Below are 57,671 nucleotides of genomic sequence, written 5' to 3'. Positions count from 1 at the left end.
ATTCTCGCTCGGTGTTGCAGGTGTTAGATGATATTTGTCATATAATTTTTGCAACTCTCCGTCAGCTTTCCATTCTGAAAGCAAGGTGTTGATATCGTTAATCAAGCCTTGGTTGGCTTTGGTCGCCGCGATACCATATTCTTGGACGTTAAATCCTTGGCTAAGGATTTTGGTTTTCTTGCTGACGTAACCACTCAAGATAGACTTATCCACAGAAAAAGCGTTGATGCGGTTAGCATAAAGCGAAATAGCCAACTCAGGATAAGAACCCAATTGCACAAATTTAAATTTGAGATGGTGGGCTTTGCCGTATTCTTCAATAGCTGCTTTGGTTGTTGAACCTTGTGCCACCCCAATAGTCAAGCCATTTAAATCGTCAATGGTTTTATAGCCTTTTGAACGGTCAACAAGGAAGCCAATCTCATCGTAGTAGTAAGGCTCTGAAATGGCATAAGATGCTTGACGTTCTTTGGTAATGGTATAAGTCGCAATCAAAATATCAATTTGCCCATTGTCCAAAAGGGCTTCACGCGTTTGAGCTGTTACGGGTGTGAATTCTACTTTCACGCCTAATTGTTTAGCGATTTTTTTCCCTAAATCAATTTCGAGCCCTTCGTATTGGCCAGCCTCGGCAGAATAATAACCAAAGTTTGGCACGTCTTGTTTGACCCCAACTTTTAACACGCCTGCTTTTTGGATTTTTTGAATGGCTTCTAAACTGCTATCGTCTGCTCTGACCTTACTTGAAAACAGGGTCAAGCTGATCAGTGCCACAACAGCGACAACTAGCATTCTGGTTAATTTCTTCATATCAGTGAACTCCTTTATTCTTGGGCAACATTGTCGCTGGTATGATTGATGACTTTACTTAAGAATTGTTTGGCGCGAGGCTCAGTTGGGTTGTCAAAGAAGCCTTTGACGTCTGTGGTATCCACTAGAATTTTACCTTCTGCCATGAAGATGATGCGGTCCGCCACTTCGCGCGCAAAGCCCATTTCGTGGGTTACGACAATCATGTTCATGCCTTCTTTGGCAAGGTTTTGCATAATGGCAAGCACGTCCCCAATCGTTTCAGGGTCAAGGGCTGAAGTCGGTTCGTCAAATAAGAGCAATTCAGGCTGCATGGCTAATCCACGAGCGATAGCCACACGTTGTTTTTGCCCACCAGAAAGCATCCCTGGGTAAGAATCTTTGCGGTCCCACATATTCACATAAGTCAAATATTTTTGAGCGATTTCTTCAGCTTCTTGTTTTGATTTTCCAAGAACCTTCATAGGAGCCAAAGTAACATTTTCTAACACGGTTTTGTGAGGGTAGAGGTTGAAGTGTTGAAAGACCATGCCGACTTCTTTGCGGAGTTGCACAAGGTCTTTAGCAGACGCATTTACCAATTTATGCCCGTTGACTTTTAAGCTACCTGTTTCGATAGATTCCAAGGCGTTCATGGTACGAATGAGGGTTGACTTCCCAGAACCAGACGGTCCTAAAAGCACCACGACTTGTCCTTTCTCGATTTCTAGGTTAATATTTCTAAGCGCATGGTAATCACCATAGTATTTTTCAACGTTTTTAAATTCAATAAGTGCCACGAGTATCTCCTTTTTAAGATAGAAATAGTTAGATGTAAGCATATCTAACATAAGGGGTAAGTTAATGATATCATAGAGGGTCTTAATTGTCAATTATTTTCAGAAAATTTAAATAATGTGTAACAATAGATATGGTGTTATCGTCAAAAAAGAGGCAAGTAAGCAAACAAGGTGATCAATATTTCCAATTGAATTCGAAATTTGTTATAATCAAGGGTAGCAGTTAGGACAATCGCTTACCGATTGTGGTGTGAGAATTTTTGAATTGTTGAAGAATGAAGAGGTGGCATATGAAAAAAATTCTTATTATTGATGATGAAAAACCGATTTCGGATATTATTAAATTTAATTTGAACAAGGAAGGTTATGAAACCATCACGGCTTTTGATGGTCGTGAAGCCTTGAAGAAATTTGAGGACGAATCGCCTGATTTGATTATTTTGGACTTGATGTTGCCAGAATTAGACGGACTTGAAGTGGCTAAGGAAGTTCGTAAAACGAGCCACATTCCGATTATCATGCTATCGGCTAAAGATAGTGAGTTTGATAAGGTTATTGGTTTGGAAATTGGGGCCGATGATTATGTGACTAAACCATTTTCAAATCGTGAGTTGTTGGCGCGTGTGAAGGCTCACTTGCGACGCACGGAAAACATTGAAAGTGCCGTGGCTGAGGAAAATGCCTCAACAACTGGTTCTGAAATTGTGATTGGGGATTTGGAGATTTTGCCAGATGCTTTTGTTGCTCAAAAACGTGGGGAAGATATCGAATTGACCCACCGTGAATTTGAATTATTGCATCATTTGGCAACCCACATGGGACAAGTGATGACGCGTGAATATTTGTTGGAAACGGTTTGGGGCTATGATTATTTCGGCGATGTTCGTACTGTTGACGTGACGATTCGTCGCTTGCGTGAAAAAATCGAAGACACGCCTAGCCGACCTGAATACATTTTGACCCGACGTGGTGTTGGTTATTACATGAAATCTTATGAATAAGGTAATGTTAGATTATTTTGAGCAAACGCTCCTCTTTCTTTTAGCTTTTGTAGCGGTTTATTTTGTGTATTTAGCGATTCGTGATTACCGCACGTCTCTTAATATCAGGCGTTTAAGCGGTAAGGTGCGAGAGCTGATTACAGGACAATATTCAGAAGACATTGTTATCAAAAAAGATAGAGATTTAGCAGAATTAGCAGCGCAATTAAATGATTTGTCAACCGTCTTTCGCTTAGCCCAAGAAAATTTAGCCCAAGAAAAAAATCGTTTAGCCAGCATCTTGTCTTACATGACCGATGGGGTGCTTGCTACGGACCGTGCGGGCAATATCACCATGATTAACCAAACGGCGCAGCAGCAGCTGAATTTGGAGCGCGTGGAGGCTTTGAAACTTAATATCATTGATATTTTAGGGTCGGACAGTCATTACACTTATCATGATTTGGTGTCAAAGACGCCTGAGATTGTTTTAAACCGTCGGGACGAAACGGGTGAATTTATCACCTTGCGTATTAGATTTGCCTTAAATCGCTATGATAGTGGCTTTATTTCAGGGCTTATTGCCGTTTTGCACGACACAACTGAGCAGGAAAAAGAAGACAGGGAGCGTCGCCTCTTTGTTTCCAATGTCAGTCACGAGTTGCGGACACCCTTGACCTCTGTCAAATCGTATCTGGAAGCTTTGGACGAGGGAGCGCTGAAAGAAGATATTGCCCCTAGCTTTATCAAGGTGTCTTTGGATGAAACTAATCGCATGATTCGCATGATTTCGGACTTGCTCAACCTATCGCGGATTGATAATCAGACGGTTCGTCTGGAAGTAGAAGTGACCAATTTTACAGCTTTTATGACCTCGATTTTGAACCGTTTTGACCAAATCAAAAACCAAGATACCATTAGTGGCAAGTATTACGAGATTGTGCGTGATTACCCTATCAAGCCCATTTGGCTGGAAATTGACACAGATAAAATGACGCAAGTCTTGGATAACATTTTAAACAATGCTATCAAGTATTCGCCAGATGGTGGCAAAATTACGGTGAAAATGCGGACGACAGAAACCCAGTTAATCATTTCCATTTCTGATGAGGGGCTTGGGATTCCGAAAAAAGATTTGCCGCTTATCTTTGACCGTTTCTACCGTGTGGATAAGGCAAGAAGCCGTTCCCAAGGTGGTTCAGGGCTTGGTTTAGCTATTGCCAAGGAAATTGTCAAACAACACAAGGGCTTTATTTGGGCACAAAGTACATATGGAAAGGGCTCAACCTTTACGATTGTACTTCCATATGAAAAAGATTCTGAAGTTTATGATGAATGGGAGGACGATGAAGAATAGATGTCAGACAGTAGTTTTAAATATAGTATTTTAGCTTCTGGTTCAACAGGAAATTCCTTTTATGTCGAAACGCCTAAAAAGCGTTTTTTAATCGATGCGGGGTTGACAGGTAAGAAAATCACGAGTTTGCTGGCTGAAATTGACCGTAAGCCAGAGGATTTGGATGCTATCTTTATCACTCACGAGCACTCTGACCATATTAAGGGTGTTGGGGTTCTAGCGCGTCGCTATCACCTTGACATCTATGCCAATGAAAAAACGTGGGAAACCATTGATAGCCGCCAAATGATTGGGAAATTGGACAATGTGCAAAAGCACGTTTTTGAACGTGGCAAACTCATGACCTTTGGTGACATTGATATCGAAAGTTTTGGGGTTAGTCATGACGCTGTGGACCCTCAATTTTACCGTTTGATGAAGGATGATAAGTCTTTTGTCTTGTTGACAGATACGGGTTATGTGAGTGACCGCATGGCTGGTATGATTGAAAATGCCGATGGTTATCTCATTGAAGCCAATCACGATGTGGATATTTTGCGTTCAGGAGCCTATCCTTGGAGTTTGAAACAACGCATTTTGTCTGACAAGGGACACTTGTCCAATGAGGACGGTGCCCAAACCATGATTCGCACCATTGGTAACCGCACGAAAAAGATTTACCTAGGGCATTTGAGCAAGGAAAATAATATTACAGAATTGGCGCACATGACCATGGAAAATAATCTCATGCAGGCTGATTTTGGGGTAGGAAATGACATGACGGTCCATGATACTTCACCAGATGAAGCGACGCCATTAACAATTCTTTAAACAAAGCAAAGCTAGGTCAACCGCCTTTTGGTTACTAGCTTTTTTAGATTGTGGAGATATTTCAAGCGAAATTGCGATTGGCTCAACATTTTTCACGACTTTTTGGTATAATAAAAAGGTCTATAACACTGTTTGTTAAGATGTGTGACAGGCAGCTTTTGTTGATGTCGGCGTTGCTAGGTCTATGTTGAAGGGAGATTTGTTGTGCAAGCTTTAAATGAAAAACTGAAGCAAGAATTTGGAATCGATTTCAAGGATAAGACGTTGTTGGAAACAGCCTTTACCCACACTTCTTATGCCAATGAACATCGTCTCCTAAACATTTCACATAATGAGCGCTTGGAATTTTTAGGAGACGCCGTTCTTCAATTATTGATTTCACAATACTTATTTAAAAAATACCCTAAAAAACCCGAAGGGGATTTGTCAAAAATGCGTTCCATGATTGTTCGTGAGGAATCATTGGCTGGTTTTTCACGTTATTGTGGTTTTGATGCCTACATCAAATTAGGCAATGGCGAAGAAAAATCAGGCGGTCGCCACCGTGACACGATTTTAGGGGATTTGTTTGAAGCCTTTCTTGGTGCTTTATTGATGGACCAAGGTGTTGAGGCGGTCAATGCCTTTTTGAACAAGGTCATGATTCCCCAAGTCGAAAAGGGTAATTTTGAACGTGTCAAAGACTACAAAACCACTCTTCAAGAATTGCTGCAAGGGCAAGGTGATGTGAGCATTGATTACCGTGTGTCTAATGAATCAGGTCCTGCCCATGCCAAGGTCTTTGAAGTGACGGTATTTGTTAATGATGAAGCCAAAAGCAAAGGTATTGGCAAGTCGAAAAAATTAGCGGAACAAGATGCCGCCAAAAATGCTTTAGACGCGTTGCAATAACTGTTTTGAAAGGAATTACGAAGGGCAATGCTCACCTATTGCAAGTGTTGAGCTGACTGTTTGAAGAGTCGTTCATGCTTTCTTAGGTGTGTTTGCCTTTTTTGTTTGATTATGCACTTAAAAGAAATCGAGATGCAAGGGTTCAAATCTTTTGCAGATAAAACACTGGTCAGCTTTGACAAAGGGGTGACGGCGATTGTCGGACCTAATGGGTCTGGAAAATCCAATATCACCGAAAGTCTGCGTTGGGCGCTAGGAGAATCCTCTGCCAAAAGCTTGCGCGGTGGCAAGATGCCGGATGTCATTTTTGCAGGTACAGAAACACGTAAAGCCCTCAATTACGCTCAGGTAACCGTGGTGCTGGATAATTCAGATGGTTTTATCCCACAAGCTAAGGAAACCATTCGCATTGAGCGTCGGATTTACCGTAGTGGCGATAGTGAGTATTTGATTGACGGGCGCAAGGTTCGTTTGCGTGATATTCACGATTTGTTCATGGATACGGGCTTGGGTCGGGATTCTTTTTCAATCATTTCCCAAGGGCGTGTGGAGGAGATTTTCAATAGCAAACCCGAAGAACGTCGGGCTATTTTTGAAGAGGCTGCGGGTGTGTTGAAATACAAGACACGTAAGAAAGAAACGCAGACCAAACTCAATCAAACGCAAGACAATCTAGACCGCTTGGAAGATATTATTTATGAATTGGACACGCAAATCGTGCCTTTAGAAAGACAAGCTCAGGTTGCCCAGCAGTTTCTGGTTTTTGAAGAGGAACGCAAGCAACTGCAGTTGAGTATTTTGGTTGAGGATATTCAAACAGATCAAGCTCAGTTGGAGCAGTTGAAGAGTTCTCTGGCGACTGTGCAGACAGATTTGTCGGCTTTTTATGCTCAGCAAGAGCATTTGGAAAAGAAAAATCATGCCTTAAAAGACAAACGTCGCCAGTTGTCTGAAGCCATTTCCAAGGGGCAAGATGACTTGATGCTTGTCACGAAAACTTTAGCTGATGTCGCTCATCAGATGGATTTGATTACCCTCGAATCCAGCCAAAAAGAAGAGAAAAAACAAGCCACAAGTAGCCAATTACAGGAATTGAAAGCTACGCAAAGCCAATTGCAAGAAGAAGTGACACAAAAGAAAGAACACTTAAAGCAATTAAACGAGCAATTGAGCACTACGCGTTCGCAAATCAAGCACTTGGAAGCAGAGTTGCAGCAATTTTTATCGGACCCAGACCAAGTGATTGAGCATTTGCGTGAAGAATTTGTCGGCTTGATGCAAAAAGAGGCAGAGTTGTCCAACCGATTGACCGCGACCTTGGCGGACATGGATAATCAAAAACAATTATCGGCATCCAAGTCCGAAGAACTCTCAAAAACGCAGGCTAATTTAGCAAGCTTGCAAGAAGAAGCTAAGGCTGCTTTGGCGCATTTTGAAGCCTCTCGTCAAGACGTTAAGGACTTGCTAGATACTTATCAAAAGGTACAGCAAGAAACCAATCAGCTTGAAAAAGACTACCACAGCCAACAAGACAAACTCTTTGACCAATTGGATGTGATCAAGTCCAAAGAAGCCAGACAGGCCAGCTTAGCCTCTATTTTGAAAAATCACAGCCAGTTTTACACTGGTGTTAAGGCTGTTTTGCAAGCTTCAGCTCAGCTAGGTGGCATTATTGGTGCGGTGAGTGAGCACTTGACCTTTGACAAACATTACCAGACGGCACTTGAAATTGCCCTTGGAGGAGCAAGCCAGCACGTCATTGTAGAAGATGAGGCATCTGCGAAACGTTCCATTGATTTTCTGAAGAAAAAACGTCAAGGGCGAGCAACTTTCTTACCACTCACAACCATTAAGCCAAGACACCTATCTGCTCAAAACCGTTCACTACTAAAAGGTAGTCAAGGCTTTTTAGGTGTAGCCAGCGACTTGGTTGCTGTGGAGTCACGTCTAGATACCATTTTCCAGAATTTACTGGGAACGACGGCTATTTTTGATACAGTAGACCACGCCAATCAAGCAGCCCGCCGTTTGCATTATCAGGTGCGTTTGGTAACCCTAGATGGAACCGAAATCCGTCCAGGCGGTTCTTTTTCAGGTGGTGCCAATCGTCAAAATAACACGATGTTCATCAAGCCTGAATTGGATTACCTTGTGGCTGAATTGGGAGAATTGCGAAGCTTGCAGTTGCAACAAGAAAAGCAGGTTCAATCCTTGCAAGAACGCTTGAAAGCTCAACAAGAACGCCTGAAACAATTAAAAGCAGACAGCGAACAGGCACGATTTGCAGAGCAAAAGGCAGAGCTGGAATACCAGCAATTGGCAGAACGTTTGACTGATGTTAAGCAACTTTACCAACGTTTGCAAGCCTCAGAAGGTGCGCAAGACGATGTGGCCTTGCAGGAACAAAAAGCCAAACTGGAAGCTGATTTGCAGGCTATTGCTGAACGTAAAGAAGCCTTGAACCTTGAAATTGAGCAGATTAAAGAAAACAAGCAAGCCACCACGCAAAAAGTAGCCAGCCTGCGTCAGCAATTGTCACAGGAAACCTTAACAGAGCGTGATTTATTGAGTGAGCGAAAATTTGAGTCTGCCAATAAAACTCGCCTCGAAGTGACTTTGGCTGAAAAGAAAGAAGAAATTGAGCGCTTGGAGCAATTTTTGGCAACGACCAAAGACGACAATCAGTTGGAACGCTTGCCTATTTTGCAAAAGCAACAAGAAGCTGCTCAGGCCAAAAAATCAGAGCTTGACAAACAACTGGTTAGCCAACGCTTCGAATTGGAAGACTGCGAGGCACAGCTGGAAGAATTGGCTAATTTGATGACGCGTGAAAATCAGAAAAACGAGGATTTGATTCGTCAGCAAGCTAGCCTAGAAGCTCAAATCAGCCAAGTATCTAGCCGCCTGCGTCAATTTGCTCAAGACTTATCTGAGGATTACCAATTTACCTTGGAGGACGCCAAACAAGCCAGCCAAGCCATTGAGGACATGCCACGTGCTCGCCAATGCTTGCAAGACTTGCATCGTCAAATCAAGGCTTTGGGGCCTGTCAATCTGGATTCTATTGAGCAATATCAAGGAGTCAAGGAACGTCTGACCTTCCTAAACACGCAAAAAGACGACTTGATTCATTCCAAAGATTTGCTTTTGGGAACCATCAACGATATGGATGACGAAGTGAAAACGCGTTTCCAAACGACTTTCAATGCCATTCGTGAGTCCTTCAAACTAACCTTCCGCCAAATGTTTGGTGGTGGTTCGGCTGAATTGTCTTTGACGGATGACAATGTGTTGACCGCTGGGGTTGAGATTTCGGTGCAACCACCCGGCAAAAAAATCCAATCTTTGAATTTGATGTCGGGGGGAGAAAAAGCCCTGTCTGCTTTGGCTCTGCTCTTTTCAATCATCCGCATCAAGACCATTCCGTTTGTGATTTTGGATGAGGTAGAGGCTGCCTTGGACGAAGCCAATGTCAAACGTTTCGGGGATTACCTAAACCGTTTTGACCAATCCAGCCAATTCATCGTGGTAACCCACCGTAAGGGAACCATGGCTGCCGCAGATAGCATTTACGGCGTTACCATGCAAGAATCAGGCATTTCCCGCATCGTTTCGGTCAAATTAAAAGAGGCTGAAAACCTTGTGAACTAGCCTTTACAAAGAGAATAGAATGAATCCCAGCTGCTAACAGTTGGGGTTTTTAGGTCAATAGGAGTGTTAGATGTAAAAGTTTTAAAAGAATGCTGTATTCACAAGAAAATTAGAGTGTTTTTTGATAAAATAGGCTTATACGATTCTTTAGGAGTGTAATAATGATAAAGTTAGTAGCAACAGATATGGACGGTACGTTTTTAAACCGACAAGGTTCTTTTGATAAGGCAAGGTTGCGTGCTGTTTTAGATGATTTTGCTCAAAAAGGGATTTTATTTGCGGCAGCCAGTGGTCGTCCACTTTTGGCTTTGGAAAAAATGTTTGCGGATTACCATCATCAGATGGCTTTCATCGCTGAAAATGGTACCTTGGTCAAGGCTGATGGTTCTATTATCTTTGAATCAGGCCTCAGCAAGCCAGCTTATTTGGACATCATTGATACTTTATTGGAAAATCCCTACCTGTCAGGCTACGATTTTTTGTTATCAGGCGAAAAAGGAGCGTATTTGCACCAAAAAGCGAGCGATGAATACGCTCACTTCATTAGCCACTATTATGAAAATGTTCAACGTGTGCCAAATCTAGCACACATAGAAGATGCTATTTTGAAAGTAACGGCGAATTTTTCAGGTGATACGGTGCGTCAAGGTGAGGCTTGGTTTAATCAACGAGTGGATTTTGCGCGAGCTGTTACCACAGGGTTTAAATCGGTGGATATCATAGATAGTCGTGTCAACAAACGCACGGGTCTGGAAGCCCTTTGCCAAGCTTTTGAGATTGATAGCAGTGAAGTGCTTGCCTTTGGAGATAACCTCAACGATTTTGAAATGATGGGATTTGCTGGCACAGCCATCGCCACACAAAATGCCCGCCCAGAAATCAAAAACATCTCGGATGAAGTCATCGGAGATTGTGATGAAGAGGTTGTCATGACTTACATGGAAAGGTTGGCTAAACCATGACAGAGATAAAATTATTGGCTTTGGACTTGGATGGCACGCTTTTTGACAGTCAAAAGGTGGTGTCAGAGGAAAATAAACAAGCCTTGCGTGCAGCACGTGACAAGGGGGTAAAAGTTGTCATCACAACAGGTCGCCCCTTAAAAGCTGTTGAGGATTTGTTGGACGAATTGGATTTAATATCAGATGAGGATTACATCATCACCTTCAACGGCGGTTTGGTGCAAAAAACCAATGGGAAGATTTTGGATAAAAGCCAACTGACACGCGACCAATTGCGGCGTTTGCATGGGGCCTTGGAACCTCTAGGTTTGCCTTTTGACGTGCTTAGTGATGGCATCGTGTACAGTCTTCCTAGTCAGGGCAATCATTCTCATTACCCGCAGGCCAACCCAAAACTTACCTTTGTGGAGTTAGATAGTTTTGATGAGATTCCAAAAGATGTTATTTACAACAAGGTGGTCAGCGTGACCGATCCTGAATTTTTGGATAAGCAAATTTTGCAGCTGCCAAAAGACTTGTATGAGGCATTTGAAATCTTTAAATCACGTGAGATTATTTTGGAAATGATGCCAAAAGGCGTTCACAAAGCAGCGGGCTTGCAGCAATTGATTGATCATCTAGGCTTCTTGCCTGAACAAGTGATGGCTATGGGGGATGAGGAAAATGATCTTTCCATGCTTAAATGGGCTGGCCTAGGTGTTGCCATGGCTAATGCTGTTCCTAAAGTCAAAGCCATCGCAAACCACACAACCACCCGCACCAATGAAGAATCAGGTGTTGCAGAAACTATCGAAGAATACATTTTAAAGGCGTAAATAGAAAGGAAGCGATAGGGCATCGGCTCTGTTGCCTTTGGTAATAGAATATGGGATTATTTGACCGTTTATTTAGAAATCGACGAAAAGACGAGGAAGTTGAAGACAAGCAGGTTGAGGAAACTGTTGTGGAAACCGAGGAGGTGACTGACACCCCTGAGGAAGGAAAAACAGAAGAAACAAGCACAGAAGCCTCTGACCTCACCTCAACAACAGAAGACACACAAGACGAAGCAGTGGAAGAAACAGAAGAAACGGATTCTACCCCAGCTGAAACTATCTTAGAAACTGTTGAAATCACGGAAGATGAGGATAATTCAGCAGATTTTGAGGAAACTGTGGAAACCCTTGCGGAAAACGAAGAAATGGTTTCAGAACCTTCTGAGGAACTTTCAGAAATAAAAGAAGTCATTTCTGAATCAACTGAAGAAGTTGCTGAAAAGATGACTTCTGACTCATCAGAAGATCTTTCTGAAAATGCAGCAGAAGCTGACCCGCATTTTTCAAATGTCATGGCAGATTATTACGCTAAAAAAGCTGCAGCTAAGGAAGCCTTGGAACGTGGCGAAAGCATCTCATTTGAGCCAATCAGCACACGTCAAGAAGAGCCAGAAGCAGAACCTGAAGTAGTGGCAGAGTCTGTTGAAACGGAAGAAGAAAAATACAACCGCAGCCTTAAGAAAACCCGTACTGGTTTCAGCGCGCGTTTGAATGCCTTTCTGGCCAATTTCCGCCGAGTGGACGAGGAATTCTTTGAAGAATTGGAAGAAATGCTGATTTTGTCTGACGTGGGTGTCAATGTGGCAACCCAGCTTACGGAAGAGTTGCGTTATGAGGCAAAATTGGAAAATGCCAAGAAAGCTGATGATTTAAAACGTGTCATCATTGAAAAATTGGTTGATATTTACGAAAAAGATGGCGTCTTTAATGAAAAAATCAATTTCCAAGACGGTTTGACCGTTATGCTCTTTGTCGGTGTTAATGGTGTCGGAAAGACCACTTCTATCGGGAAATTAGCTTATAAATACAAGCAAGAAGGCAAAAAAGTCATGCTGGTTGCCGCGGATACGTTCCGTGCAGGTGCGGTGGCTCAGTTGGTTGAGTGGGGACATCGAGTGGACGTGCCAGTTATCACAGGACCTGAAAAAGCTGACCCAGCCTCAGTCGTCTTTGACGGTATGGAAAAAGCTGTCGCTGAAAACGTTGATATTCTTATGATTGACACGGCAGGACGTCTGCAAAACAAAGACAACCTCATGGCTGAGCTTGAAAAAATAGGGCGTATTATCAAGCGTGTGGTTCCTGATGCGCCGCATGAAACCTTGTTGGCTCTTGATGCCTCAACAGGTCAAAATGCTCTCAGCCAAGCCAAAGAATTTTCAAAAATCACACCTTTGACGGGGCTTATCCTAACCAAGATTGACGGAACAGCCAAGGGTGGTGTTGTTCTTGCCATTCGTCAAGAATTAGATATTCCTGTTAAACTCATTGGTTTTGGTGAAAAAATCGATGACATCGGTGAATTTGATTCAGAAGACTTCATGCGTGGTCTTTTGGAAGGCATTATCTAAGAAGAACAAAAAAATTCCTACAACCTTAGTTGTAGGAATTTTTCGTTAAAAGACGCGGTAAACATAAGGATTCTTAGGTTCGTTTGTCTTTTTCATCTCGGTAATGTGTAAAACAGGCAAGGTCTGCTCAAGCGTTTGATTGTACTCAAGGCTGATAGTACCTGTGGCTATAATCCACGTGTTATTTGGGTAACTCGTGTCGTTACCTGTTGTCAATAAGCCATAAACACCAGAGTCAGCAATACAGTGAATGATACCAAAACGGAATAAGAATTGATACCCCTCGTGTCCAGGCTCGTTGTAAACAAAGCCTGTGTAGGTGATTTCGCGTCCCATGAAGGCGTCAGGATAGACGTAGATAAGTTCCATGACTTCCATGTAGTTATCCGTCGTGATTTTAACAGGTCCTGTACCCTCGTATTGTTTTAATTCCTTTTGCATTTCTTTTTTATAAGCAGATGAGGTGAAATACAAGCTGGTATCAGGTTTGAGGTATTGAACGGTGGTGCCGTCCTCGCTGACTGTTCCAGCAGAGCCAGCCGCTAGGGGAAAATGGTAACCCTTGGCAGATACCGTTGTCGAATCAAGGGTGACTGTCGGAATCAACAAACCAACCAAAACAGGAATAGCTAAAATAATAGGACTAGCGAATTTGGCCAATTTGCCCTGCAAATGACTGTGGAGCTCCATATTTTTCACCCAAATGACCAGCTGGACAATGGCTAAAACAAAGGAAAGCACCATGGAAATATAGGCTAAATAAGCGTAGTGAGTATTGATGTATTGGTCCAATTTTCCTGAGAGTTGGAGGTACATGGACAATTCAAAATACCCCACAAGAATGATAAAACGAATCATGCTATTACCCCCACCACCAAACAATAAACAATGATAATTGCTGTTGAAACGCTAATAAATTGGATGATAAAAGAGGTTTTGAAAGAATGCAGCATCATCATGAGGTTTTTGATATCCACCATAGGTCCAATCAAGAGAAAGGCTAAAATAGGTGCCGTTCCAAAAGTGGACAGTAGAGATGCTCCGATAAAGGCATCCGCCTCGCTACAAAGGGACAAAATGAAAGCCAGTAGCATCATGACTAAAATTGCCGTCAAAGCATTGCCCCCAATTTGTGTCAACAGACGTGTTGGCAAATAAATTTGCATTCCTGAGGCTACCAAGGTCCCAAAAACCAAGTAGCGCCCAGTGTCGAAAAATTCATCAATCGCGTGAGCTAGGGCGAGGAAAATTTTGCGGTACCAGGTTTCGCCAGAATAATCGTGGAAATGCGTTGGTTTGGCATTGGCTTTGAGGATGTTTTCATCTACCACAAAACCAAGCATGATACCAAGCGTCAAGGCAACGATAATGGCCCCCAGCAACCTCAGCCATAAAAAGCGCCAGCTATTTCCAAAAGCCGAATAAGTGGCAAAGAGGACGATGGGGTTGATGATAGGTGCTGTTGCCAAGAAAGGAACAGCGGTGTAACTCGGTACTTTTTTCTCTAAAAAGCGCGTAATGATGGGCACAATCCCACATTCACACGAGGGAAAAATAAAACCAATAAAGGTTCCAAACAAGATGCGTAAGAAACGATTGCGGGGCAAAAAACGCTGCACCAAATCAGGTGTGATGTAAACTTCAATAAATCCCGACAAAATCGTTCCCAACAAGACAAAAGGCAGCGCCTCAATGATAATGGAGATGAAAATCGCAAACCATTGCAAAACGCTGGTTGGTAACTGATTAAAGATAGCCATAAGATTAATCAGTCACTTTCTTGTCTTTTTTGTCATCTTGTGCCTTGTCTTTTTCAGGGTCACTGGAAACCTTTGGCAAACTAGCAAAGTTGGAAAACATACTTTCCAAATCGTCTTGTCGTTTGTGTGTAATTGCCATAATGAGAAAAACCTCGTTTCTAAAATAATCACCCCCTATTATACTATCAAACCTTAAATAGCACAAAAACGGAGTTGCCCCGCTTGTTCAAAAGTCTTAGGGGCTTTTTTAGGACTTTGTGATATAATAAATCTACTATGAAAAATGAAAACATCACACCTATTGCCCAAGAAATGGGTATCAAGGAAGGGCAAATTGCCAAAGTTTTGGAATTAACTAGCGAAGGCAATACCATTCCTTTTATTGCACGTTACCGTAAAGAAATGACTGGTAACTTAGATGAAGTCCAAATTAAAACCATTATTGATTTGGATAAGAGCATGACGGCTTTAGCAGAACGCAAAGCCACTGTTCTCGCTAAAATTGACGAACAAGGGAAATTAACACCAGAATTGAAAACAGCTATTGAACAGGCTGAAAAATTGGCTGATGTTGAAGAATTGTATCTCCCTTACAAAGAAAAACGCCGTACCAAGGCAACGATTGCGAGAGAAGCAGGGCTATTTCCTTTGGCTCGCTTGATTTTGCAAAACAAACCGTCCTTGGAAGAAGAAGCCAAAGCCTTTTTGACAGAAGGTTTTGACACACCCGCCAAGGCGCTTGCAGGGGCTTGTGATATCCTCATCGAAGCTTTTTCAGAGGACAATCAAGTACGTTCGTGGGTTTACAATGAGATTTGGTCTTATAGTTCGATTGTTTCAAGCGTCAAAGACGAAGCAGCTGACGATAACAAGACTTTCCAAATCTACTATGATTTTTCAGAAAAAGTTGCGAAAATTCAAGGCTACCGCATTCTTGCCCTCAATCGTGGGGAAAAACTTGGTATTTTGAAAGTCGGCTTTGAGCATAATGTTGATAAAATGATTCGTTTCATGGGGGCACGTTTCAAACAAAAAAATGCCTACATTGATGATGTCATTGCCAAAACCATCAAGAAAAAAATCCTTCCAGCCATGGAGCGTCGTGTTCACAATGAGTTAACTGAAGGCGCGGAGGATGGGGCTATCCAACTCTTTTCAGAAAACTTGCGTCACCTCTTACTCGTGTCACCTCTTAAAGGCAAAATGGTGCTTGGGTTTGACCCTGCCTTTCGTACAGGTGCCAAATTAGCCGTGGTGGACCAAACAGGGAAATTGCTGACGACTCAAGTGATTTACCCCGTTCCACCAGCCAGCCAAGCTAAGATTGACCAATCAAAACAGGACTTAGCAGACCTCATTCGCACTTATGGCATTGAAATCATCGCCATTGGAAATGGGACAGCCAGCCGTGAAAGCGAAGCTTTTGTGGCACAAGTTTTGAAAGACTTCCCTGAAGTGTCTTACGTGATTGTCAATGAAAGCGGAGCTTCTGTGTATTCAGCGTCAGAATTGGCTCGCCACGAATTTCCTGATTTGACCGTTGAAAAACGCTCTGCCATTTCCATTGCCCGTCGTCTGCAAGACCCTTTGGCAGAACTGGTGAAAATTGACCCTAAATCTATCGGTGTTGGGCAATACCAGCACGATGTTAGTCAGAAAAAATTGGCTGAAAACCTTGATTTTGTGGTGGATACCGTGGTTAACCAAGTCGGTGTTAACATCAATACTGCAAGCCCAGCCTTGTTGGCCCACGTTTCAGGTTTGAACAAAACCATTTCAGAAAATATCGTGAAATACCGTGACGAACACGGACGTATCACCTCACGTGAGGAAATCAAAAAAGTCCCTCGCTTGGGAGCCAAGGCCTTTGAACAAGCGGCTGGTTTCTTGCGTATCCCAGGGGCTGACAATATCCTTGACAATACAGGGGTTCACCCAGAGTCTTACAAGGCTGTTGAACGTTTGTTGCAAGAACTGAACATTACAGATTTGGATGAGTCAGCCAAAGCCAAACTCCAAGCCGTTTCAGTACCATCAATGGCAGAAACGATTGGCATTGGGCAAGAAACGCTCAAGGACATTATCGCCGACCTCTTAAAACCAGGTCGTGACTTGCGTGATGATTTTGAGGCACCTGTCTTGCGTCAGGACATTTTGGATATTTCTGACCTTGAAATCGGTCAAAAATTAGAAGGAACCGTTCGCAACGTTGTGGATTTCGGGGCCTTTGTGGATATTGGTTTGCACGATGACGGTTTGATTCACATTTCGCAAATGAGCAAATCCTTTGTCAGCCACCCAAGTCAAGTCGTTTCCGTTGGCGATATCGTCACCGTTTGGGTGTCAAAAATCGACAAAGAACGTGGCAAAATCAATCTTTCTTTGGTAGATTTGCGTGAACTTGACTGATTTTGTCAAAGCCGTGTCGCAAGAAGATTTTGGCAAGTCTTTTAACCATGTTGCCGTTTGGAACACCAAGCTCAGAAGCAGTGGCGGCCGCTTTTTCCCCGCTGACGGTCATTTGGACTTTAACCCCAAAATCTACGATACTTTTGGCTTAGATGTTTTTCGGAAAATCGTTCGGCACGAACTTTGCCATTACCACCTGTATTTTGCTGGAAAAGGCTATAAACACGCTGATGCTGATTTCAAAGACTTGCTAAAAGCCGTCGATGGCCTGCGCTATGCCCCCTCCCTCTCACAAAATGCTCCTGCCAACCATTACCGCTGCCAACAATGTGGACAAGACTACCACCGAAAGCGCCGTATCAACACCCAAAAATACCGCTGCGGCCGTTGTCAAGGCAAGTTGCTTATGATAAAATGAGAATTTCATGTGCAAATAATGAACCACATTAAAAGCTTAAGGAGGATTTAATGGAAGATATTTTTGTTGGGCTGACCCTTATTGGTTTAGTAGCTGCTTGGTGGTTTTGGAAGAAACAACCACAACTCAGACCGTAGCTAGTCAAGTTTCATCTGTTTCTACCACCATTTCAACGTCTTCTAGTTCTTCCACAGTTGAATCTTCAACTTCTTCCTCAAGTTCTAGTAGTACAACCGAAAGTAGTTCTTCGTCTGAAGAATTCAAGAAATTTGATACCGAAGCTGGTAAACAATTTGCTGAATATCTAAAACAACAACTAGATGCTAACTATGCAGATGTAAGTTATACTTTTACAGTAACTGGGGATAACTCTACGGTAAATGTTAATGTGTTACAAGATTTTAAGTACGAACCTGAAAGTGAGATTCAAAGAATGGCAGATGCTCTCTTGAGTTTTAAAAACGGAAAATTCTATACTTGGGCAACTGAAAATGGCTATAATTATAACGATACACCATATTTAATCATGAATGCTGAAGATGGGACACCTCTTGCCTCACAAGGAATTTCTGGATATATGAAAGTAAAATGATATTTCTAAATAAAGATTAATACTTATGTCCAACCGATAAAAAATAAAATCAGTCGTAGGGCTGATTTTATTTTGTTGAAAGTGTTATATAATGATTGTAGTAGAGTAGAGAGGAAGTGAAGAGATGAAATCAGTACTCTATAAAAAGCGCGAAAACAAGATGGTTAGTGGGGTTTGTTCCGGAATTGCCGATAAGTTCGGTTGGGACTTGCCTTTGACACGTGTGTTGACCGCTTTGCTCATTTATTTTTATGGCTTTGGTCTTGTACTATACATCCTTTTAGCCATCTTTCTTCCCTACAAAGAAGACATGACACAAAATGATGTGAGAACGGGTCCACGTCGGCGCAAGGACGCTGAGGTGATTGACGAGGATAATGACGACGATTGGATTTGGTAATCCCCTCACCTGATAAACAGATGGGCTAAGGCGGTTTCTACTAGCGTGGGACTGACTTAGTCCATTTTTGGTAAATATAAGTGTCATCGCTTACTTTTAGAGGTGATTGTGATATAATAAAAAGAAAAGGAAAAAGGGTGGAACACGAACGAAAAGCGCAGCTCCCAGCCCTAACCGTTCAAAATCGCTGGGATTGAAAAAAGTGTTGTGTTTTCGCAAAAAAGTGTTCCAGGTATGAAAACATGACTGTTACTGTCAAAATGTTAGTGGACAAGGTCAAGCTAAAAGTTGTCTATGGTAATGATGAACTCTTGGCCAAGGAAATTACAACGGCTGACATTTCAAGACCAGGTCTTGAAATGACGGGGTATTTTGATTACTACTCTCCCGAACGTTTGCAATTGTTGGGGATGAAAGAGTGGACCTATCTCATGAAGATGACCTCGCACAACCGTTACCAAGTCTTGACGGAGATGATTAAGCCTGAAACGCCAGCTATCATTGTAGCGCGCAAATTAGAAGTTCCTGAGGAAATGTTAGCTGCTGCTAAGGAAAAAGGCATTGCGATTTTGCAAAGTCACATCCCAACCAGTCGCTTGTCAGGTGAAATGTCTTGGTACTTGGATTCTTGCCTTGCTGAAAGAACCAGCGTTCATGGCGTGCTTATGGATATCTACGGCATGGGTGTCTTGATTCAAGGGGATTCAGGTATTGGAAAAAGTGAAACAGGTCTTGAATTGGTCAAACGTGGTCACCGTTTGGTTGCGGATGACCGTGTGGACGTCTTTGCCAAAGATGAAGAAACCTTGTGGGGTGAGCCAGCTGAGATTTTAAGGCACTTGCTAGAAATCAGAGGTGTTGGTATCATCGACGTGATGAGTCTGTATGGTGCTAGTGCCGTTAAAGGGTCATCACAAGTCCAATTGGTCATCTACCTAGAAAACTTTGAGTCAGGCAAGGTCTTTGACCGTCTTGGTAATGGCAATGAAGAAATTGAATTGTCAGGCGTTAAAATCCCGCGCGTGCGTATTCCTGTTAAAACAGGTCGTAACGTATCAGTTGTTATCGAAGCTGCCGCTATGAATTACCGTGCCAAACAAATGGGATTTGATGCGACCAAGACCTTTGAAGAGCGTTTGAGCAAGCTGATTAGTCAAAATGAGGAGAACGAATGATAAATCCCATTGCTCTTCAGTTAGGACCGTTCAGTATTCATTGGTATGCCATCTGTATCGTTTCAGGAATGCTTCTTGCTGTCTATTTAGCCATGCGAGAGGCACCTAGACGGCATATTTTGCCAGACGCTATCTTGGATTTCATCTTAATCGCCTTTCCTCTAGCCATTATCGGCGCACGACTCTACTACGTTGTTTTTGACTGGTCGTATTATGCCAGCCAGCCGCCAAGTGAAGTGTTTGCCATTTGGCACGGTGGATTAGCGATTTACGGTGGTTTGATTACAGGTGCGATTGTGCTTTTTGTGTTTTCTTACTATCGTGCCATCAATCCGCTGGATTTCTTGGACATTGCCGCTCCTGGTGTTATGATAGCCCAAGCTATAGGGAGGTGGGGAAATTTTGTCAATCAAGAAGCTTACGGAAAGATAGTCAGTCATTTGAATTACCTTCCCAATTTTATCCAACACCAAATGTATATTGATGGGGCTTATCGGGTGCCAACTTTCTTATACGAATCAGTCTGGAACCTGCTTGGCTTTATCCTTATTCTGAGTGTCAGACATCAACCACATTTCTTAAAACGGGGGGACATTACTTTCTTCTATCTGATTTGGTACGGTTGCGGTCGTTTCGTGATAGAAGGCATGCGAACAGATAGTTTGATGTTCTTTGGCATGCGTGTATCGCAGTGGTTGTCTGCTATTTTAGTAATCGTAGGACTCTTTTTCATGGTATGGCGCAGATGTCATCAAAAAGATATTCCTTATTATCAAGAAGCATAGAAAGTCAGTTAGGAGAAGAAATGTTAGAAGTAGCACTTTTAATTATTGCTATTGCATTTGCTATATTAGTTGGTGTTTTGATACCAATTGGCATTAAATTGTATCGGACAGTAGATGCGATCAATGAAACTATTGATGAAACCAAACAAACCATTACTGTCTTGACCAGTGATGTCAATGTGACACTCTATCAGACCAATGAATTGTTGGCTAAAGCTAATGTTTTGGTCGAAGATGTCAATGGTAAGGTAACAACCATCAATCCATTATTTGTAGCGGTTGCTGATTTATCTGAGACGGTGTCTGATTTAAATGGACAAGTTCGCCATTTAACGCAAAGAGCTTCTCAGGCATCATCAACAGTCACAAAAGCCAGTACTGCCCTTGCCATTGGTAGAGCAGCTACCAAATTATTTCAAAGAAGAGGAGAAGAATCATGAGTAAACTATTGAAGAATGTTATTGTCGGTATCGCTTCTGGTGCAGCTGTTGCGTATTTCTTGACATCTGAAAAAGGTAAAGAATTGCAACAAAAAGCGAAAAAAGCTTACGATGCTTACAAAGAAGACCCAACAAAATACAACCAAAAAGCAAAAGACAAAGCGACTGAATACACAGATTTGGCCGTTGATACCTTTAACGATTACAAACAAAAATTAGAATCTGGTGAATTGACCACAGAAGATATCTTGGGAGCTGTTAAAGAAAAAGGACGAGCCGTAGCAGAATACACAGGTGAAAAAGTATCAGAAGTCGCTTCTAAAGTATCAAAAGCCGTTGAAGAAACAGAAGCAGCTCATCATGATAAAACAGGTGCTGAAGTCGATGACATCATCATCAACTACGCTCCAAAATCACAAGAAGACACAGATGCTGAAACATCATCTGACGATGAACCTGTAAAAGTGAAAGTGGACCCTGAAGAAGAAGCAAAAGCTGATTCATCAGCTGAAGCAGACGAAGATAAAGCCAACTAAAAAAGGCCTAGGCCTTTTGGTTCATTAAAAAACTCCTGAGATAGCTGGTCAAGAGAACTTGAACATCAGCGCTCAGGGAGTTTTTTTATTCTTTTGTTCTGTTTTTGATAGACCGAATCATGCGCGGAACCCCTACAATGGTCGCTAGGCTAATAAGAGAGGCAAATAAGAATGACCAAAGAGGAGCTAAATGCAAAGCAAGTAAAAAGAATGACACAATAACCGTTAAAACGGCAAAAGATGCGATACGTGCAAAGAAAACCAATTCTTGAAAACGTTCATTCTCATGGTCTATATACTGAAAGGTTTTAAATTTTGGGCTAGAGTTTTGCTTTTGCTGCAAATCCTCTTTCTGCTCATGATGTTGTTTTAATGGTGTCGGCATATCCCTCTCCTCTAATTACCTAGCTATCATAACATAAAATGAAAGCTTTGTCATCTTTTTCCAAAACTTGACTAATGTTTCAAAATATGTTTAAAATAGTTGTTGCTCTTTTTAGGAAGCAATCTTTGATTTATCGACTTTTCAACCGTAAAGAAGGGATTTTTTGCCATTGGGATTTGGATAAATTATTATGACTAATCGTTATAGGAGTGGTATAATTAAAACATTATGGAAAAAATAATTATTACTGCGACGGCAGAATCTATCGAGCAGGTTAAAGAGCTCTTAGAGGCTGGTGTTGACCGCATTTACGTGGGAGAGGAAAATTTTGGCTTACGTCTTCCCCATAATTTCACTTACGATGAATTGCGTGAGATTGCAGGGCTTGTTCACGAGGCAGGTAAAGAAATTGTCATTGCTTGCAATGCCTTGATGCACCAAGACATGATGGTGGCTGTTCGCCCTTACCTTGACTTTTTGAAAGAAATCAAAGTGGATTACTTGGTATCAGGCGACGCTGGGATTTACTACATCAACCAGCACGAAGGCTATCATTTCAAAATGATTTACGATGTGTCCGTCTTTGTTACATCAAGCCGTCAAGCCAATTTCTGGGGTGATCACGGTGCCAGTGAAATCGTGTTAGCAAGGGAAATTCCGTCTGCGGAGTTGTTTAAAATGTCTGAAAACCTCCGTTACCCAGCAGAAATTCTCATGTATGGTGCAACGGTTATTCACCATTCAAAACGCCCTTTGTTGCAAAACTACTACAATTTCACGCATATTGATGATGAAAAAACGCGTGAACGTGGCTTGTTCTTAGCTGAACCAGCTGACCCAGAAAGTCACTATTCGATTTTTGAGGACAAACACGGCACACACATTTTTGATACGGACGATATCGACATGATGCCTAAATTGCCAGAGTTGCTAGAACACGGCTTCACACACTGGAAATTAGATGGTATCTATTGTCCAGGTCATAATTTTGTTGAAATTGTTAAGATTTTTGTTCAAGCGAAAAAACTGGTTGAGGCTGGCGAATTGACACAAGATAAAGCTTTCTTGCTGGATGAAAGCATTCGCCAATGGCATCCAAAAGGACGCAGCCTTGGAACTGGCTTTTACGATTTTGACCCGTCAGAGGTCAAATAATACAAACTCTGTTGTCTTGCCATGATTGAGTTACTATTTCAGGGCGTGACAAGACAACCCAACTACATTTTACGGAGAAATTGGTCTTAGACTAATCTACTCACTACATTTACTATCTTGAAAATAGGAATTACAGAATGTCACAAAAAAAATTAAAACGTCCAGAGGTGTTAGCACCTGCTGGAACACTTGAAAAATTAAAAGTTGCTGTTGATTACGGTGCCGACGCTGTTTTTGTCGGTGGTCAAGCTTATGGTTTGCGTAGCCGTGCAGGAAATTTCACCATGGATGAACTCCGTGAAGGGATTCAGTACGCTCACGAACGTGGGGTAAACGTCCACGTTGCAGCCAACATGGTCACACACGAAGGCAATGAAGCAGGAGCAGGCGCATGGTTTAGAGAACTTCGCGATATGGGCTTGGATGCGGTAATTGTATCTGACCCTGCCTTGATGGTCATTTGCTTGACAGAAGCACCAGGATTAGAAGTACACGTATCAACTCAAGCGTCAACCACTAACTATGAGTCATTTGCTTTCTGGAAAGAAATTGGCGTGACGCGCGTGGTTTTAGCCCGCGAGGTGTCTATTGCCGAAATCGAAGAAATTCGCCAACACACTGACCTTGAAATTGAAGCCTTTGTTCATGGGGCAATGTGTATCGGTTATTCAGGGCGTTGTGTTTTGTCTAATCACATGAGTCACCGTGACGCTAACCGTGGTGGCTGCTCACAATCTTGCCGCTGGAAATACGACCTTTACGATATGCCATTTGGTCAAGAACGTCGCAGCCTAAAAGGCGAAATTCCAGAAGAATTTTCAATGTCAGCTGTGGATATGTGCATGATTGAGCACATTCCTGATTTGATTGAAAATGGTGTGGATAGCTTCAAAATTGAAGGTCGTATGAAATCAATCCACTATGTATCAACCGTTACAAACTGCTACCGCGCAGCCGTTGATGCTTATTTGGAAAGTCCTGAAAAATTTGAAGCCATCAAAGATGATTTGATTGACGAATTGTGGAAAGTCGCTCAGCGTGAATTGGCAACTGGTTTTTATTACAAAACACCAACAGAAGACGAGCAGTTATTTGGTGCTCGCCGCAAAATCCCACAATACAAATTTGTTGGAGAAGTTGTGTCATTTGATGCCGGAACAATGACAGCAACCATTCGCCAACGTAACGTTATCCTTGAAGGAGATGTGGTCGAATTTTACGGACCAGGTTTCCGTCATTTTGAAAACACCATCAAAGATTTGCATGACGCCGACGGCAATAAAATTGACCGTGCCCCAAATCCAATGGAATTATTAACCATTACCGTCCCACAAGAAGTACGCCCAGGCGATATGATTCGCTCGTGCAAGGAAGGGTTGATTAACCTTTACCAAAAAGATGGGTCTAGCAAAACGATTAGAGCATAATAGATAGCAAAAAAGAACGACTAAAGCGAAGTCGTTCTTTTCTCTTGGTTGTGGTTTTCTTGTGATTGTCTGACTGTTGGCGGCACTAAAGTCAGATGCTTTATCGCATCAATCGGAATAATCGCTGAAATGTTGTGTTTAATATTTTTTAAAATCAATTTATTATGGGCAGTGTCCCATTTGACCAAATCGCCAGTAAAGCTTTTTTCCTCATAAATCGCATGCAAAGCCAAGTGTTTTTCCTGCGCTTCTTGAATGGTTTGAGAGAGCTTGTGGAAAATCAGCTGGTTATCTCTAGGCTGACCTTGAAAGTCCATATAGGTTTTGGTGTATTTTTTTAATGCGTGAATCAGATTTTTCATAGTGCTTTACCTAAAAAATTGTTAAAATGATTATACACCATTTTTGGTGAAAAAGAAACACGCCTTGCTGAAGTTTTTACGAATATCATTAGTAGGAGGTCCTTTATGGCAGAATTTAAATTTGAAATTGTTGAACACTTGCTTACCTTGTCTGAGAGCGATAAGGGATGGACGAAAGAGCTTAATCGCGTGAGTTTTAATGGCGCAGAGCCTAAATTTGATATTCGTTCATGGAGTCCTGACCATCAAAAAATGGGAAAAGGCATTACCCTTACCAATGACGAATTCAAGATTATTCTTGAAGCTTTTCGTCAATAAAATGTGTGATTATGTTTAGAAAAGGCTGGGATTTTTATCCTAGCCTTTTTCGATTGCTTGAAAATATGGTAAGTGTTGCAGTGAGCGTCTTAAAGTTTGGCTGATGAGGCTAATAACGACTATTTTTCCTAATTCAGGAAGGAGGAAAGGCAGGACACCTGTTAGCCAAGCAGCTTTCCAAGTCATGTCAGCTAGAAAATGCAGCCCTATAACGCCACAGACAAATGCCAAGGCATCCCCAAGGAGATTGCTTATGAAAATACCTGCTAAAGACGAGTGTCTTTGACAAAGGTAAGAAGTAACGCAGGCATAAGCAATAAATCCCCACAAAAAGCCAGCTGTCGGAGTGACAAAAGCACTAATCCCCCCAGCACCCCCAGCAAATACAGGTAGGCCAATAGCCCCCAATAGCCAGTAAACAAGAATGCTCAAACTGGCATCACGAAAACGAAAGGTTGATGCTATCAGCCCCACGGCAAGTGTCTGCAAGGTAAAAGGTACCGTACCAATTGGAATGGTAATCTGTGACAGGACAGCGATTAAAGCTGCTCCAAATGCGGGAAAAACAAGGGTTAATGCTCTGTTACTTGACATAAAGACCTCTTTCTTTTTAAAAATAGTAAACCTGTTTTAATTATATGGTTTACTAAAATTGTAACCAAAGAAATAGACGATGTCAAGTGCTGCATCGTCTATTTCTTTTTAGTGTTTCGTGTTCTTAAATAAAATGAGCAACCGATGATAGCAAAAGCAATGCCCAAAATGATAAAAGTACTTTTACGGGGTGTGTCTGCTAGTAAGCCATAAGCTAAAAAGATAGCAGCAGATAGGAAATAAATGGTGTGTCTAGACATGGCAACTCCTTTGATTGATGAATTACTCCTATTTTAGAATAAAGCGATGCGCTTTGCAATGGCTAAGATCAATAAACTAGTCAAAAACCGCTATTTTCTTTATAATAAAAATGAAACCGTAATCATAAGGAGAGAATAGGTGAAAACATGACAAGACTAGCGTATCGATATTATATTTTTGATTTTTATGACACCTTTGCTTATGTCTATGGGCTACTTAATTCTCGTGAGTATCAGGAAAAGTATGCCAATGACTTGAAGAAAGACTTGGCTCGGATTCCGATTGTTAAGCATAAAGAAAAGTATGTTGAAGTTGGTAAGGCTTTGATGGACTTGCACCTCAACTATGAAGAAGTACCTGTCTATGATGATGTGGAGATTCAGTTTTCTGCTCAGCCTTCTTACAAGGTTACTAAGATGAAATTCATCAAAAAAGGTGACCGCTCTACGATTGTATTTAATAACGAAATCACCATTAAAAATATCCCTGAGAAAGCTTATGAATATATGGTCAATGGACGCTCAGCAATCGAATGGATTATGGACCAGTATCAGATTAAAACCGATAAGAAATCAGGTATCACAGATGATCCGAATGACAATGCCGTTATGGAAAGATTCTACAATACGCTCAAACACGAATTCTATTATCTCTACAAGTTTGATTCAAATGACATTCTTGACCAAAAGCTCTATGAATTCGTTTATGGGAAATATAATCACGTAAGACCACATCGTGCAAACGGTGGACTTACACCTTATGCTGCACGATGTCGTGCAGCGTAAGAAATTTTATACACTAGTGTTACAAAAATGCTTGACTAGGTCAAAACATATATGAATAGGAGAATAAAAATGAAAGAAAGAAAAAAAGCAATTATAAATATATTACTATTATTTTTAACACTTGTAATAAATGCCCTCGGAGCCCTCGGCCTAATCAATGGCTATTCACAAAAAGAGGTATCTGACAGATATTTGACCCTGATAACTCCAAGCCCAACTACATTCAGTATTTGGAGCATAATTTATATTCTTGTAATTTTATCATGTATTTTAATGATAATTAGAAGTGATAATGATTACTATAAAAACGTTATAAATAGAATTACTTCGCTCTTCCGCTTTTCCAGTTTATTCAACATACTATGGATTATATCATTTTCTTATCTACAATTAGAATTGTCAGTTATTTTTATTGTTGCCTTTTTATTTTCGCTATCATTAATATTAGAAAAATTATTATCAATAAAATCTAAAGGGCATTTTATAATACCTTTATCATTTGGAATATATGCCGGTTGGCTTTTTATAGCAACAGTTGTAAACATATCTGCAACTTTGGTTAAACTCAATTGGAATGGATTTGGAATATCTGACACTTTGTGGGCTTTTACAATCTTAATAGTAGCTGTAGTGATTGTATTTCTAGTCAACGTAAAAAATAAAAACGCTGTATTCCCTTTACCGATAGCCTGGGCTTATTTTGGAATCAATAATTTTCTTAAATCAAGCCAAGGCTTTTCGGGATCGTATCCTATATTAGAAAAAGCATCTATAGTAGGGATGATTTTACTTATAATGATATCAATTTTTAGATTTTATAAAAACAATTACAAAATTATTCCTACCACTTAAACTTAGGTTTTCTATTAACATTGACCTAGTCAAGCATTTTTGTAAATTCTATCAGTCATCATCAAAATTCAAAATGGAGTGAACATTTAATAAAACCTGTATCCATAAAGACAAGCTATCTGCTTAAAGGATTCAGATGGAGGGAAATTAAAAGCGGAACAAAATTAAATAAACATGGTAGTCTTAAATTTGAAGTACAAGCTAGTGATTTAAAGGATTATGACATTTGGTGGCAGGTGACAAATACAGGTAGAGAAGCTGAATTAGCAAACTCTTTACGAGGTGGCTTTTACAATTCGGAGTTAGTCGAGGGTAAAAGAGTTAGAAAAGAAAGTACACTTTATACTGGGAGACATTATGTTGAGGCCTATCTAGTCAAGAATGGAATTTGTTATGGGAAAAGTAATCCGTTTGAGGTTATTATAACTGATAAATTTTCAATCGAATTCATAACATGACAAAAAATAGCTGGCGCTTTAATTGGCTCTTATAAAACTTCCTCAAAAAATAAGTCTTTTTCGAAAAAACAAAACTGACAGTGGAAATTCTGCTGTCAGTTTTCTTGTCTCAGAATGAAAAAACTTTGCTTGGAAAAGTCCAAGAGAAGCAATAAGCCTTTATAGGATTTTACAACCCTGTAAATAATTTCTGGTAAATTTTTGGTAAGTTGGTATATTTTCTATCCAGAAAGCCCATCAAATCAAGGTTTTTAGAACACTTTATTTCATTGTTGGGACGAAATCGTCCACTCACGACTTAAAACCATTTTATAAATTTTATCGCCTATAAATGGGCTTGTATTCAACCTCTTTACACCATTCCCATCTGTTTCGTGAAGGTAAAAATGAGGTTTGGTGTAAAAATTGGTGTAAATGGTGTATAGCCATATTTAGTTTTGGGTTTGATAGCATTGCTATCAGTCCTGTGCTTCATTCTACCACTTTTTCGTCATAAAGTAAAGAAAGCACACACCGTATGCAATCTGTCTTTTTGTCATACACAAAAAATGATTTGAACTCATCATACACCTGCTTTCTACGCATTAGTGCACCTAAAAAATACAGCATTTCTTAACTGAACAGTATTTTCAATACATGACCGCATATAATATACTGTTTTCATCATAAAAAACCTTATCTAGGGAGCGTAATAATTCTATTCAAATTTTCTTCCTGATTCACTTCACTCTGCATGTACGGTCTCCTCACTTTCCTTTTTTTTAGACATAAACCAATAAAATATAATACAAAATGCTAAAGCAAACACAACACCAAAAACATTTTGAATCACTCTAAGACTAACCGCTCCTTGTAGTCCATAAGTCTCTGCAGCAATGGCTAAAGCACCAAATGTGTTAAATACTGCCTGCCAGCCATATTGTGCTGAAAATCCTACACCGATTCCACCAAGAATTCCTATATATGCATAGATTGACGAAGGAAGCAGAAAATATAATACTGTAAAACATATAACACCTGCAATATTTCCGACAATCCTTTTACGGACTCTGTAGTGCATATCTTCCATAGACGGCAAAATCACGGACATGGCCGCAATACCAGACCACATTGCACGTGGCATATTACAAAGTTCTGCAATGCAAAGGACAATCGGTACGCATAAAATCTGACATATCTGCCATTTTGTTCTGGAAGAAGTGATATCAAATTCTTGTATCAGATCCTTCAGATTTCTTTTATAAGTTCTGTTTTTATGATTTCGATAAAATACGAAGCAGGTAAGTGCTGCACCTAAAGCCATTCCGACTAATCGCATCTGATAGCTTTTTCCCGTAACATCATAACCATATAGCAGCAGATACCCAAGAACCAATGTAGATTGATTAAACATGAATGGATTATGGCATCCGAACAGAATCAACACAGTCAGTGCCGCAATATTTAACAGCATTCCCAATACCGGTGAAAACTGATTTGCTAAATGCGGACATACAGTCATAATTACAAAGAACAAAGCCAAAAGCATCGTAGATTGTCCGGTGTGGATCCCCAAATCCGCATTTCTAAACACCATGAGACATAATAAGACTACTACACCTACAATGCTGTTCTCATTTCCAAATAGGATGCTGAAAATACTAACAAAGAAAAAACAAAATGCCATTGTAGCAGCTATCTTCACCAGATATACCCACATATGATATAATTTTTCTTTTAGTGTTTCACTATTTTTCAACAGGTTTTTAGAACCTGCCTGATTTAACTGCAACTCCTGATAAAATGTCATATAAATCCTCCCATCTTCTAATTTATCTTAAAACTATATAATCTCATCTTTCTGCATTGGCAGCTCTATAACAAATCTGCATCCACCATATTCACGGTTTTCTGCTTTGATTGTTCCTCCGGCACTATCTACAATCCGTTTTACAAGTGCAAGACCTAGGCCATTTCCTTCTGCTTTATGAGATCCATCTGCCTGATAGAACTTGTCAAATATTCTGGATTTTATATCATCCTCTATTCCCGGTCCTTCATCTTCCAGAATGAACTTAACAGAATCCTGTTCTTGTTTCAGAAACATCGTAATTGTCCCCTTTGAAGGGCTGAACTTAATCGCATTATCCAAAAGATTTATCCAGATATGCATAAAAGGTCCTTCATTCCCAGTATATTTAACTTCCTCCAATTCTACCTGAAAACCAATTTCTTTTTCTGTCCATTTTGTTTCCAATGAAAGAAATGCCTGGCGGATCTGTTCATCCAGACGATATTCTGTTTTTTTCATTGGTATATTCTGATTCTCTAACTTGGATAACAGCAAAATATTACCAACCAATCCGGAAAGTCTTTGGGTGTTAAATAAGATTTTTTCTACATATTTCTCTTGCTCCGGAGACAGTTCTTCTCCCTGAAGCAGCATTGTATATCCTTCAATGGCATTAATCGGAGTCTTAAACTCATGAGAAACATCAGATACAAAATTCATCTGCAGCACCTCTGTTGCACGAAGTTCTTTTGTCATAACGTTAAAACTTTGATAAGATTCTCCAACTTCTGCTATACGGCTATTCGTTTCCAAATGCTGTTCAAAATCTCCCTGAGAAACTTCCTTCATTGCTTTACTAAGTCTGGTAATTGGTTCCAGTAACTTTGCATTAATAAAGGAAGTGATCAGCCCTGCAATCAATGTATTGAAAATCAAAAGCCAGCCAAGCACAGGTATGCTGTCCGGCAGATTAAAAAAATGATTCAAAATAGCAAATAATAAAGCAGATATAACTGTTGAAAATACAAGTGCCAGCCAGATTGCACCAGTCAGACAGGATCGGATCCGCAATCCTTTTTCTTTCTTTTGTTCCATTATTTTTTCACCACCTTGTATCCAATTCCACGCATTGTTACGATTTCAAAATCAGGGTTATCTTTAAAACGCTCTCTGATTCTTCCTATATGTACCTCTATCGTATGTGGGTCTGCCTCCGTCTCGTATCCCCATACTTCATCCATTAACTGTTGTTTTGTAAATGTTCTGCCTGGCGAAGCTGCAAGCTTATATAAAAGCAGGAATTCTTTTTTAGGCAAAACAAGACTTTCCTTATCAGTTGTAACCGTCATTGCATCATAATCAAACTCTGTTGAACCGATCACAATTTTGTGTTCATTCAGTATCTGTGCACGGCGAAGCAGTGCTCCGACTCTTAAAACCATTTCATTCACATTTACCGGTTTTACCATATAATCGTCACTTCCCGAAAGAAATCCCTGGCGCATATCATCAAAGGAACCTTTCGCAGTGATCATAAGTACCGGTATCTGGTATCCTGCTGAACGGAGTTCCGACACCAGTTCATAACCATCCATAACCGGCATCATAATATCGGAAATGATCAGATCAATATACTCTTTATCCAATATTTCTAATGCCAGTGCTCCATCCGATGCACTTTTGACCTGGTATCCATTCTTCTCAAGCACATTTTGGAATAGCTGGCTTAATTCTTTATCATCTTCTACAATTAATATTTGAAACACGATCTTCTTCCTCCTTTATCAGAACAGATATCTTGCCCATCCAAGCAAATGCTGTACCAAAAGTATGTTTCTCTGACGCTTCTTTGTCAATTCAATTGGCTCTACATGATACAGATCACGATAGGTTCCATCTTCCAATACCTGTCGGGACACTCTTCCATATCAATTCAACTCTTCATTCCATCTACTAACAGACGAATATGTACACCTCTGTCTGCCGCATCATGCAGTACTCCTAAAATCAATTTTCTACTTTCATCGGATTGAAATGCAAAAGTAGAAAGAATAATTTCCTTTTTTGCATTCTTGATCAAACGCACTCTTTGTAAAAGCGCTTCTGGATTCTTTTCTATGATTACTGCCCGTTCTGTATTTTCACTGCATTCGTTCCATGACCCATTTTTTGTTTCTTTTTTGGTTGTATTGGACACTTCCGGCTGCTTTTTATATGCAACGCAGATTCCGAGCAATTCATAAAAAGTCACACATAAAAAATTGCCGGTATAACAAGAAGGATTTTACATATTTTATACTTTTTCATTGTACATCACCTGATTCATTCTTTTTATTTCATACTTATACAATACAAAGTCAATCTCAATTTAACCTCAACAAAATTTATTTTTATTCTAATATATGAAGGAGCTTTTCTTACTCCGTTGTATTAATCACTATTTTTTCATAAGCTTCTATCATTTTTTCTTTCTGACAATTACTTAATTCAATTGCCTTGTTCGTCAAAATAAGGTATGTTCTTTCTTTTTTCATCTAATTTCCAGATAATATATCCTTTATTTTCAAGACAATAAATAGAAGAAGCCCTTTGAGAAAAGGATTTTTTCTCTCTCAAAGGGCTTTAATGCATTAGTTTATAGGTTTCTTTGAAAAATCACCATATCCACCAACTTGACTCCGCATTCAAATATCGGCTGGTCGTAATTATCTGTAAAAAAGTTAGGTATGATATGGGAACGAACAAAACCGCACTTTTCATAGAATGGAACTGTCAAAGGACTGTCGCCGGTTCCGACCTGTAAAACGGAATATTTGTCGGCATACTCTTTAACAATAAAATCTATCAAGGCTTTGGCATAGCCTTTGCCTTGATATTCGGGAACGGTCGCAATATTCTTTATCTCAAGAATACCGTTGCACTCATCCGTAACAACACATTCCGCTTTCACACCGTTATCGTTAAGTACATACATAGTGCCTCTCTCAAGATAGCGGTCTATCATATTTTCTTGTTCATCTGCTAAAAGCAGTAGCGAAAGAAACTGTTTCTTATTTTTAATAACCTCTATGATTGTCATTGTTTATTCTTGCAAATACCGATTTAACGCTCTACAACTACCGTGAGCAATACTAAATCATCGTTTCCAATATTTTCAATGCTATGCTGTGAGCCTTTTTTGCAGATATGGCAAGTGCCTGCTTTCAGAATTTCCTCTTGACCGTCACAAATTGCTTTGCCTGTTCCGGACAGAACATAATTTATATCATCACTCGTTTCGTGCTTATGAAGGCCGATTGAGCCACCGGGATGAATTTTTGTCGGGATTATTTTCCCTTGCTCATCCATAAACATTCTTGCACTCATTGTGCCTGGGCCACCGTTCATACCGGGAATTGTTATTTCTTTTGTCTCATTGAAGTCTATCAGCATTTTTTACCTCCGTATATCCTTAAAATGGGCAATCCCGATTGGAACTGCCCATTCATCTTGAAAATTATGCGATTTTTTCGTGCCTGCACAAATTCACGCATCAAATGATGTAAGTTTGATGTAAATCGCCGATTTGTGAGGTTGTCCTAAATCCCAAAACCCGCATAAACACTGAGTTTTTGCTGGTTTTATTTGTCCAACGATTTCATTGTGGGGAAGAGTAAGACGTCACGAATAGTTGTTGTATCTGTGAGGAGCATAACCAAACGGTCGATACCGATACCAAGTCCGCCTGTTGGTGGCATACCGTATTCAAGGGCTTCTACGTAGTCGTAGTCGATACCAGTCGCTTCGTCGTCACCAAGTTCTTTGGCTTTGGCTTGAGCTTCAAAACGTGACAATTGATCAATTGGGTCGTTAAGCTCTGTGAAGGCATTGCCGTATTCTTTGGTCATGATGAAGAGTTCGAAACGGTCAGTGAAACGTGGGTCTTCAGCATTTTTCTTAGCTAGTGGTGATACTTCTACTGGATGTCCGTACACAAAGGTTGGTTGAATCAATGTTTCTTCGACAAATTCTTCAAAGAAGGCGTTGATGATGTGACCAACTGAAGTGAAGTGTTTTTCAACAGGGACATTTTTTTCTTTGGCAATGGCTTGGGCTTCTTCAAGAGTCATGTCTTTCCAGAAATCAACACCAGTGACTTCTTTAATCGCATCCACCATGTGCACACGTTTAAATGGTTTGTCAATAGCGATTTCAGTACCTTGATATGAGATAGGACCTTCGCCTTTAACAGCTTTAGAAACGTGTTGGATGATACCTTCTGTCAAGTCCATGATGTCATGGAAATCAGCGTAAGCTTGGTAAGCTTCGATAGAAGTGAACTCAGGGTTGTGAGTGGCATCCATACCTTCGTTACGGAAGATGCGTCCGATTTCGTAAACTTTTTCCATACCACCAACGATTAAACGTTTCAAGTGAAGTTCTGTCGCGATACGAAGCACCATGTCAATGTCTTGGGCATTGTGGTGAGTGATGAATGGACGAGCTGCAGCACCCCCAGCTTCATTGTGAAGGACAGGTGTTTCCACTTCTAAGAAACCAAGTCCATCAAGGTAATGACGGATTTCAGAGATGATTTTTGAGCGTGTTACGAAGCGGTCAAAGCTTTCACGGTTTGAAATCAAGTCAAGGTAACGTTTACGGTATTTGGTTTCAACGTCTGTCAAGCCGTGGAACTTTTCTGGAAGTGGACGAAGAGATTTAGACAAGTGAGTGATGTGAGTGGCTTTGATAGTCAATTCACCCATGTCTGTACGCATGATTTCCCCTTCAACACCAAGGAAGTCACCAAGGTCTGCTTTTTTGAAAATTTGGTAGTTTTCTTCTCCAACAGCGTCTTTGCGGACGTATATTTGGATTTGACCATCACGGTCTTGGATATGAGCAAATCCAACTTTACCCTTACCACGCTTAGTCATTAGTCGCCCAGCGATAATAGCTGTTTGGTTAATATCGTGAAGCTCTTCTTTGGTCTTGTCTGCGTATTTGTCTTTGAGTTGGCCAGAAGTAGCTGTGCGTTCAAAGCGTTTACCGAAAGGATCGATCCCTTGTTCAGCCAAATGTGCCATTTTTTCACGACGCACGATTTGTTGGTCATTTAATTCTTCGATGTGTTCGTTTGACATGTTTCCCTCCAAGTAAATAGTCTTTTCTATTGTATCATAAATCAAGCTATAATACACTTTATTTTATCGGCGAAGTTAAGAAAGTGTTTTCGTGTCCTTGATTGAAAATAAGGCTAAAAAATAGTATAATATGTGGCGGTAAATAATTAGAGAGAAAAGAGAACCATGATTACTTCAATTGTTTTTGACGTCGATGATACTATTTATGATCAGCAAGCGCCTTATCGTATTGCGGTTGAAAAGTGTTTCCCTGACTTTGATATGAGCAAGATTGGCCAAGCTTATATCCGTTTTCGTCATTATTCGGATGTAGGTTTTCCGCGCGTGATGGCTGGCGAATGGACTACCGAGTATTTCCGCTTTTGGCGTTGCAAGGAAACCTTATTAGAGTTTGGTTACCGTGAAATTGACGAGGTAACTAGTGTGGATTTCCAAGAAGTTTACGAGCAAGAGTTGGAAAATATTACCATGCTTGATGAAATGCGCATGACCCTTGATTTTCTAAAAGAAAAAGGGGTACCGATGGGCATTATCACTAATGGTCCAACAGAGCACCAACTAAAAAAAGTGAAAAAACTTGGCCTTTACGATTACGTTGATCCAAAACGTGTCATCGTTAGTCAGGCGACTGGTTTCCAAAAACCTGAAAAAGAAATTTTCAATCTGGCTGCTGAACAATTTGACATGAACCCTGCGACAACGCTTTATGTTGGGGATTCTTATGACAATGACGTCATGGGAGCTTTCAATGGTGGTTGGCATTCGATGTGGTTTAATCACCGTGGCCGTCAGTTAAAACCTGGTACTAAGCCTGTTTATGACGTGGCAATTGATAGCTTTGAGCAATTGTATGGAGCGGTGAAAGTACTCTTTGATCTTCCTGATAATAAATTCATCTTTGACGTGAACGATAAGAAAAATCCAATCTTGGAGCTAGGCATCAACAACGGCTTGATGATGGCAGCAGAACGTCTGCTTGAGAGCAATATCAGCATTGACAAGGTGGTGATTTTGCTTCGTTTGGACAAACAACAAGAAAAAGTCCTGCGTTTGAAATACTCTAGATAATCTAAAAGGACTCTTGAATAGCTTTCAAGAGTCTTTTTTACTTATTTGTAAGAGGTGTCATTCCATTTGAGGCATGAAAAATGCTCAAAATCTTCGGTTTCCAAAATGGTCAAACTACCATTGTCAAGGCCGCCCTTAGCACGTAAGACAGCTGGTTCATAGCCCAGCAAAGTCCGAATGGAAGCCGTGAAATTTGCCCCGTGCCCCACCAGTAAAACATTTTGGTAGGGTTTGTCTTTTAAAAATTTGACGAAACTTGATACGCGTTTGGTGGTTTGATAAACCGACTCCGCTTCAAAAATGCTGTTGTTAAATTTGGCTAGGTTGTGGCGAAAAGCTTGCATTTGATGTGGATAAATGGCGCTGATTGTCGCAATTTTGTTGCCTTCTAATTTGCCGAGGTGCCATTCTCGCAAGGCTGGTTCAAAAGTGATAGTTTGTGGGTGCTGATTGCGTGACATGATGATTTGACAAGTGTCTTTAGCGCGTTTTAAGTCACTGGAAAACACGGCATCAAAGGAGATGTCTTGCAAATAATCGCCTAATTTTTCCAAATCATGAATGGATTCTTTTAGCAAGGGTGAATCGCCGTTTGCTCCTTGAAAACGTCCTTCAAGGTTCCATTGGGTTTTGCCGTGGCGGACAAAATAACATTTCATAAGGTCATTCTCCCATCTAACACTCAGTGTGACTAAGCTAATAAATCTGCAAATTGAGCATCGACAAAGTCAGCCAAGACTTGGCTATCAATGCGAATAGAGCGTCCAACTTCCCCAGCTGAAACAATCATTTGCCCTAATGTTAAAGCACTGTTGTCAATGAAAATTGGAAAATGGTGTTTTTGGCGAATACCAACGGGGTTATTTGCCCCATGGATATAGCCTGTCGTTTTTTGCAGGTCTTTTTGTGGAATCATGCTCACTTTTTTATTGCCAGATACTTTGGCAAGTTTCTTTTCTGACAGGTGCTCAGTGAGAGGAACAATCCCAATGACAGGACCTGTCTTGTCACCAGTTAAGGCTAGCGTTTTAAAAATATTTGATTTTTGAATGCCCTCAGGCAATTCTCCCTCAAGAGCGTTAATCGCTAAGCTATCGTGTTCAATGTGGGCTTTATCTAAAATTTGGTCCACTAAGGTTTTCTTCATTTTTGCTTTTTTAGACATCATTACCACTTTCTAATGTTAAGAGTAGAAGCGCAGGGCTCCTTGTTAGTTTTATTATAATCAATCTGTTAGCATTTGACAAATTCCCAAGAGATCACACAAAAATAAGACTAGGAATTTTCCTAGCCTTATTTATTGCTATCTTCTTTGTTGTCACTTTTATTATTACTGCCACCAAACAATTTTTTGTAAGTTGATTTTTTGTCTTTGGTCACGGCAATTTGATTTAAATCTAAAGGCGAATTAAAGCCGTTGAGGTAACCTTGCGACGTGTACTGATGGAGGTCATAATCTAAATCGGTCTGTGGTGCGGCATTGTAGTAGCCAGAATCAGAACCATAAGCAGGAATCCACACGGCATCAAAGCCATCAACAGAGATTTCTTGCTCATCTATGAAGTAGGTTCCAATGTAAATCCCAACCTTTTCGGCACCTAAACGTTTGAGCTCTTTAAGAAAAGCTTGGACTCCCTTATTCATGTCAGGCATGGTCGCCTCTTCAACGTCAACCCAGTAAAAAGTAGGCTTGTAAGGCGAAGCATTTTCATAGAAAGTCTTGGCCTCTTCCTTCATTTCTTTGACGCTTCTTCCTAAAGCATAACTATAAACCGCTACTGGAACGTCTCGTTTTTGTAGTTCTTTGATGTGGGTCTTAAACGATTTATCAATCCCAGTGGTATAAGCGGCGTTGCTATCTTTACTAATTTGTGATCCCCCGTACACACGAACGATAGCACCAGAAATATTTTTAGACAGAGTATCATAGTCAATTTCGCTTGGAAGTTGCCAACCAGAGATATCGATAATCGGATTAAGAACAAACTCTTTATCATTGTCAGTATCAGAAGTTGATGTAGTGGTACTCGTGCCACTCAAAGTCGGAATAGAAGCCTTTGCTGAAATTAACTGTTGTTCTTTTAGACTGTCTGAGTGCGTTTTACCGATCACGAGAAGGAGCCCTAAAAGGGCGAAGAAAACTACAACAACAATAGGTTTTATTCGTCTTCTCATTACTCATATTTTAGCGTAAAACGGTTTAAAAATCAAAACAATACGCTTTTGTAATACAATTGTCATATTTGCAATGACTTATGGGAATAAATGTCTAAATTTATGCTGTCATGGCTTCGGTGTAGGCGATGATTTGGTCAACGGTTTGGCTTAAAAATTGGATGGTGTCGCGGAGTGGTTGGTCAGTTGAAATGTCTGCTCCGATTAATTTAGCCGTGTCAAGCGGTGTACGTGAGCCACCAGATTTGAGGAAGGTTAGCCAGTCTTGGGCACCATTTGGGTTTTGCTTAAGGTTCAAAAAGCCAGCCGTTGCAATCACAAGCCCTGCAGAATAAGTGTAGCTGTAAAGTCCCATGTAGTAGTGGCTTTGACGCATCCAAGTCAATGCAGCATCGTCATCAATGTCAATGGCATCACCCCAAAATTGGCTGAGAACCTCTTTCATAATGCGATTAAGTTGCTCAGCTCCAAATGTTTTGCCCTCTTCAATAAGGGTGTAAACACGACGTTGGAAGGCAGCCTCTAGCAGATGCGTGATGAAATTGTGAAAATAAGTATCTGTCAAACGGTGGGCTAAGGCAAAGCGTTTTTGACGAGGGTCATCGAACTGCTGTTCCAAATAATCGCTCAGCAACAATTCATTGAAGGTTGAAGGGGCTTCTACATAATAAGTGGACATGTGGGTATTGAAGTAGCTTTGATAGTTGTCAGAAAAGATAAATTGCCCTGAGTGACCAATTTCGTGAATCAAGGTATAGACATCTGACAAACGCCCTGTCCAGCTCATGAGAATGTATGGGTGAACCTTGTATGGGTCTGCAGCATAGCCGCCTGAATCTTTATTGGCATTAGCAGCAAAATCCACCCAGCGCTCTTCTTGGTAGCGGGCAACTTCCTGACTGTATTCCTCACCCAGCGGAGCAACGGATTTCATCACCAAATCATAGGCATCGTCAATGCTGACGTGAGGATTTAAATCGCTATCCAAATCCAATTTCCAATCAGCAAAGGTCATTTTTGACAAGCCATTCACTTTTGCCACGTGTTTGAGGTATTTTTGTGCAATCGGCGCAAACTCTGTCATAATGAGATCAATTTGGCGGTCAAACATATCGCGGTCCACTTCTTGTTCGGCAAGGAGGTAGTCAAAAACAGAGTCGTACCCCCGCATATCCGCTATGATTTTTTCAGATTTGACCTGTGTCAAATAAGCACTTGCTGCGGCATTTTGGTGTTTTCTAAGCCCAGCTGAGAAAGAGCGGAAGGCATTTTCACGAACATCAGCGTCTTCATGATTTTGATAGAAATTTTCATAAGTGACAAAAGAGTTGCGGTAGGTTTTGCCGTTCACTTCAAAATCGTCCATTTCAAAATCACCTGCACGCATTTTAGTGTAAATGTCTTGCGGTGCGTTGAAAACTTCGGCCAGATTAGTCAAGGTTTTTTCGACTTCTGGTGAGATAAAGTGTTTCTTTTGGATTTTAGCTTGGCGAATGGCTGCGCTAAAATGTGGGTTGGCTTCTAATTCGTCCAAGATAGCCAAATCAGCAGTCGCAAGAGCCGTATCAAAAAAGCTGAGTGCCACATTAGCCTTGGTCATAAAGTCTGCCCCTGCCTGTGCGATTTGGGCAAATGATTCATCGCTGAAATCCGTTGTCTGCGGCATAAAAGCGTAGTTATCGATATGGCTCATCTCGATGTAAATCTGCTCAATCTCATACAAAGCACGTGTAAAATCATCAGCAGTTTCTAAGCGTCCCTCGTAATTGCGCTTAAAGACGTTAATATCTTCTAATGTTTTTTCAATACTTCGTAAAAAATCCTCGCGGTCTTGATAGAGTGCTGTCAAATCCCATAATTCATTTTCAGGAAAATCCGAACGTTTTTTCAATTCCATAGGTCATCTCCAATCATTTTAGTTCTTATCCTCAAAAGTATATCAAAAATCTAGAGCTTATCCTAGTAGCACAGGCTATACGGCAAAAAGATTTAAAAAAATCAGAAAATTTATAAAAGCAAGGATAATCATTAGAAAATGGGTTACTTTTCCTTACAAAAAGTGGTATGATATAGGGGTACGTTTGTAACAAAGGATTCCAATCCGAACAAAAAGGAGTGAAGAGAGTGACAGTCAAAAAATTGGAAAATAATAACACTCGGTCGATAATGACAGAAGAAGTCAAAGTGTTAAAACAAATCCTTGACGATACAACCCATCAAATGGTTGGCGATGAGGTGTTTGCCAAAATTCAAAATATCGCCGACTTATCAGCAAGCTCTGAATACGTCAAACTTGAAAAATTAGTAGCTCAATTAACGAATGATGAGATGATCGTCGTATCTCGCTATTTTTCAATTTTACCACTTTTAATCAACATCTCTGAAGATGTGGATTTTGCGTATGAGATTAACTATCAAAACAACATGGGCAAGGATTACCTTGGCAAACTTTCTCTAACGGTTGACATGGTTTCAGAGAGCGACAACGCCAAAGAAATTCTTGAAAACGTGAACGTGGTTCCTGTATTAACCGCTCACCCAACGCAAGTGCAACGTAAAACTGTTTTGGAGTTGACCAACCACATTCATGATTTGTTGCGTAAGTACCGCGATGTTAAGGCTGGTGTTGTCAACCGTAACAAATGGTACACGGATTTACGCCGTTACATTGAAATCATCATGCAAACGGATATTATTCGTGAGAAGAAATTGACGGTTAAAAATGAAATCACCAACGTGATGGAGTATTACAATACCTCTTTGATTCAAGCCATCACAAAATTAACATCAGAATACAAACACTTAGCCGCTGAAAAAGGCCTTGATTTGGACAATCCAAAACCAATTACCATGGGAATGTGGATTGGGGGCGACCGTGATGGAAACCCATACGTTACAGCAGAAACTCTGCAACTTTCTGCCACTGTCCAAAGTGAAGTTATTCTTAACTACTACATCGAAAAATTAACAGGTCTTTATCGTACCTTCTCACTTTCTACAACTCTTACAGACATCAGTCCTGAAGTGGAAAAATTGGCTGAATTATCAACAGATAAATCGATTTATCGTGAAAATGAGCCTTACCGTAAAGCCTTCCATTACATTCAGTTGAAATTGATTCAAACCTTGTTGGAATTAAAAGCTGGACCAGGCATTTCACAACGTGTCTTGGAAAGCAGCAACAACATTAGTTTTGGGGTTTACACAAGCACCAACAATGCTAGTGTTGTCAGCAAGTATTTGCAAGAGAAATTCTCTCGCGTGTCTTCTGAACTTCAAAATGAAATTCCAAGCTACAAAACGGCCCAAGAATTTAAAGATGATTTACTCTTAATCAAGCAATCATTGTTAGATAATGGCGATGAGGCTATGCTAACAGGTGATTTCAGCGAGTTGCTCCAAGCAGTTGATGTTTTTGGTTTCTACCTTGCAACCATTGATATGCGTCAAGATTCAAGCGTCAACGAAGCTTGTGTGGCAGAATTGTTACGATCAGCAAACGTTGTGGATAATTACAGTGAGCTTCCAGAAGAGGAAAAAATCAAGATTTTACTTAAAGAACTGACTGAGGACCCTCGTACCTTATCTTCAGCAAATGCTGAGAAGTCAGAACTCCTGCAAAAAGAATTGGCTATCTTTAAAACCGCTCGTTACCTTAAAGACAAGCTAGGTGAAGAAGTCATCAAACAACACATTATCTCACACACTGAAAGCGTGTCTGATATGTTTGAATTAGCGGTTATGTTAAAAGAAGTTGGTTTGATTGATAACCAAAAAGCGCGTGTTCAAATTGTTCCTCTCTTTGAAACCATCGAAGACCTTGAAAATTCACGTGGCATTATGGAAGAATACCTTGATTACGACATCGTGCGCCGTTGGATTGCAGCTAACAAAGGCTACCAAGAAGTCATGCTTGGTTACTCAGATAGTAATAAAGACGGCGGTTACTTGTCATCTGTTTGGACACTTTACAAGGCTCAAAACGAATTGACTCGTATCGGAACAGAACGTGGTATTAAAGTAACCTTCATTCATGGTCGTGGTGGTACAGTCGGCCGTGGAGGTGGTCCATCATATGAAGCCATTACATCCCAACCATTTGGTTCGATTAAAGACCGCATCCGCTTGACAGAGCAAGGGGAAATCATTGAAAACAAATACGGTAATAAAGACGTTGCCTACTACAACCTTGAAATGTTGGTGTCAGCAACCATTGACCGTATTGTAACACGCATGATTACGGATGCTAATGAAATCGATGAGTTCCGTGCAACGATGGACGACATTGTTAGCTATTCAAATACAGTTTACCGTGATTTGGTCTTTGGCAATCCGCATTTCTATGATTATTTCTTTGAAGCAAGCCCAATTAAAGAAGTTTCAAGTTTGAATATTGGTTCACGTCCAGCTGCTCGTAAAACCATCACTGAAATTTCAGGCCTTCGTGCGATTCCGTGGGTATTCTCATGGTCACAAAGTCGAGTGATGTTCCCAGGCTGGTATGGTGTCGGTTCTGCCTTCAAACACTTTATTGACGCTGATGAGGGTAACTTGGCGAAATTGCAACACATGTATGACAAATGGCCATTCTTCCATTCTCTCCTCTCAAATGTAGATATGGTTCTTTCAAAATCAAACATGAACATTGCTTTCCAATACGCTCAATTGGCTGAAGATGAAGACGTGCGTGATGTCTTTAACACCATTCTTGACGAATGGCAACTCACTAAAAATGTTATTTTAGCTATTGAACAACACGAAGATTTATTGGAAACCAATCCATCTCTTCGTGCCAGCCTTGATTACCGTTTGCCATACTTCAACGTCTTAAACTACATTCAAATTGAATTGATTAAACGTTTACGCCACGATGAGTTGGACGAAGATTACGAAAAACTCATTCACACCACTATCAACGGTATTGCAACTGGTTTGCGTAACTCAGGCTGATCATAAAGCAAGATGAAGCAGCACTTCTTGGTTAAGTCCAAGGGGTGCTTTTTTACTTTGGCTCAGACTTTGACAAGACTTGCTAGACTTTTACTTTTTTTTAGCTTAGAAAGATGGTATAATGGCAGATGGTTATTACATCCAGAGATCATATGTCTTAATAGGAGCGTTTATGAATATTTCGAAGAGGCATTTACTGAATTATTCAATCCTTGTGCCTTATTTAATTTTATCTGTGATTGGTTTGATTGTCATTTATTCGACCACAAGCCCATCCCTTGTCCAATACGGGTTAAACCCTTTTCGGTCAGTTCTTAACCAAGGAATGTATTGGGCCATCAGTTTAGCTGCTATCTTTTTCATTTATAAATTACGTTTAGACTTCTTAAAAAATCCAAAAGTCCTGACAACGACTATGATCGTTGAAGTTGTTCTCTTGTTAATTGCGCGTTTCTTTACGCGAACGGTTAACGGGGCGCACGGTTGGATTGTGATTGGTCCCATTAGTTTTCAACCAGCAGAATACCTGAAAATCATCATTGTCTGGCTGTTGGCTTATACGTTTTCACGGCGCCAGAAAGAAATTGAAATCTATGATTACCAAGCCTTGACCAAGCGGCGTTGGATACCAAGGCGTTGGAATGATTTAAAAGATTGGCGCGTGTATTCGCTAGGGATGATTATGCTGGTCGCAGCACAGCCTGACCTTGGAAATGCAGCTATCATCGTTTTGACTGGCTTGATCATGTATTCAGTCAGTGGGGTAGCTTACCGTTGGTTTTCTGCTATTTTGATTACCGTCACGACCTTATCAGCTGGATTTTTAGGCTTAATCTTTGCCATTGGTGTGGAAACCATGGAAAAAGTGCCCGTCTTTGGTTATGTTGCCAAACGTTTCAGTGCCTTTTTCAATCCTTTTGATGACTTGACCAACGCAGGACACCAGCTAGCTCATTCTTACTATGCCATGAGTAATGGTGGTTGGTTTGGTAGAGGTTTGGGGAATTCCATTGAAAAAGGTGGTTATCTTCCTGAGGCGACAACCGATTTTGTCTTTTCCATTGTCATGGAAGAATTAGGTTTGATTGGAGCAGGACTTATTCTTGCTTTGCTGTTCTTCTTGATTTTACGTATCATGCACGTGGGGATTAAGGCTAAAAATCCTTTCAATGCCATGATTGCACTAGGAATTGGTGGCATGATTTTGATGCAAACCTTTGTCAATATCGGTGGTATCTCAGGCTTGATTCCATCAACAGGGGTTACTTTCCCATTCTTATCCCAAGGGGGAAATAGCTTGTTGGTGCTCTCGGTTGCCATTGGTTTTGTGCTCAATATTGATGCCAATGAAAAACGTGAAGAGATTATCAGAGAAGCAGAGGCAGAACTCCAAGCACAAAATACCAATCACCCCTATGCAGATAATGTCATTGATTTGGATCAATTGTTCCATAATGACTAAATGATTTTTTGACCAAAGCAAGTATTTTGTCTTGCTTTGGTTATTTTTTTGAAAGAAATAACATTGGGAAATCGCTTGATTTTAAGGGATTTACAGGCATTCTTGAAAATTTAGACGCATAAGAAATAGTTAAATGCTTGCAATTCCTTTATAATTTGATAAAATAGTAGGGTAAGGTTAGACTGTATTGCCTACCGTCTATCTATAAAATATATTTTATTGGAGGCTTTTACCCAAATGGCAAAAGAAAAATACGATCGTAGTAAACCACACGTTAACATTGGTACAATCGGACACGTTGACCATGGTAAAACTACTTTGACAGCTGCAATTACAACAGTTCTTGCTCGTCGTCTTCCAAGCGCAGTTAACCAACCAAAAGACTACGCTTCTATCGATGCTGCTCCTGAAGAACGCGAACGCGGTATCACAATCAACACTGCACACGTTGAGTACGAAACTGCTAAACGTCACTACGCTCACATCGACGCTCCAGGACACGCGGACTACGTTAAAAACATGATCACTGGTGCTGCCCAAATGGATGGTGCTATCCTTGTAGTAGCTTCAACTGACGGTCCAATGCCACAAACACGTGAACACATCCTTCTTTCACGTCAAGTAGGTGTTAAATACCTTATCGTCTTCATGAACAAAATCGACCTTGTTGATGACGAAGAATTGCTTGAATTGGTTGAAATGGAAATCCGTGACCTTCTTTCAGAATACGATTTCCCAGGTGACGATCTTCCAGTTATCCAAGGTTCAGCTCTTAAAGCCCTTGAAGGTGACACTCACTACGAAGACATCATCATGGAATTGATGGACACTGTTGATGAATACATTCCAGAACCAGAACGTGATACTGACAAACCATTGCTTCTTCCAGTCGAAGACGTATTCTCAATCACTGGTCGTGGTACTGTAGCATCAGGACGTATCGACCGTGGTACTGTTAAAGTCAACGACGAAGTTGAAATCGTTGGTATCCGTGACGACATCCAAAAAGCTGTTGTTACTGGTGTTGAAATGTTCCGTAAACAACTTGATGAAGGTCTTGCAGGGGACAACGTTGGTGTGCTTCTTCGTGGTATCCAACGTGATGAAATCGAACGTGGTCAAGTTCTTGCTAAACCAGGTTCAATCCACCCACACACTAAATTCAAAGGTGAAGTTTACATCCTTACTAAAGAAGAAGGTGGACGCCACACTCCATTCTTCAACAACTACCGTCCTCAATTCTACTTCCGTACAACTGACGTTACAGGTTCAATCGAACTTCCAGCAGGTACTGAAATGGTAATGCCTGGTGATAACGTAACTATCGACGTTGAATTGATTCACCCAATTGCCGTTGAACAAGGTACTACATTCTCAATCCGTGAAGGTGGACGTACTGTTGGTTCAGGTATCGTTTCAGAAATCGAAGCTTAATTTGAATTAACTAATTAAGTTCCCAGATAACAATTATTTAGTCAGATAGTAATTGTGGAGAGTCCCGTTAGGGGCTCTTTTTTTGTGACTTTCCTCTCTAAAAATAGTGTCGAACCTTTCAAACCTGCAGAAAATATGATAAAATAAGGAGTAAAAAAAAATAGAAGAGGTATGTGAAATGTCACGTAAACCATTTATCGCTGGTAACTGGAAAATGAACAAAAATCCAGAAGAAGCTAAAGCATTTGTTGAAGCAGTAGCTTCTAAATTGCCTTCATCAGAACTTGTTGAAGCTGGTATCGCAGCTCCTGCACTTGACCTTTCAACAGTTCTTGCTGCAGCTAAAGGTTCAGAACTTAAAGTTGCTGCTGAAAACTGCTACTTTGAAAATGCTGGTGCTTTCACTGGTGAAAACAGCCCTAAAGTATTGTCTGAAATGGGAACTGACTACGTTGTAATCGGTCACTCAGAACGTCGTGAATACTTCCACGAAACAGATGAAGACATCAACAAAAAAGCAAAAGCTATCTTTGCTAACGGTATGCTTCCAATCATCTGCTGTGGTGAAACTCTTGAAACTTACGAAGCAGGTAAAGCTGCAGAATTCGTAGGTGGACAAGTTTCAGCTGCTCTTGCTGGCTTGACTGACGAACAAGTTTCTTCACTTGTTATCGCATACGAACCAATCTGGGCTATCGGTACTGGTAAATCAGCTAGCCAAGACGACGCACAAAAAATGTGTAAAGTTGTTCGTGACACAGTTGCAGCAGACTTCGGTCAAGCAGTAGCTGACAAAGTTCGCGTTCAATACGGTGGTTCAGTTAAACCTGAAAACGTTGCAGCATACATGGCTTGCCCAGACGTTGACGGTGCCCTTGTTGGTGGTGCTTCACTTGAACCAGAAAGCTTCCTTGCTCTTCTTGACTTCGTTAAATAATCAAGAAACGTTGAAGCATAATAGATGGCCTGTCTTTAGCAGGTCATTTTTTGTATCAAAAAAACCTTGGAAACCAATTTCCAAGGTTTTCTTTTATTGGCGTCCCAATAATCTTTTTACTTGTTGGATGGCCTTGTATCTAAGCGGTCGAGGGTAATAGCGGAAAGTTCCCATCTTACGCGTGATATAGCCATTGTAGTTTTGTTTGAAGCGTAAAACACCATCTGAACCATCAAAATTTCCAGTGATACCAAGCAAATTATAATTGGTAATGCCGCGTTTGATGGCTTGCAACATAACGTATTCCTGAAGCAAGGCAGGTGCATAGAATTTATTAAATTCTGGATAAGAGCCTGAGAATAGGTAGACAGCTTCTTGTTTGGTGTAAACAAAGAGGCTACCTGCCAAGGTTACGTGTTGTGTTCCGTATTTGGCAATAAATGCTTTGGCTTCTGCAATACGAACGTCAAAGGTGTCGGATTGGCTGGCTAATTCGCGCAGCTGATTTTGTTTCTTCTCGGAATGAGGATTTTTCTCCAAATCAGCTTTGAGTTTAGCTATTCTTTGCTTAAGTTTGCCTTGGTCATTTTCTAGATGATTTAGATAATCTTGAAAATTAAGGCTTGCTACCATAAATTCACAAGAATCCCCAAAACTGTCGTAAAAATCTTGATAATATTCAAGGGATTTGTCCATGTAATCTCGACGGTCTGAGGTAGCAGAAGTGATTTCTTTAAAAAGAGGCAATTCCTCTCGGTCAAGCTTTCTTAGCGTAATGCCAAAGGTCTTGGCTTTCTTAACCAATGGACGTCCTTTTTTGCTGAAGGATTTGAGCAGGGATTTGTCATCTAAGTCTGTCAAATCCTTGAGGTAATGCCAATCAGGTTCGCCACCAGGGTAGCCAGTCAAAAGCCCGTCATGCTGGTAACCAAGCGAGAGAAAATCCTCTAACAAGGCGGTTTGCTCTTGGTCAGTTGGCTTGCCATCGGTGTCGAATTGTTGGTAAGTGTCGTAGGGTTTCACCAATAATTCAAGGGCACCGTTTTCTTTGGCGTAGGTCTGCAATTCCTGATAAAAGGCTTTTAAATAGCGTTTATCGCGTGAAACGGGACCGGAATTGATTTCCATGTGCAAGCCCCCTGTCATTGGCAAGCTAAAAAGGATAGCAGCTACTTGCAATTGCCCTTGGTCTTTAAAGCCAAGATAGGCAACCTGATAACCACGTTTGCTGAGCAGCTCCGCCATTTCGCTAGATTGCATGAATGATTTGTAGGGAACGCTGTTACAAAAAGTCTTAAAAACGTCTTTTTCAATAATCTCAAGAGGCATTAATGGCCATTTCTCCTTTGTTTGCGAATGTTGTAAGCAAGGTTAGATAGCCCATAAAGAGCACGGTTGACAGGAATGTTGAATTCGCCAATGAACTCTTCGATGGTTGGGTTGAAGTTTGTTTTAAATTTGGTTAAACCGTCGTCAAGTGTCCCTTCAACACCACCCATATTTGCCCAAATGATGCCATCAGCGTAGGCATCTTCAAAAGCTTTTGGATAGAGTGAATATTGTGGGTAGAATTTTTTGAATTCATCATTCATACCAGCGTAAAGCATTTCCATGACGTTGCCAAATGATACAGACAAGATACCTGCAATAATGAGTTCATCTGGGTATTTTTGAACGAATTCTTCAAATTCTGCAATGTATTTTGTGACAGAATTCTTTTGTTGGGTTAATTTGGTCAAACGTTTTTTCTGGTTTTCTTTTGTTTCTGCTAAATCTTTTTCAATTTGAGCAAGTTGTTCTTTGTATTCCGCTAGGCGTTTTGGTAAATTAACTTTGGCAAGGTGAAGGTAAGCATCATCACCGTAAGTTTCCATCATTTTGCGGAAATAATCTTCGTTACGAAGAGCAACCCCTTTACGATTTTCTGTAAGAGCAACGACGTCTGCAAAGGCTTTGACATCATCGATGCTTCCACGGCTAGTTATCACACCACGGTGAATCGCATCTTTCATCAAGCGTTTGGTGTGCTTAGGAAATGTTGCAGTCATGTCTTCTTGGGTATAGACATTGGCTTGGTAACGCGGTTGAATGCTTTCAGCAATCGTTGTTGTGCGTCCAGTCCATTCACAACCTGCAGCCTTCAAGTTTTCGATAGCCGTAAGGGTTTCTGCATTTTCTTCCACGTTTTCACCGATTTTGTATTGTTTGAGCAACAAAGCTGGGTCAATTTTGATGAAGAGGGCACGTTTGGTTTTTCCGAATTTTTTGAGTGAGTTGATGACAAAGGCAACTAATTCTTTGTCACTGTAATCCATAATGGGTCCGCGAGGAATGTAAAGCATGGTGAAGGCAAGTGGCAAGGATTTGATGAGAACAGATGCTGATGCCACTAATTGGCCATCTTTGTAGAAACCAAGACGTTCATTGTCCCAGTTGTCCTTGATTTTTGCCCAATTAGATGATTGCAACAGATTGGTTTGGTCACTTGCTTTGGCAAATTGGTCGTGTTCTTCAGCAGAAATGCCGATTTTATAGCTATACATTATTTTAAAACCCACTTTCTAAGGGCGTAAGCAACGCCGCTTTCTTCATTTGATTTGGTGATATATTTGGCAATTTGTTTGAGTTCTGGTGTGCCATTTTCCATGACAACAGGATTGCCGACTGCCTCCAACATGGCTCGGTCATTTTCAGCATCACCGATGGCCATTGTTTGGTCAAGGCTAAGTCCCATTTTTTCAGCAAGGTGTGTGATGGCATTGCCCTTGCTGGCTGTTTTGTTTAAGATTTCCAAATAAAATGGTGTTGATTTCACGATTGTGTATTTGTCGTAAAATTCTTGTGGGATTTTAGCAATAGCTGCATCAAGAATTTCAGGCTCATCGATAAACATCATTTTAATGATTTCCTTGTCGCCCATTTCTTCTGGTGTGCGGTAGTAAATAGGCATATTGACCAAGGTTGATTCGTGCACGGTGTATTTTCCAATGTTACGATTGGCAGTAAAAATCCCTTCTTTGGTAATGGCGTGCATATGGACATTTAGCTTACGGCTGAGAAATTCAATATCAAGATAGTCATCATAGGTCATGACTTCTGTGATGATGTTCTCACCTGTGGCCGTGTCTTGCACCAAGCCACCATTAAAAGTAATGACATAATCGCCAGTGTCTTTTAAGTTTAAGTCGTCCAGTAAGGTCTGAACACCAGCAATCGGACGTCCAGTAGCGATAACGACCTTAACCCCTTGTTTTTTAGCGTCTCGAACAGCTTCAAAAACCTCAGGTGTGATTTTGCGGTCATTGGTCAGAAGCGTGCCGTCAATATCAACGGCAACTAGTTTAATTGACATAGAGTATGGTATCCTTTCTAATTAGAAGAATCTACCTATATATCTTACTAAAAAGTGCCGTATTTGTCATGGAGATTCTAACAGATACGTCACTTTTTCAGTTTTTAACAATAAGGTTAGTCGTGGTAAGCAAAATGGTCGTTGGTAATGTAACTCATAAATTGCTCTTTGTCCTCAGTAAAGAGGTCATTTGCCTGCAACATTTCCTTTGGAAAATAGAAACGTCTATCACCGTAAGTTGTGCCTGACAAGGTCTTAACGATAGGTGATACGGTTGATAATTCGATGATAGAGCCATCTTTGCGAATCATGTTAATATCTGTTCGTGGTTCTTTTTTTTCAGGGCGGTAAATGTCATAAGGCAAATCAAAATTGGCATGAATACCCGTGTAATACTTAGGGTCAAAACCAACTGAATCAATCAACTTCACCAAGCAATCCAAATGCTTTTCAGCTGTCTCATCAAAGGTGATGGATTTGAAAATTTTACGGTTGACAAATCGACTGGCTAAATCCGCTAAAATATCATCGTCAGAAGCCATCCAAGCTTGAAAATAAGTGTTCATCACGCCATCATCTAAAGCCAGATAATCCGACAAATCCGCTCGATTTTCCAGAAAAGGAATGAGATTTAGAGCGGTTTTCTTAAAGAAATGGCTGTCTTTTTGATAAAGGCGTTTGGCTCGTTTCAAGAGATTTTGTAGTAAGACTTCCATGCCACGGCTGGCAGGGTGAAAATAAACTTGCATATACATTTGAAAACGACTGACAATGTAGTCCTCAACGGCGTGCATGCCATTGTATTCAAAGACAATACCATTTTTGACAGGACGAATGACACGCAAAATGCGGGTTAAATCAAATTGCCCGTATTTTGTGCCACTGTAATAAGAATCCCTAAGCAAATAGTCCATGCGGTCGCAGTCAATTTGGCTAGAAATCAGTTGCACCACTTGTTTATTGGGATAGGTGTGGTTGATGACACTAGCCACTTTTTCTGGAAAATCAGGAGCCACTCGTCGCAAAATAGCGTTGATTTCAGTATCAGGATTGGTAATGATTTCCTGAGTGAAGGCTTCATGGTCAGTGCCAAACAATTTTTCAAATGTGTGGGAATAGGCCCCGTGCCCCACATCGTGCAAGAGCCCTGCCACCATGGTTAAAAGATTTTCATCAGTGTTCCAAATGTCGGGAAATTTTTCCTCAAAAATCTCAGTAACACGCCTAGCAATGTCATAAACGCCTAGACAATGCGAAAAGCGGCTGTGCTCGGCACCATGAAAGGTAAAGGCTGTCGTTGGGACTTGCTTGATGCGACGCAAACGTTGAAATTCTGCTGTGTTGATAAGATCATAAACCACGCGGTGATTGACCGTTATATAATTGTGAATAGGATCACGAAATACTTTTTCATTCATGCTCCCATTATACCAAAAAACGACTGGAAACCCCTAATCAAAGCATATCAGACTTCTGTGCCCAAAGTTGTCATTCCAAGCGTTAAAAGGTATAATGAAAGAGACTTATCATGTAATAGAAAAGAGGGATTTGCCAGATTGATGGAGCTGTTGATTTGGCAGATGAGAGGATTATGCAATTACAGATTCGCAATAAAATCATCATGGATAACGAGGTGGAGTGGGTTGACGAAAGTTATCCTGTTACCGTAACCCCAAAAAATCAATACCTTTATTTGACTTATGTCAATGAAGAAGATGAGAAAGTTATCATCAAGTGCAATCAAGAGGAATTGGTCATGACGCGTTTTTCCACACCAAAATCCATCATGCGATTTCATGCCCAAAACCCTGCGGTTGTCTTGATTCCTACGCCGCTTGGTATCCAGCATTTTAAAACAGAAACCAGCCATTATGTTTTTGACCCCGACAAGAAAAGTGTTACCTTGCATTATTGTTTAAAAGCCCTTGAGGGAGAGTCTGCTTTGGCTGATTACGAGCTAGAATTGCGCTGGCAATAAGGCTTTGAAATAGGGAAAGCTGGTTGACAAATGCCTTGAAAATTGGTATTATGACCATGTATCAAGGGAGTAGCAGACGGGGATTCCCGTGGCCTAGTCGTCAATACGAAAGAAATTTCCGGCTATGTCTTAAACAGCGAGACTTGTTTTTTAAAACAGGTCTCTTTTCTATTTAGGAAAGAAGACCGAAGGAGGAAACTATTTTGTCTAAAGAACAAAGCAAAGATTTGTTTTATTTGAAGAGCGAGGACGAAACGCTTGACGCCTTGCACACCACCCGTGACGGTTTATCTGCGGCAGAAGCTAAAAAACGTTTAGATGAATATGGTCACAACGAACTTGAAGAAGCCCAGAAACGCTCATTGTTGGCTAAGTTTCTTGACCAATTCAAGGACTTGATGATTATTATCTTGCTTGTTGCAGCTGCCTTATCTGTTATCACTGAAGGAACAGAAGGGCTTACCGATGCTTTGATTATCCTAGCCGTTGTTGTGCTTAATGCGGCTTTTGGGGTTTATCAAGAAGGGCAAGCTGAAGCAGCCATTGAAGCTTTGAAAGATATGTCTAGCCAAGTGGCGCGTGTCAGCCGTGACGGACATGTCGTTGAAATTGATTCGAGAGAATTGGTTCCTGGTGATATTGTCATGTTGGAGGCCGGTGATGTGGTGCCTGCTGATATGCGTTTGTTAGAAGTCGCTTCCTTAAAAATTGAAGAAGCTGCCCTGACAGGGGAATCTGTTCCAGTTGAAAAGAGTTTGTCTATTAAAGTGGCTGATGATGCTGGTATTGGTGACCGTGTCAACATGGCTTACCAAAACTCTAACGTGACTTATGGTCGTGGTGTTGGGGTTGTTGTCAATACAGGTCATTACACCGAAGTTGGTAAAATTGCTGATATGCTTGCCAACGCAGACGAAACAGACACCCCATTGAAGCAAAACTTGAACCAATTGTCTAAGGTTCTTACTTACTTGGTTGTTGGTATTGCTATCGTGACCTTTATCGTCGGGGTATTTATCCGTGGTGAAGAACCTGTTGAAGGCTTGATGACTTCTGTTGCCTTGGCGGTTGCTGCTATTCCAGAAGGGCTACCCGCTATTGTAACCATCGTCTTGTCAATGGGAACAACAACCCTTGCCAAACGCAATGCCATCGTTCGTAAATTGCCAGCCGTTGAAACCCTTGGTTCAACCGAAATTATCGCTTCAGATAAAACCGGAACATTGACCATGAATCAAATGACGGTTGAAAAAATCTACACTAGTGGCCAATTATTGGACGCTAAAGCAACGATTCCAGCTGATGATAAGACCTTGCGTATCATGAATTTTGCTAATGATACCAAGATTGACCCAGAAGGCAATCTCATTGGTGACCCAACCGAAACGGCCTTGGTTCAATTTGGTTTAGACCACGACTTTGATGTTCGTGATGTGCTTAAAAACGAACCTCGTGTGGCAGAATTGCCATTTGATTCTGACCGTAAGTTGATGTCAACGATTCACGAAGAAGCCGATGGACGCTACTTTGTGGCGGTTAAAGGGGCACCTGACCAACTCTTAAAACGTGTCACTCGCATTGAGGACAATGGCCAAGTTCGTGCTATTACAGATGACGAAAGAGCTACTATCTTATCACTCAATACAGACTTGGCTAAACAAGCCCTTCGTGTATTGATGATGGCTTACAAATACATTCCTGAAATTCCAAGTTTGGATTCCAAAAATGTGGAATCAGATTTGATTTTTGCAGGTCTTGTCGGTATGATTGACCCAGAACGTCCTGAAGCTGCCAAAGCTGTTAAGGTAGCCAAGGAAGCTGGTATTCGTCCTATCATGATTACCGGGGACCACCAAGATACTGCGGAAGCTATTGCTAAACGTCTAGGCATTATCGAAGATGACGGCCAAAACCATGTCTTTACTGGTGCTGAACTCAACGAATTGTCTGACGACGAATTCCAAAAAGTCTTTAAACAATATTCTGTTTATGCGCGTGTGTCACCAGAACACAAGGTGCGTATCGTTAAAGCTTGGCAAAATGAAGGTAAAGTTGTTGCTATGACTGGTGATGGTGTCAATGATGCGCCATCGTTGAAAACAGCTGATATTGGTATCGGTATGGGGATTACGGGTACAGAAGTGGCAAAAGGTGCTTCTGATATGGTCCTTGCCGATGATAACTTTGCGACAATCATTGTTGCTGTTGAAGAAGGACGTAAGGTCTTCTCAAACATTCAAAAATCCATTCAATACCTTCTTTCAGCCAATATGGCCGAAGTGCTTACCATCTTCTTTGCGACCTTGTTTGGTTGGGATGTGCTTCAACCCGTTCATTTGCTTTGGATTAACTTGGTAACCGATACGCTACCAGCCATCGCCTTGGGTGTAGAACCTGCTGAACCTGGCGTTATGAAACACAAACCTCGTGGACGTCAATCCAACTTCTTTGACGGTGGGGTTATGGGAGCTATTATCTATCAAGGTATTTTCCAAACCTTGCTTGTCCTTGCCATTTATGGTTGGGCAATCATGTTCCCAGAACACTCACAAGCTCACATGGTACACGAAGATGCCTTGACAATGGCCTTTGCGACACTTGGTCTTATCCAATTAGTCCACGCCTTCAACGTTAAGTCCGTTTACCAATCAATCTTTACTGTTGGTGCCTTTAGAAATAGAACCTTCAACCGGGCTATCCCAGTGGCCTTCTTGCTCTTGATGGTAACCATCGTTGTGCCAGGATTTAATCAATTGTTCCACGTTTCTCACTTGAGCGTGGGTCAATGGACTGCCGTTATCATTGGTAGTTTGATGATGCTTGTCTTGACCGAAATTGTCAAAGCTATTCAACGTGCACTTGGACAAGATGAAAAAGCCATTTAGAGATTTCTAAATAATAACAAAAGAATCAGACTGCTAAGCAATCTGATTCTTTTGTTATGTGACTTTCAGTCCGTCACGCTCCGCAAGGTGCGTGACAAATAAACCACCCGCTATGCGGGTGGTTAGTGGTGTCGTCATGGTGGTGTGATGTTTTGTTATCCATTTGTCATTTTCTTGTTGTGATTGCCAAATGCCTTTTTGGTACTATTGTGTTAGTCTGCTGAATTAGCAGCTAAATAGTCAATAGGAAAACCCTTTCTGGCACCTATAATGGTAATTTTGCTTCCTTTGTGATAGAATAGGAAGAAGTAATGAATAAAGGAGTATGCTCATGGAAGTGGCTGAAATTCGCCAAAAAATAGTAGAAAACCAAGAGAAGTTGACTAGCTTCAGGAGGTCTCTTTGACTTAGACCGTCTGGAAGAAGATATCGCACTTCTTGAAAATAAAATGACGGAGCCTGATTTTTGGGATGACAATATTGCAGCCCAGAAAACCTCTCAAGAACTCAACGAACTCAAGCAAAAATATGACACTTTTAATACCATGCAAGAGTTGTCTGATGAAACAGAGCTTTATTTGGAAATGTTGGATGAGGATAGTTCGGTTCAGTCTGATTTAGAAGAAAGTTTAGAAAAGCTTGATAAAATCATGACAGGCTATGAGATGACCTTGTTGTTATCAGAGCCTTATGACCGCAACAATGCGATTTTGGAAATTCACCCAGGTTCAGGTGGTACCGAGGCGCAGGATTGGGCAGATATGCTCTTTCGTATGTACACCCGTTATGGTAATGCCAAAGGCTTTAAAGTTGAAACGCTTGATTACCAAGCAGGGGATGAAGCGGGTATTAAGTCTGTTACTTTGTTTTTTGAAGGGCCAAATGCTTACGGACTGTTGAAGTCTGAAATGGGTGTACACCGTTTGGTGCGTATCTCTCCATTTGACTCAGCCAAACGTCGCCACACGTCATTTAGTTCAGTCGAAGTAATGCCAGAATTGGATGATACGATTGAAGTGGAAATTCGTGATGACGACATCAAAATGGATACTTTCCGTTCTGGTGGTGCTGGTGGACAAAACGTCAACAAGGTATCAACAGGGGTTCGTTTGACCCATATTCCAACAGGAATCGTGGTGTCGTCAACCGTTGACCGTACTCAATATGGTAACCGTGACCGTGCGATGAAGATGTTGCAGGCGAAACTTTATCAGCTTGAGCAAGAGAAAAAAGCACAAGAAGTTGATGCTTTGAAGGGTGATAAAAAAGAAATCACATGGGGAAGTCAAATCCGTTCTTATGTGTTTACCCCCTATACGATGGTTAAAGATCATCGCACAGGATATGAAGTGGCACAAGTTGATAAAGTGATGGATGGTGACATTGATGGTTTCATTGATGCCTATCTGAAATGGCGTATTGACTAGGAAAACTGTAAGTTTTTTAGGATGATTAAATCGTAAAGGAAAATATAAATGGCACTAATTGAAATGAATGGTGTGGACAAAAAGTATCGCCGATCAACCACTGCCTTGAGAGATATCAATGTAAAAGTCAACCAAGGTGAATTTGTATATATTGTTGGTCCTTCAGGTGCGGGTAAGTCCACTTTTATTAAGTTACTCTATCGTGAAGAAAAAGCGACAGCAGGGACAATCAAGGTCGGCAAATTTGATTTGAATAAATTAAGACGACGTGATATTCCTATGCTACGTCGTAGTATCGGGGTGGTTTTCCAAGACTACAAACTCCTTCCTAAAAAGACTGTGTTTGAAAATGTGGCTTATGCCATGCAAGTTATTGGAGAAAAGCCACGTGATATTAAAAAACGTGTTCCTGAAGTGTTAGACTTGGTTGGTCTAAAACACAAAATGCGTTCTTTCCCACACCAATTGTCAGGTGGTGAGCAACAACGTGTTGCTATCGCTCGTGCGATTGTTAACAATCCAAAAGTCTTGATCGCTGACGAACCGACTGGGAACTTGGATCCTGAAATTTCATGGGAAATCATGCAGTTGTTAGAACGTATCAATCTTCAAGGAACAACCATTTTAATGGCTACTCACAATAAGCAAATTGTTGATACCCTTCGCCATCGTGTTATCGCGATTGAGAATGGTCGCATTGTTCGTGATGAAGAGGAAGGAGAATACGGTTACGATGATTAGAAATTTTTTCCGTCATTTGTGGGAATCCATAAAAAGTTTAAAGCGTAATATTTGGATGACAATTGCTTCGGTTAGTACGGTTGCCATTACCTTGACACTTGTCGGTGTCTTTGCAGCAGTGCTATTAAATGTGGAGCGTTTGGCATCAGGTATTGAAAACAACATTCAAATCAATGTTTACCTTGATGTGGATTCGACAGATAACTTTGAAACTAAGACTAATGAAGCTGGCGAAACCGTCTCAAATGATGCTTACCACCAAGTCTATGACCAAATCAACAAGATTTCAGGTGTTAAGAAGGTTACTTATTCAAGTAAAGATGAACAGCTAGCTAAATTGCAAGAAACCTACGGGGACGATTGGAAACTCTTTGATGGCGATTCTAATCCTCTACAAGATGTTTATATCGTAGAAGCTAACTCACCATCTCATGTTAAAAAAGTAGCTGATAAAATCTCAAAAATCAGTGGTGTTGAATCCGTTGATTACGGTGGTTCAGATTCAGACCAATTGTTCAAAATTGCAAAATACATTCGAACATGGGGATTTGCTGGTATCGTCCTTCTTGTGCTTGTCGCAATCTTCCTTATTTCAAATACTATCCGTATGACCATTATGTCACGTCAACG

54 protein-coding genes and 2 pseudogenes (1 of these 56 running past the window's edge) are annotated in these 57,671 nt (G+C 40.8%); 32 read left to right on the top strand and 24 right to left on the bottom strand.

Annotated features, from left to right (window positions below):
• Window positions 1-810, bottom strand: the 5' portion of a protein-coding gene (locus B3R79_RS01905) for a transporter substrate-binding domain-containing protein (protein ID WP_293693441.1). 3 nt of this gene lie to the left of the window's left edge; 810 of the gene's 813 nt are visible here — the first part of the coding sequence; its start codon is at window positions 808-810; its stop codon lies off the left edge, out of view.
• Window positions 811-824: 14 nt separating this feature from the next.
• Window positions 825-1,589, bottom strand: coding sequence for an amino acid ABC transporter ATP-binding protein (locus tag B3R79_RS01900; protein WP_204984283.1), 765 nt, complete (start codon window positions 1,587-1,589; stop codon window positions 825-827).
• A 290-nt stretch (window positions 1,590-1,879) separates the two neighbouring features.
• Here B3R79_RS01900 and yycF point away from each other — a divergent pair, with 290 nt between their 5' ends.
• The 8 genes from yycF (at window position 1,880) to ftsY (ending at window position 12,626) form a co-directional block, all read left to right on the top strand.
• On the top strand, window positions 1,880-2,590 hold the full coding sequence (gene yycF / locus B3R79_RS01895; RefSeq protein WP_293693438.1) for a response regulator YycF: 711 nt from the start codon (window positions 1,880-1,882) through the stop codon (window positions 2,588-2,590).
• On the top strand, window positions 2,583-3,926 hold the full coding sequence (gene vicK, locus B3R79_RS01890; RefSeq protein WP_293693436.1) for a cell wall metabolism sensor histidine kinase VicK: 1,344 nt from the start codon (window positions 2,583-2,585) through the stop codon (window positions 3,924-3,926). Before yycF ends, vicK begins: the two co-directional genes overlap by 8 nt.
• Entirely contained in the window at window positions 3,927-4,736 is an 810-nt protein-coding gene (locus tag B3R79_RS01885; protein ID WP_293693434.1) for an MBL fold metallo-hydrolase, read from the top strand.
• Window positions 4,737-4,940: 204 nt separating this feature from the next.
• Window positions 4,941-5,627, top strand: coding sequence for a ribonuclease III (gene rnc, locus B3R79_RS01880; RefSeq protein ID WP_167829298.1), 687 nt, complete (start codon window positions 4,941-4,943; stop codon window positions 5,625-5,627).
• Window positions 5,628-5,738: 111 nt separating this feature from the next.
• Window positions 5,739-9,278, top strand: a complete 3,540-nt coding sequence (gene smc, locus B3R79_RS01875) for a chromosome segregation protein SMC (RefSeq protein ID WP_293693432.1) — start codon at window positions 5,739-5,741, stop codon at window positions 9,276-9,278.
• 161 nt (window positions 9,279-9,439) lie between these two features.
• The gene (locus B3R79_RS01870) at window positions 9,440-10,240 is read left to right on the top strand and encodes a Cof-type HAD-IIB family hydrolase (protein ID WP_154455021.1); all 801 of its coding nucleotides are present in this window, start codon (window positions 9,440-9,442) and stop codon (window positions 10,238-10,240) included.
• Window positions 10,237-11,055 carry a Cof-type HAD-IIB family hydrolase gene (locus tag B3R79_RS01865; RefSeq protein WP_269725548.1) on the top strand — a complete coding sequence of 273 codons (819 nt, stop codon included), beginning with the start codon at window positions 10,237-10,239 and terminating at the stop codon, window positions 11,053-11,055. The genes B3R79_RS01870 and B3R79_RS01865 overlap by 4 nt, the downstream gene beginning before the upstream one ends.
• A gap of 50 nt (window positions 11,056-11,105) precedes the next feature.
• Window positions 11,106-12,626: a signal recognition particle-docking protein FtsY gene (gene ftsY / locus B3R79_RS01860; protein WP_293693430.1), complete on the top strand. Its 1,521-nt coding sequence runs from the start codon at window positions 11,106-11,108 to the stop codon at window positions 12,624-12,626.
• Window positions 12,627-12,671: 45 nt separating this feature from the next.
• Here ftsY and B3R79_RS01855 read toward each other — a convergent pair whose 3' ends face one another.
• Genes B3R79_RS01855 through B3R79_RS01845 form a run of 3 tightly spaced genes read right to left on the bottom strand, consistent with a single transcriptional unit; the run spans window position 12,672 to window position 14,525 of the window.
• The gene (locus B3R79_RS01855; protein WP_293693428.1) at window positions 12,672-13,484 is read right to left on the bottom strand and encodes a TIGR03943 family putative permease subunit; all 813 of its coding nucleotides are present in this window, start codon (window positions 13,482-13,484) and stop codon (window positions 12,672-12,674) included.
• Window positions 13,481-14,386, bottom strand: a complete 906-nt coding sequence (locus B3R79_RS01850) for a permease (RefSeq protein WP_154455025.1) — start codon at window positions 14,384-14,386, stop codon at window positions 13,481-13,483. The genes B3R79_RS01855 and B3R79_RS01850 overlap by 4 nt, the downstream gene beginning before the upstream one ends.
• A 4-nt stretch (window positions 14,387-14,390) precedes the next feature.
• Window positions 14,391-14,525: an SPJ_0845 family protein gene (locus B3R79_RS01845; protein ID WP_154455026.1), complete on the bottom strand. Its 135-nt coding sequence runs from the start codon at window positions 14,523-14,525 to the stop codon at window positions 14,391-14,393.
• A 137-nt stretch (window positions 14,526-14,662) separates the two neighbouring features.
• Between B3R79_RS01845 and B3R79_RS01840 the strand changes: the two genes are divergently transcribed.
• The 8 genes from B3R79_RS01840 (at window position 14,663) to B3R79_RS01805 (ending at window position 21,141) form a co-directional block, all read left to right on the top strand.
• The gene (locus B3R79_RS01840; RefSeq protein ID WP_154455027.1) at window positions 14,663-16,795 is read left to right on the top strand and encodes a Tex family protein; all 2,133 of its coding nucleotides are present in this window, start codon (window positions 14,663-14,665) and stop codon (window positions 16,793-16,795) included.
• The gene (locus B3R79_RS01835; protein ID WP_167829299.1) at window positions 16,782-17,213 is read left to right on the top strand and encodes a SprT family protein; all 432 of its coding nucleotides are present in this window, start codon (window positions 16,782-16,784) and stop codon (window positions 17,211-17,213) included. The genes B3R79_RS01840 and B3R79_RS01835 overlap by 14 nt, the downstream gene beginning before the upstream one ends.
• Before the next feature lie 106 nt (window positions 17,214-17,319).
• Window positions 17,320-17,805 carry a hypothetical protein gene (locus tag B3R79_RS01830; RefSeq protein ID WP_293693426.1) on the top strand — a complete coding sequence of 162 codons (486 nt, stop codon included), beginning with the start codon at window positions 17,320-17,322 and terminating at the stop codon, window positions 17,803-17,805.
• Between the two features lie 124 nt (window positions 17,806-17,929).
• Entirely contained in the window at window positions 17,930-18,205 is a 276-nt protein-coding gene (locus B3R79_RS01825) for a PspC domain-containing protein (protein WP_168260510.1), read from the top strand.
• 242 nt (window positions 18,206-18,447) lie between these two features.
• Window positions 18,448-19,380, top strand: coding sequence for an HPr(Ser) kinase/phosphatase (gene hprK / locus B3R79_RS01820; protein ID WP_168260511.1), 933 nt, complete (start codon window positions 18,448-18,450; stop codon window positions 19,378-19,380).
• Window positions 19,377-20,165, top strand: coding sequence for a prolipoprotein diacylglyceryl transferase (lgt, locus tag B3R79_RS01815; protein WP_168260512.1), 789 nt, complete (start codon window positions 19,377-19,379; stop codon window positions 20,163-20,165). Before hprK ends, lgt begins: the two co-directional genes overlap by 4 nt.
• Window positions 20,166-20,185: 20 nt before the next feature.
• Window positions 20,186-20,605: a DUF948 domain-containing protein gene (locus tag B3R79_RS01810; protein WP_154455032.1), complete on the top strand. Its 420-nt coding sequence runs from the start codon at window positions 20,186-20,188 to the stop codon at window positions 20,603-20,605.
• Window positions 20,602-21,141 carry a YtxH domain-containing protein gene (locus tag B3R79_RS01805; RefSeq protein WP_293693422.1) on the top strand — a complete coding sequence of 180 codons (540 nt, stop codon included), beginning with the start codon at window positions 20,602-20,604 and terminating at the stop codon, window positions 21,139-21,141. Before B3R79_RS01810 ends, B3R79_RS01805 begins: the two co-directional genes overlap by 4 nt.
• Window positions 21,142-21,226: 85 nt before the next feature.
• On the opposite strand, the gene B3R79_RS01800 is transcribed toward B3R79_RS01805, so the two are convergent.
• A complete protein-coding gene (locus tag B3R79_RS01800; RefSeq protein WP_168260514.1) occupies window positions 21,227-21,526 on the bottom strand; it encodes a DUF3270 domain-containing protein in 300 nt (99 codons plus the stop codon).
• A 228-nt stretch (window positions 21,527-21,754) separates the two neighbouring features.
• Between B3R79_RS01800 and B3R79_RS01795 the strand changes: the two genes are divergently transcribed.
• Window positions 21,755-22,681, top strand: coding sequence for a peptidase U32 family protein (locus tag B3R79_RS01795; protein WP_293693419.1), 927 nt, complete (start codon window positions 21,755-21,757; stop codon window positions 22,679-22,681).
• Between the two features lie 137 nt (window positions 22,682-22,818).
• Window positions 22,819-24,108: a peptidase U32 family protein gene (locus B3R79_RS01790; protein WP_154455036.1), complete on the top strand. Its 1,290-nt coding sequence runs from the start codon at window positions 22,819-22,821 to the stop codon at window positions 24,106-24,108.
• A gap of 20 nt (window positions 24,109-24,128) precedes the next feature.
• On the opposite strand, the gene B3R79_RS01785 is transcribed toward B3R79_RS01790, so the two are convergent.
• Window positions 24,129-24,470: a hypothetical protein gene (locus B3R79_RS01785; protein WP_154454163.1), complete on the bottom strand. Its 342-nt coding sequence runs from the start codon at window positions 24,468-24,470 to the stop codon at window positions 24,129-24,131.
• 105 nt (window positions 24,471-24,575) lie between these two features.
• On the opposite strand from B3R79_RS01785, the gene B3R79_RS01780 reads away from it, so the two are divergent.
• Window positions 24,576-24,788, top strand: coding sequence for a YdbC family protein (locus B3R79_RS01780; protein WP_154454164.1), 213 nt, complete (start codon window positions 24,576-24,578; stop codon window positions 24,786-24,788).
• A gap of 39 nt (window positions 24,789-24,827) precedes the next feature.
• On the opposite strand, the gene B3R79_RS01775 is transcribed toward B3R79_RS01780, so the two are convergent.
• Window positions 24,828-25,382, bottom strand: coding sequence for a biotin transporter BioY (locus tag B3R79_RS01775; RefSeq protein WP_293693417.1), 555 nt, complete (start codon window positions 25,380-25,382; stop codon window positions 24,828-24,830).
• A gap of 98 nt (window positions 25,383-25,480) precedes the next feature.
• Window positions 25,481-25,642, bottom strand: coding sequence for a hypothetical protein (locus tag B3R79_RS01770; RefSeq protein ID WP_235281157.1), 162 nt, complete (start codon window positions 25,640-25,642; stop codon window positions 25,481-25,483).
• A gap of 147 nt (window positions 25,643-25,789) precedes the next feature.
• On the opposite strand from B3R79_RS01770, the gene B3R79_RS01765 reads away from it, so the two are divergent.
• From B3R79_RS01765 to B3R79_RS01755, 3 genes and pseudogenes are all read left to right on the top strand, one after another.
• Window positions 25,790-26,428, top strand: coding sequence for a type ISP restriction/modification enzyme (locus B3R79_RS01765; RefSeq protein WP_414717724.1), 639 nt, complete (start codon window positions 25,790-25,792; stop codon window positions 26,426-26,428).
• A gap of 69 nt (window positions 26,429-26,497) precedes the next feature.
• Window positions 26,498-27,280: a tryptophan-rich sensory protein gene (locus tag B3R79_RS01760; protein WP_168260518.1), complete on the top strand. Its 783-nt coding sequence runs from the start codon at window positions 26,498-26,500 to the stop codon at window positions 27,278-27,280.
• Window positions 27,281-27,321: 41 nt separating this feature from the next.
• A pseudogene (locus B3R79_RS01755) lies at window positions 27,322-27,738 on the top strand (nucleotide-binding domain-containing protein); the annotation flags it as partial.
• Between the two features lie 724 nt (window positions 27,739-28,462).
• Here B3R79_RS01755 and B3R79_RS01750 read toward each other — a convergent pair.
• From B3R79_RS01750 to lysS, 7 genes and pseudogenes are all read right to left on the bottom strand, one after another.
• The gene (locus tag B3R79_RS01750; RefSeq protein ID WP_293693415.1) at window positions 28,463-29,527 is read right to left on the bottom strand and encodes an FUSC family protein; all 1,065 of its coding nucleotides are present in this window, start codon (window positions 29,525-29,527) and stop codon (window positions 28,463-28,465) included.
• 33 nt (window positions 29,528-29,560) lie between these two features.
• A complete protein-coding gene (locus B3R79_RS01745; RefSeq protein WP_293693413.1) occupies window positions 29,561-30,604 on the bottom strand; it encodes a HAMP domain-containing sensor histidine kinase in 1,044 nt (347 codons plus the stop codon).
• Entirely contained in the window at window positions 30,604-31,275 is a 672-nt protein-coding gene (locus B3R79_RS01740) for a response regulator transcription factor (RefSeq protein WP_293693411.1), read from the bottom strand. Before B3R79_RS01740 ends, B3R79_RS01745 begins: the two co-directional genes overlap by 1 nt.
• A gap of 170 nt (window positions 31,276-31,445) precedes the next feature.
• Window positions 31,446-31,816, bottom strand: a pseudogene (locus tag B3R79_RS01735) (phospholipase D-like domain-containing protein); the annotation flags it as partial.
• 328 nt (window positions 31,817-32,144) lie between these two features.
• Window positions 32,145-32,588: a GNAT family N-acetyltransferase gene (locus B3R79_RS01730; protein WP_293693409.1), complete on the bottom strand. Its 444-nt coding sequence runs from the start codon at window positions 32,586-32,588 to the stop codon at window positions 32,145-32,147.
• Between the two features lie 23 nt (window positions 32,589-32,611).
• Window positions 32,612-32,941: a cupin domain-containing protein gene (locus B3R79_RS01725; RefSeq protein ID WP_293693407.1), complete on the bottom strand. Its 330-nt coding sequence runs from the start codon at window positions 32,939-32,941 to the stop codon at window positions 32,612-32,614.
• 188 nt (window positions 32,942-33,129) lie between these two features.
• Window positions 33,130-34,632: a lysine--tRNA ligase gene (lysS, locus tag B3R79_RS01720; protein WP_293693405.1), complete on the bottom strand. Its 1,503-nt coding sequence runs from the start codon at window positions 34,630-34,632 to the stop codon at window positions 33,130-33,132.
• 165 nt (window positions 34,633-34,797) lie between these two features.
• Here lysS and B3R79_RS01715 point away from each other — a divergent pair, with 165 nt between their 5' ends.
• Window positions 34,798-35,700 (top strand): HAD family hydrolase, encoded by a 903-nt coding sequence (locus tag B3R79_RS01715; protein WP_293693403.1) that lies wholly within the window; start codon window positions 34,798-34,800, stop codon window positions 35,698-35,700.
• A 41-nt stretch (window positions 35,701-35,741) separates the two neighbouring features.
• Here B3R79_RS01715 and B3R79_RS01710 read toward each other — a convergent pair whose 3' ends face one another.
• The 4 genes from B3R79_RS01710 to pepF form a co-directional block, all read right to left on the bottom strand.
• Window positions 35,742-36,359: a histidine phosphatase family protein gene (locus B3R79_RS01710; RefSeq protein WP_154454182.1), complete on the bottom strand. Its 618-nt coding sequence runs from the start codon at window positions 36,357-36,359 to the stop codon at window positions 35,742-35,744.
• Between the two features lie 32 nt (window positions 36,360-36,391).
• Window positions 36,392-36,865 (bottom strand): aminoacyl-tRNA deacylase, encoded by a 474-nt coding sequence (locus B3R79_RS01705; protein ID WP_293693401.1) that lies wholly within the window; start codon window positions 36,863-36,865, stop codon window positions 36,392-36,394.
• A 128-nt stretch (window positions 36,866-36,993) separates the two neighbouring features.
• Window positions 36,994-37,875 carry a glycoside hydrolase family 25 protein gene (locus tag B3R79_RS01700; RefSeq protein WP_293693399.1) on the bottom strand — a complete coding sequence of 294 codons (882 nt, stop codon included), beginning with the start codon at window positions 37,873-37,875 and terminating at the stop codon, window positions 36,994-36,996.
• A gap of 100 nt (window positions 37,876-37,975) precedes the next feature.
• Window positions 37,976-39,772: an oligoendopeptidase F gene (gene pepF / locus B3R79_RS01695; RefSeq protein WP_293693397.1), complete on the bottom strand. Its 1,797-nt coding sequence runs from the start codon at window positions 39,770-39,772 to the stop codon at window positions 37,976-37,978.
• 227 nt (window positions 39,773-39,999) lie between these two features.
• Here pepF and ppc point away from each other — a divergent pair, with 227 nt between their 5' ends.
• The 4 genes from ppc (at window position 40,000) to tpiA (ending at window position 46,658) form a co-directional block, all read left to right on the top strand.
• Window positions 40,000-42,825, top strand: coding sequence for a phosphoenolpyruvate carboxylase (ppc, locus tag B3R79_RS01690; protein ID WP_293693395.1), 2,826 nt, complete (start codon window positions 40,000-40,002; stop codon window positions 42,823-42,825).
• A 172-nt stretch (window positions 42,826-42,997) separates the two neighbouring features.
• Entirely contained in the window at window positions 42,998-44,287 is a 1,290-nt protein-coding gene (gene ftsW / locus B3R79_RS01685) for a cell division peptidoglycan polymerase FtsW (RefSeq protein ID WP_293693393.1), read from the top strand.
• Between the two features lie 237 nt (window positions 44,288-44,524).
• Window positions 44,525-45,721, top strand: a complete 1,197-nt coding sequence (tuf, locus tag B3R79_RS01680) for an elongation factor Tu (RefSeq protein ID WP_154454187.1) — start codon at window positions 44,525-44,527, stop codon at window positions 45,719-45,721.
• A 178-nt stretch (window positions 45,722-45,899) separates the two neighbouring features.
• The gene (gene tpiA, locus B3R79_RS01675) at window positions 45,900-46,658 is read left to right on the top strand and encodes a triose-phosphate isomerase (protein WP_154454188.1); all 759 of its coding nucleotides are present in this window, start codon (window positions 45,900-45,902) and stop codon (window positions 46,656-46,658) included.
• Window positions 46,659-46,751: 93 nt separating this feature from the next.
• Here the strand turns inward: tpiA and B3R79_RS01670 are convergent, their stop codons facing one another.
• From B3R79_RS01670 to B3R79_RS01655, 4 genes are all read right to left on the bottom strand, one after another.
• The gene (locus tag B3R79_RS01670; RefSeq protein ID WP_293693391.1) at window positions 46,752-47,987 is read right to left on the bottom strand and encodes an aminoacyltransferase; all 1,236 of its coding nucleotides are present in this window, start codon (window positions 47,985-47,987) and stop codon (window positions 46,752-46,754) included.
• A complete protein-coding gene (locus tag B3R79_RS01665; RefSeq protein ID WP_293693389.1) occupies window positions 47,987-49,201 on the bottom strand; it encodes an aminoacyltransferase in 1,215 nt (404 codons plus the stop codon). Before B3R79_RS01665 ends, B3R79_RS01670 begins: the two co-directional genes overlap by 1 nt.
• The gene (yidA, locus tag B3R79_RS01660; RefSeq protein ID WP_168260527.1) at window positions 49,201-50,010 is read right to left on the bottom strand and encodes a sugar-phosphatase; all 810 of its coding nucleotides are present in this window, start codon (window positions 50,008-50,010) and stop codon (window positions 49,201-49,203) included. Before yidA ends, B3R79_RS01665 begins: the two co-directional genes overlap by 1 nt.
• Window positions 50,011-50,126: 116 nt before the next feature.
• Window positions 50,127-51,428, bottom strand: a complete 1,302-nt coding sequence (locus B3R79_RS01655; protein WP_204984475.1) for an HD domain-containing protein — start codon at window positions 51,426-51,428, stop codon at window positions 50,127-50,129.
• A 173-nt stretch (window positions 51,429-51,601) separates the two neighbouring features.
• On the opposite strand from B3R79_RS01655, the gene B3R79_RS01650 reads away from it, so the two are divergent.
• The 5 genes from B3R79_RS01650 to ftsX form a co-directional block, all read left to right on the top strand.
• Complete coding sequence (locus B3R79_RS01650) at window positions 51,602-51,988, top strand: DUF1934 domain-containing protein (RefSeq protein ID WP_154454193.1); 387 nt, start codon at window positions 51,602-51,604, stop codon at window positions 51,986-51,988.
• Between the two features lie 203 nt (window positions 51,989-52,191).
• Window positions 52,192-54,873, top strand: coding sequence for a cation-translocating P-type ATPase (locus B3R79_RS01645; protein WP_293693385.1), 2,682 nt, complete (start codon window positions 52,192-52,194; stop codon window positions 54,871-54,873).
• 331 nt (window positions 54,874-55,204) lie between these two features.
• Window positions 55,205-56,300, top strand: a protein-coding gene (gene prfB / locus B3R79_RS01640) for a peptide chain release factor 2 (RefSeq protein ID WP_154454195.1) whose coding sequence is annotated in 2 segments (ribosomal slippage) — window positions 55,205-55,276 and window positions 55,278-56,300 — 1,095 coding nt in all. Because the reading frame shifts where the segments join, the coding sequence is not laid out codon by codon here.
• Window positions 56,301-56,348: 48 nt separating this feature from the next.
• Window positions 56,349-57,041, top strand: a complete 693-nt coding sequence (gene ftsE, locus B3R79_RS01635) for a cell division ATP-binding protein FtsE (RefSeq protein ID WP_154454196.1) — start codon at window positions 56,349-56,351, stop codon at window positions 57,039-57,041.
• Window positions 57,034-57,671: permease-like cell division protein FtsX (gene ftsX, locus B3R79_RS01630; protein ID WP_293693383.1), on the top strand; the 638-nt coding region annotated here is incomplete at its 3' end. The genes ftsE and ftsX, both read left to right, overlap by 8 nt.

The sequence above is a fragment of the Streptococcus sp. UBA3373 genome (assembly GCF_002360305.1).
Lineage (GTDB): Bacteria > Bacillota > Bacilli > Lactobacillales > Streptococcaceae > Streptococcus > Streptococcus alactolyticus.
Note: the sequence above shows the minus strand (reverse complement) of the source record. Positions and strands in the feature narration are given on the sequence as shown.

Bases quoted from the DNA above. Each gene is read 5' to 3' on its own strand.
- yycF (WP_293693438.1), top strand. From the start codon at position 1,880: ATGAAAAAAATTCTTATTATTGATGATGAAAAACCGATTTCGGATATT.
- vicK (WP_293693436.1), top strand. From the start codon at position 2,583: ATGAATAAGGTAATGTTAGATTATTTTGAGCAAACGCTCCTCTTTCTT.
- B3R79_RS01885 (WP_293693434.1), top strand. From the start codon at position 3,927: ATGTCAGACAGTAGTTTTAAATATAGTATTTTAGCTTCTGGTTCAACA.
- smc (WP_293693432.1), top strand. From the start codon at position 5,739: ATGCACTTAAAAGAAATCGAGATGCAAGGGTTCAAATCTTTTGCAGAT.
- B3R79_RS01870 (WP_154455021.1), top strand. From the start codon at position 9,440: ATGATAAAGTTAGTAGCAACAGATATGGACGGTACGTTTTTAAACCGA.
- B3R79_RS01865 (WP_269725548.1), top strand. From the start codon at position 10,237: ATGACAGAGATAAAATTATTGGCTTTGGACTTGGATGGCACGCTTTTT.
- ftsY (WP_293693430.1), top strand. From the start codon at position 11,106: ATGGGATTATTTGACCGTTTATTTAGAAATCGACGAAAAGACGAGGAA.
- B3R79_RS01855 (WP_293693428.1), bottom strand. From the start codon at position 13,484: ATGATTCGTTTTATCATTCTTGTGGGGTATTTTGAATTGTCCATGTAC.
- B3R79_RS01850 (WP_154455025.1), bottom strand. From the start codon at position 14,386: ATGGCTATCTTTAATCAGTTACCAACCAGCGTTTTGCAATGGTTTGCG.
- B3R79_RS01845 (WP_154455026.1), bottom strand. From the start codon at position 14,525: ATGGCAATTACACACAAACGACAAGACGATTTGGAAAGTATGTTTTCC.
- B3R79_RS01840 (WP_154455027.1), top strand. From the start codon at position 14,663: ATGAAAAATGAAAACATCACACCTATTGCCCAAGAAATGGGTATCAAG.
- B3R79_RS01825 (WP_168260510.1), top strand. From the start codon at position 17,930: ATGAAATCAGTACTCTATAAAAAGCGCGAAAACAAGATGGTTAGTGGG.
- hprK (WP_168260511.1), top strand. From the start codon at position 18,448: ATGACTGTTACTGTCAAAATGTTAGTGGACAAGGTCAAGCTAAAAGTT.
- lgt (WP_168260512.1), top strand. From the start codon at position 19,377: ATGATAAATCCCATTGCTCTTCAGTTAGGACCGTTCAGTATTCATTGG.
- B3R79_RS01810 (WP_154455032.1), top strand. From the start codon at position 20,186: ATGTTAGAAGTAGCACTTTTAATTATTGCTATTGCATTTGCTATATTA.
- B3R79_RS01805 (WP_293693422.1), top strand. From the start codon at position 20,602: ATGAGTAAACTATTGAAGAATGTTATTGTCGGTATCGCTTCTGGTGCA.
- B3R79_RS01800 (WP_168260514.1), bottom strand. From the start codon at position 21,526: ATGCCGACACCATTAAAACAACATCATGAGCAGAAAGAGGATTTGCAG.
- B3R79_RS01795 (WP_293693419.1), top strand. From the start codon at position 21,755: ATGGAAAAAATAATTATTACTGCGACGGCAGAATCTATCGAGCAGGTT.
- B3R79_RS01790 (WP_154455036.1), top strand. From the start codon at position 22,819: ATGTCACAAAAAAAATTAAAACGTCCAGAGGTGTTAGCACCTGCTGGA.
- B3R79_RS01785 (WP_154454163.1), bottom strand. From the start codon at position 24,470: ATGAAAAATCTGATTCACGCATTAAAAAAATACACCAAAACCTATATG.
- B3R79_RS01780 (WP_154454164.1), top strand. From the start codon at position 24,576: ATGGCAGAATTTAAATTTGAAATTGTTGAACACTTGCTTACCTTGTCT.
- B3R79_RS01775 (WP_293693417.1), bottom strand. From the start codon at position 25,382: ATGTCAAGTAACAGAGCATTAACCCTTGTTTTTCCCGCATTTGGAGCA.
- B3R79_RS01770 (WP_235281157.1), bottom strand. From the start codon at position 25,642: ATGTCTAGACACACCATTTATTTCCTATCTGCTGCTATCTTTTTAGCT.
- B3R79_RS01765 (WP_414717724.1), top strand. From the start codon at position 25,790: ATGACAAGACTAGCGTATCGATATTATATTTTTGATTTTTATGACACC.
- B3R79_RS01760 (WP_168260518.1), top strand. From the start codon at position 26,498: ATGAAAGAAAGAAAAAAAGCAATTATAAATATATTACTATTATTTTTA.
- B3R79_RS01750 (WP_293693415.1), bottom strand. From the start codon at position 29,527: ATGACATTTTATCAGGAGTTGCAGTTAAATCAGGCAGGTTCTAAAAAC.
- B3R79_RS01745 (WP_293693413.1), bottom strand. From the start codon at position 30,604: ATGGAACAAAAGAAAGAAAAAGGATTGCGGATCCGATCCTGTCTGACT.
- B3R79_RS01730 (WP_293693409.1), bottom strand. From the start codon at position 32,588: ATGACAATCATAGAGGTTATTAAAAATAAGAAACAGTTTCTTTCGCTA.
- B3R79_RS01725 (WP_293693407.1), bottom strand. From the start codon at position 32,941: ATGCTGATAGACTTCAATGAGACAAAAGAAATAACAATTCCCGGTATG.
- lysS (WP_293693405.1), bottom strand. From the start codon at position 34,632: ATGTCAAACGAACACATCGAAGAATTAAATGACCAACAAATCGTGCGT.
- B3R79_RS01715 (WP_293693403.1), top strand. From the start codon at position 34,798: ATGATTACTTCAATTGTTTTTGACGTCGATGATACTATTTATGATCAG.
- B3R79_RS01710 (WP_154454182.1), bottom strand. From the start codon at position 36,359: ATGAAATGTTATTTTGTCCGCCACGGCAAAACCCAATGGAACCTTGAA.
- B3R79_RS01705 (WP_293693401.1), bottom strand. From the start codon at position 36,865: ATGTCTAAAAAAGCAAAAATGAAGAAAACCTTAGTGGACCAAATTTTA.
- B3R79_RS01700 (WP_293693399.1), bottom strand. From the start codon at position 37,875: ATGAGAAGACGAATAAAACCTATTGTTGTTGTAGTTTTCTTCGCCCTT.
- pepF (WP_293693397.1), bottom strand. From the start codon at position 39,772: ATGGAATTGAAAAAACGTTCGGATTTTCCTGAAAATGAATTATGGGAT.
- ftsW (WP_293693393.1), top strand. From the start codon at position 42,998: ATGAATATTTCGAAGAGGCATTTACTGAATTATTCAATCCTTGTGCCT.
- tuf (WP_154454187.1), top strand. From the start codon at position 44,525: ATGGCAAAAGAAAAATACGATCGTAGTAAACCACACGTTAACATTGGT.
- tpiA (WP_154454188.1), top strand. From the start codon at position 45,900: ATGTCACGTAAACCATTTATCGCTGGTAACTGGAAAATGAACAAAAAT.
- B3R79_RS01670 (WP_293693391.1), bottom strand. From the start codon at position 47,987: ATGCCTCTTGAGATTATTGAAAAAGACGTTTTTAAGACTTTTTGTAAC.
- B3R79_RS01665 (WP_293693389.1), bottom strand. From the start codon at position 49,201: ATGTATAGCTATAAAATCGGCATTTCTGCTGAAGAACACGACCAATTT.
- yidA (WP_168260527.1), bottom strand. From the start codon at position 50,010: ATGTCAATTAAACTAGTTGCCGTTGATATTGACGGCACGCTTCTGACC.
- B3R79_RS01655 (WP_204984475.1), bottom strand. From the start codon at position 51,428: ATGAATGAAAAAGTATTTCGTGATCCTATTCACAATTATATAACGGTC.
- B3R79_RS01650 (WP_154454193.1), top strand. From the start codon at position 51,602: ATGCAATTACAGATTCGCAATAAAATCATCATGGATAACGAGGTGGAG.
- ftsE (WP_154454196.1), top strand. From the start codon at position 56,349: ATGGCACTAATTGAAATGAATGGTGTGGACAAAAAGTATCGCCGATCA.